We start from the raw sequence: 56,929 nt of genomic DNA, 5'->3' as shown, positions 1-56,929 counted from the left end.
AGACCCCCGCAGCACCGCCGAACCCTGGGACCCCCCACGTACCAAGGACGCAGATGACTCCCTTACGCGCACCCGTGACACGGCCGGAACGCCGTGCGGACGGGCGCCCCGGCAGGCCGGAGCCCCACTCCGCCGCCCCGGCGGACGGCCGGCGTCCCCCCTCGTCACCACCGCACCCACCGCCGTCGGCCCGGTCCGTGCCCGAGGACCGCATCCGGCCGCGGCTGCTCCGCACCGCGGTCCTGCCCACCCTCGTCACCGCCGTCAGCGGTGCCGCCGCGGTGGCCTTCACCGTGCACAGCGCCGACCCCGAGCCCTCCACCACGCTGTGGACGGTGCTCACGGGCACCGCCGGGCTGGCCATGGCCTCCGTGGCCGCCGCCGCGTCCGGGGCCGAGCGGATGGCCGCCTCCCTCCTTCAGCGCTGCCACGCCCTGCGCCGCGCCACCGAGCGCCGCCAGGCCGACCTGCGCACGGTGGTGGAGGGCCTGCGGCACGGCGAGGGCGGCCCGCCCCCGGGCGGGCCCCAGCCCGACCCGCCGCACCGCGACGAACTCGACGAACTCGCCGTGGAGCTGGGCCGGGCGCACGAGAGCGCCGTCTCGGCCGTGGTCCAGGCGGCGCGGCTCTCCCACAACATCGGCAACGAACAGAAACTGGAGGTGTTCGTCAATCTGGCGCGGCGGCTCCAGTCGCTCGTCCAGCGGGAGATCCAGCTCCTGGACGACCTGGAGAACGAGGTCGAGGACCCCGACCTCCTCAAGGGCCTCTTCCAGATCGACCATCTCGCCACCCGCATCCGCCGCCACGCGGAGAACCTGGCCGTGCTGGGCGGAGCCATCTCCCGGCGGCAGTGGTCCAACCCGGTCACCATGACCGAGGTGCTGCGCTCGGCGATCGCCGAGGTCGAGCAGTACCCCCGGGTCAAGGTGGTGCCCCCGGTCGAGGGAACCCTGCGCGGCCACGCCGTCGCCGATGTGATCCATCTCCTCGCCGAACTGGTCGAGAACGCCTGCGCGTTCTCCAGCCCCCACACCCAGGTGCATCTGCGCGCCCAGCAGGTCACCGCCGGGATCGCCGTCGAAGTGGAGGACCGCGGGCTCGGCATGCCCGTGGACGAGCAGAACCGGATGAACGCCCTCCTTGCCGATCCCGACCAGGTGAGCGTGGCCCGGCTGCTCCAGGACGGGCGGATCGGTCTCTTCGTGGTCGCCTCGCTCGCCCGCCGCCACGGCATCGCGGTCCGGCTCCAGTCCAATATCTACGGGGGAGTCCAGGCCGTGCTCGTCCTGCCCCAGGGGCTGATCGGGAGCGAGGGGGGCGGACTGCACCCCGCCGAGGCGTCCAGGGGCGCGGACCCCCGTACGCCCAGGACACCGCCGGTGCCCGTCCCCCGGGCCCCCGCCCCCGAACCCGCCGCGATCCCCCGGAGCGCTCCCGTGCCCCAGCTCCCGCGCGTCCCGGAACAACAGCCTCCGCCCGGCTGCGAGACGGCGGGGTGCGAGACGCCCGGCTGCGCGGCACCCGCCCGCCCCGGGGCCCCCGGCGCGGAGTGCCGTACGGCGGGGGAGGGGACGGCCCACGGGGAGTGGGGCCACCCGGAGGAACGGTCGCGGCCCTCCGTACAGGAGCCCGGCTCCGCCTACGGGGTCCCCCGTACCCTCGCCCCCCTGCCGGTGCGCACCGGGGGCGCCGACCGCCCCCGCCCGGGAGCCGCGCGCCCCGGCGCCCACCGGCGGACCGCGCCCGCCGCCCCCCAGGCCCGGGAGCGGCCCGGCACCCCCGTCCTCCCCATCGGCGCCGTGTCCGACGGACCGGGACGGCCGCAGCTCCCGACCCGGCGCAGCCAGGAACACCTCGCCCCGCAACTGCGGGCGGGCCCGCCGGGAAAGGGGGCCGGGCGGACCGGCGGGACGGGCCGGCCGGTCCACGACCCCGGGCTGATGGCCGCCTTCCGGCGGGGCATCCGGCTCGCCGAGGCCGAGCCCCCGCCGTCCCTGCTCTACACCCTCCCGGCGGACACCCCCGCCCCCCACCCCGAGCCAGAGCGCCACGACGACATCCCCAAGGAGTAGCACCATGGCGAGCGATGTGCCGACCGGCCATGTATCGGATCTCGACTGGCTGCTGGGCGGTCTGGTGCAGCGGGTGCCGTACACCCGCAGCGCGGTTCTGCTCTCCTCCGACGGTCTGGTGAAGTCCGTCCACGGCCTGGAACCCGACAGCGCCGACCATCTGGCGGCGCTGGCGTCCGGTCTCTACTCCCTGGGGCGGAGCGCGGGAGTCCGCTTCGGTGACGGCGGGGAGGTGCGCCAGGTGGTCGTCGAACTCGACTCCACCCTGCTGTTCGTCTCCACCGCGGGCTCCGGGACCTGTCTCGCCGTCCTCGCGGACCGGGAGGCCGACGCCGCCGTCCTCGGCTATGAGATGGCGATGCTGGTCAAGAGCGTCCGCCCCTATCTCACCACCCCGGCCCGGCAGTCCGGGGGAGCGCCGGGCGCCGCGGGGCACTGACCGTGCCGGCCCCCGACAGGCCGCTCGTCGACGACGAGGCCGGCCGGATCGTCCGGCCGTACACGGCGAGCGGCGGCCGGACCCGCCCCACCGCGCCCCTGGATCTGCTCTCCCTGGTGACGGCCACCGGGCGGGCCCCCGCGCGGGCGCTGGGGCCCGAACACGCCCTGGCGCTCGGCCTGTGCGCCCGACCGGTCTCGGTGGCCGAGGTCTCCGCGCACCTCGGGCTCCCCGCGGCCGTCACCAAAGTGCTGCTCTCCGACCTCGTCGACTGCGGCGCGGTCGTCGCGCGAGCACCCCGCAGTCCCGTTCCACCGACCGACCGTTCCTTGCTGGAGGCAGTGCTCGATGGCCTACGACAACGGCTCTGACACCGACCGCTTCGGGGGGCGACACCCCGGCGGCGGCACACCCGACGACGCTCCCACCGCCCTGAAGATCCTGGTGGCGGGAGGTTTCGGGGTGGGCAAGACGACCTTTGTGGGGGCGGTCAGCGAGATCGAACCGCTGAGCACCGAGGAGTTGCTGACCCAGGTCAGCGTGGCGACCGACCCGCTCGACGGCGTCGAGGACAAGTCCGCGACCACGGTGGCCATGGACTTCGGCCGGCTCAGCCTGGACGCGCGCCATGTGCTCTATCTCTTCGGGACCCCGGGCCAGGAGCGTTTCTGGTTCATGTGGGACGAGCTGTGCCGGGGCGCCCTGGGCGCGATCGTCCTCGCCGACACCCGCAGACTGGAGGACTCGTTCTCCGCCGTGGACTTCTTCGAGGGGCGCGGCATGCCCTTCGTCGTCGCGGTGAACGAGTTCGACGGCGCGTACCGCTATGAACCGGACGAGGTGCGGACCGCGCTCGGCCTGCCGCCGCGGGTGCCCGTGGTGATGTGCGACGCGCGGATCGCCAGCTCGGGCATCGGCACCCTGGTCACCCTCGTCCAGCACCTTCTCACCACCACCGCCGCGGTCCCCGCCCCGCGGCCGAGCCAGGGAGCACCGACATGACGTACGACCCCACGGGCCATCTGCTGCTCACCCCCGTCGACCAGGAGGCGCCGGTGCGGGTGAGGCGGCTGCGACGGCTGGGCTTCGGGGACCGCCCCGATCCGGCGTTCGATGCCTTCGCCGACCGGCTCGCCGAGGTCACCGGAGCCCCGTACTCGATGGTCAACTTCATCGACGAGAACCGGCAGTACTTCGCCGGGCTGCACACGCCGTCCGGGCGGCACAGCGGGAGCGATCTGACGGCCGCCGCCGCCTCGGGCGGGGCGGTCGGCCGCTGCATGGCCCGTGACCACGGCTACTGCCCCCATGTCGTGGTGCGGCGCAAGGCGCTGGTCCTGGAGGACGTCTGCGACTATCCGCGGTTCGCGGGGAACCCGGTCGTGGACGAGATCGGCATCCGCTCGTACCTCGGCGCTCCGCTCATCGACCGCACCGGTATCGCGCTGGGCACGATCTGCGTGGTCGACACCGAGCCGCGGCCCTGGGGCCGGGCGGGACTGGAGACGATCAAGGCGTTGGCGGCGGAGCTGGTGGAGCAGATCCACCGCCGCGAGGACGGATATCTGTGACGCTCCGCCCCCGCCGAACGGCCGTCCGGGCGGGTCCGGCGCACCCGCCCGGCGGGCACCGCTGATCGGGCGGGCCCGCCGGGTCGTCGGACGACACCACGGGGCGGCACGGGCGGGGAGGTCAGAGCGCGGGCTCCAGCCGTACGGTCCCGGACAGCCGCTCGGACCACTGCCCCTTGTCCGCGCCGAGCGCCACCTCCGCCAGCCGCAGCAACTGGACGTCGGAGGTCCCCGCCGGGGCGAACATATGGAAGGCGTCCCGCAGATACCGCTCGATGGGCCGGTCCGTGGAGAGCCCGATGGCCGCGTGTATCTCCATCGCGTTGCGCGCCGAGTCGATCGCCGACTCCACATTGATCAGCTTGGCGTTCATCAGCTCCGCGTCGCAGGGCAGCCCCTGGTCCAGCAGATGCACCGCGTGGTACGCCGCCAGCCGCGCCGTCATCAGCCGGGACTGGAGCTTGCCCAGCTTGAGCTTGACCGACGGCAGGTCGTGCAGGGGCTTGCCGTAGCGGTGGCGCTGGGCGCAGAAGGCCGTGGTCTCGTCCAGGATCGCCTGATGGATACCGAGCGACACGGCGGTCAGATTGGCCCGCCCGTACAGCACGCTGGAGGAGTACGCCACGGCCAGCCCGTCGCCCTCCTGGCCCAGCCGGTTGGCCGCCGGAATCCGGCAGTCCTGGAAGGACAGCTCCCCGAAGCTGAATCCGTGCAGACCCATCGAGGGGCGCTGCTCCCCGAGGACGCAGCCGGGCCGCCCCGCCTCGACGAGGAACGCGGTCAGCCCTCTGGAGCCCGGACCCGTTCTGGCCACCACGCCGTGCAGATCGCCCACATGGCTGTTGCCGACGTAGACCTTGCGGCCGTTGAGGACGTAGTCGTCGCCGTCCCGTACGGCGGTGGCCGTCATCCCGAGTACATGGCCCCCCGACTCGGGTTCGGTCACGGCGATGGTCGGCAGACAGTGGCCGAGAGCGATCCGGGGCAGCCAGGTCCGCTTCTGCGCCGCGTCGCCGAAGTGGATGATCTTGGCAACGCCGAGCTGGGACGCCTGGACCATGGCGCCCATCGCCCCGCTGACCCGGGACAGTTCCTCGATGATCACCGTCTTGGCCAGATGGCCGGCCGCCATACCGCCGTGGTCACGGTCGATCGTGGCCCCCAACCAGCCCTGCCGGGCTATCAATCGCGACAATTCGCGATGCGCGGAGCGTGATGCCTCCATGGCGGCGATCCGCGGTCGAACCTCCCGCTCGGCGAAGTCCCGGACATCCCTGCGCAACTGGTCGTGAAGCCGATTGGTGAAGTACCCGTCCATCGCGAGCCTTCCTGTGCGACATGCCTGCTCGGGCGTTTGTTCGAGCAGGTGGTGCATGTGGCAGTGGTCCCCCGTACCGAGAGAGAGGCCGACCACCTCGGTTACTGCCGTACGGCATTCCCCCCGCGCTCTGGTGTGCCACCTGCCGACCGCGATGGATTCCCGCCCCGGGAGCCCCGGGGACCCGCACCCCGCCCCAGGCGTACACAGCCGCGTCATCCGGCACCAGTTGAAAAACCGATACGTCATAGACCTGACCGGAAGCGGACGCATCTGAGCAGCGGGGTTGGAGCACAGAACCAGCCGTCCCGGCGCTTGGAGGCATTCGGCGGGCGTGCGTCGTGACCCCGGGGGGCGCGGGGCGCACAAGGAGGCGTCCCGATGTGCGGGCGCCCCCTCGGCGGAGAAGGAGGAGTCGGCGATTTGCCCCATTTGGATAGGGAATGCCGGGGAGTGCCGGGGGTCCTCCCCTCATGTTCCGGAGCGTGCGGGCATGCGGACGCGACCCGATTTCACACCCGCCGCTCCAGCACATCGACCGAAAGTCGTCGGACCACCGTCTCATTCACTACGACACCGAGACCCGGGGTGTCGGGAACATACGCTTTTCCGCCCTCGACCCGAACGGTCTCGACCGCGTAGGGCGATTCGATGAACTGCCGGCCGTTCAGATCGACCGGGGTGTCGATCCCGTACGCCGCGAAGAGATGGAGCGAGGCCGCGAGCCCCAGATCGGAGTCGGTGAGCCCGGAGCCCATCAGCCGCACACCGCACTCCTGGGCCAGGGAGCAGAGCCGCCGCGAGAGGGTGAGCCCGCCGCTGCGCTGCACCTTCGCGATGGCCACGTCCACCGCGTCCAGCCGGACGAACGTCGCGAGATCGCTCGGATGGCGCAGGCTCTCGTCGAGGGCCACGGGCACGGGGGAGTGCTCCCGCAGCCGTCGCAGCCCCACGATGTCATTGGCCGGGAGCGGCTGTTCGAACGCGGAGATCCCGATGCCGTCCAGCCGCCGGGCCATCCGCAGCGCGCTCTGGGCGGTGTACGCCTGGTTCGCGTCCACCCAGATCGGCGCGGCGGGCGGGGCGTGCTCGCGGACCGCCGCCACCACGGCCTCGTCGCCCTCCTCCCCGTACAGGCCGATCTTCACCTTGAAGGCGCGGTACCCCAGGGCCAGGCCCTCCGCGACACTGTCGGCGACCTCGGCGGGGGCCCGCCCGGAGACGATCCAGCCCAGTTCGGCCGTCTCGCACCGGCGGCGGCCCCAGAGCACCCCGAGCGGCACCCCGGCGGCACGCCCCAGCAGATCGTTCAGGGCCATGTCGACGGCGCTCCGGGCGAGCGGGGCGCCGATGGTGAAGCCGCGGCTGACGGCCCGGTCGAAGGCCCGGTCGGCGGCGTCCAGATGCCATGCGGGCAGTCCGAGGACGGCGGGCGCCAGATAGCGGTCGATCGTGGTGACGATGGACTCGGCGGTCTCGTCCGTCCAACTGGGGAGCGGGGTCGCCTCGCCCCAGCCCTGGGCCCCGTCCGCCGCGGTCACCTTGACCAGCACCCGGATCGCGGGGGTGCCCGCGACGGTGACCGGGCCGCCGGAGATGCCGAAGGAGCGGACGGCGGGCAGGGCCACCGCGAAGGTCTCGACGCGCTCGATCCGGGCGGGCGCCCAGAGGGGAGCGGCGGAAGCGGGGGGCAGGGCGTCCCCGGGCGGGCCGGGGCGGGGGTTCGGCACGGACATCGGCTCCTCTCGTCCGCCGTCCGCGCCGTGCGGACGGCCGCCCCCGCGCGCCGCGCCGGAGTCCGGCGGCCCGCCGCCCGGCCGGTGCCCGGGGCGTCCAGGGCGTGCCGAAACCCGGGGACTCCGCCCTCTTGACCGTGTGTCCAGCCAGTCACTAGCGTGGCGATACACGGTCAGAAAGCGCTTTCTGAAGGCGTTTTCCCATCATCGCCGACCTCCGTACCGATCGACAGGGCGCGTACCGGCCAGGGCCGCAGCGGGTCCGGGCGGCTCCCGGGACGGCTCCGGGGCAGCGCGCCGCACCGCTCGCCGTGCGCACCGCGACCGCACCGCCGCGCCCACGTCCGTGGCCGCGTGGGAGACCTCCAGGAGCCGACCGTGAGCCAGAGCGCCGCCGAAGGAGCGCCCCGGGACGCGCCCGGAGCCGCCCGCCGCAAGGGCCCCACGGCCGGGGAACGGCTCGCCCGCGCCGCCGGACGGAGCTGGCGCCCCGCGGCCCTGCTGCTGGTCTGCTGCGCGGCCTGGTGGGCGACCGCCGCGGCCGAACTCGTCGAGCCCTATCTGGTGCCCTCGCCCGGCGCCACGTTCGACGTCCTCACCGGCGAGGCCGACCACCTCTGGCGGCACACCTGGGTCACCACCTACGAGACCCTGCTGGGCTTCGGGATCGCCGTGGCCGTCGGGGTGCTCTCCGCCGTGGTCATGGTCTCCTCGCCCACCGTCGAGAAGACGCTCTACCCGGTCCTGCTCTTCGCCCAGGTCATCCCCAAGATCGCCATCGCCCCGCTCTTCGTGGTCTGGCTCGGCTTCGGGATCGCGCCCAAGATCCTCATCGCGGTGCTGATCGCCTTCTTCCCCGTCGTCATCTCCATGGTGACCGGGCTCAAGGCGGTCGATCCGGAGATGCTCCAGCTCTCCGCGACCATGGGGGCGAGACCCTGGCAGACCTTTGTGAAGATACGTTTCCCCGCCTCGCTGCCGCATCTGTTCTCCGGGCTCAAGGTCGCCGTCACCCTCGCCGTGACCGGCGCCGTCGTCGGCGAGTTCGTCGGGGCCGACGAAGGGCTCGGCTATGTCATCCTCCAGGCCAACGGAAATCTGGACACTCCGATGCTCTTCGCCGCGCTCCTGGTGATGTCCCTGATCGGCGTCGTCCTCTTCGTCCTGGTGGAGGCCGCCGAACGGCTGCTGCTCCCGTGGCACGCCAGCCGCCGCGACCCCCGGACCGGCACCACCGCCTACTGAGGCCCGTACCCCCCCCCACGCCGACGGGAAGGACCCGCCATGACCGTGACCGCGCGCTCAGCGCCCACCGGCCGCGCATCCCGTACCTCCGCCCCGCGTCCCCTGCCCAGGGCGTCCGCGGTGTCCGTGGTATCCGTCCTGTCCCTGCTGCTGACCGCGACGGCGTGCGGCGACGACGGCGGTGGGACCACCACCACTGAGTCGGGCCGGAAACTGGACCGGGTGACCCTGACGCTCAACTGGTACCCCTACGGCGAGCACGCGCCGTTCTACTACGGCCGACAGCAGAAGATCTTCGAGAAGCACGGCATCGACCTCACCGTCCGGGCCGGTCAGGGCTCCCAGAAGACGGTCCAGGCCACGGGCGCGGGCCAGACCGACTTCGGCTGGACGGACACCCCCGCGCTGCTCGCCGGGGTCGACGCCGGTGTCAAGGTGCGCAGTCTCGGGGTCTTCCTCCAGACCACCCCGTCCTCCGTGCAGTTCTTCGCGTCCGAGAACATCTCCACCCCCGCCGACCTCAAGGGCAGGACCATCGCGGGCACCGCGGGGGACGCGCTCTCCAAAACCTTCCCCGTCTTCCTGGAACGCAACGGACTGAGCGCGTCCGATGTCACCGTCCAGAACACCGACCCGGCGGGCAAGATCGCCGCGGTGCTCTCGGGCCGTACCGACGGGCTGCTCGGCTACGCCAGCGACCAGGGCCCCACCATGCAGGAGAAGGCCGGGCGGAAGGTCGGCTATCTGCGCTTCTCGGAGCACGGGCTCACCTTCTACTCCAATGGCCTCGTCGCCGGGGAACGGCTGATCTCCCGGCGCGCCGGGGTGGCCCGGCGGATGGCCGCAGCGGTGAGCGAGTCGTTCGCCGCCGCGAAGAAGGCGCCCGACGACGCGGTGGCCGCGATGGCGGGCGCGAGCGGGCAACTGCCGCCCGCGAAGGTGCTCAAGGAGCAGTTCGCCACGACGCTGACCCTGCTGAACACCCCGGCGACCCGGGGCAGGGCGCCGGGCGTCAACACCGAGGCCGACTGGCGGCAGACCATCGATGTCTTCACCCGGGCCGGGCTGGTCGAGAAGCCCGGCCCGGTCCGCGCGTACTGGGACGGCGCCCTCGCGCCGCGGGGCTGAACGGCCGGGAGCCGGGAGGGCACGGAGATGGCGTGGACGGCGGCGGCACGACCGGAGGCAGCGTGACGAGGAACGGGGCGACCGGGGAGGGTCCGGCGAAGGGCCGCGCGGGCGGCGGGGCGTCGGCCGGCGCGGTCGGGATCGACGGGGTGGAGGTCCGCTTCCGCACCCGGCGCCGTGAGGTCACCGCGCTGACCGGGGTCTGTCTCACCGTCGCCGCCGGGGAGTTCCTGGCCATCGTCGGCCCCTCGGGCTGCGGCAAGTCCACCCTGCTCAAACTGGTCGCGGGGCTGCTGCGGCCGACCGGCGGCGAGGTGAGCCTCGGGGGTGAACGGGTCCACGGCCCCCGCCATGACATCGGCTATGTCTTCCAGCGCGCCGCCCTGCTGGAGTGGCGCTCGGCCCGGCGGAACATCCTGCTCCAGGCCGAGATCCGCGGGATGCCGAAGGAGACCGCCCGCGCCCGGGCCGCCGAGCTGATCGCCATGACCGGCCTTGAGGGCTTCGAGGACGCCTATCCGCACGAGCTGTCGGGCGGTATGCAGCAGCGGGTCGCCCTCTGCCGGGCGCTGCTGCACCGGCCGCCCGTCCTGCTGATGGACGAGCCCTTCGGAGCGCTCGACGCGCTGACCCGGGAGCAGATGAACACCGAGCTGAACCGCATCTGGCGGGAGACCGGGACCACGGTCCTGCTGGTCACCCACTCCATCTCGGAGGCGTGCGCGCTCGCCGACCGGGTGGTGGTGATGAGCCCGAGACCCGGGACGATCACGGAGGTCGTCGAGGTCGGCCTGCCGGTCCTGCGGGAGTACGCGGCCACCGTGGAGCGGCCGGAGTTCCACACGGCCGCCGCCCGGGTCCGGGCCCTGCTCGGAGCCTCGTCCACCGGGGACTGAGGCCGGTGCCCCGTCCGCGCGGGCTCGGGGGAACGCGCCCGGGGGCCCGGCGCGGCCGGTCCCTCAGTACCGCAGCGCCGCGAGATACCGATGGCTCGTGAGCGCCGTCGCGAACGGGTCGGCGGGCCGGTCGTGCTCGACGAGCCACTGCCGCACCCCGCCGTCGGCCGCGGTGGCGAACATCGAGGGGAAGTCCAGGACACCCGAGCCCACGTCCGCGATGTCGCCGTCCGGGGCCATGTCCTTGACATGGAGGGCGGGGAAGCGGCCGGGGTGGCGCAGAAAGAGCGTCCGCGGGTCGGCCCGGCCCTTGACCGCCCAGTAGAGGTCGAGTTCAAAGCCGACCAGCTCCGGATCGGTCTCCGCCAGCAGGATGTCGTAGAGCAGCTCCCCCGCCACGACCTCGTGGTCCGAGCCGTGGTTGTGGAAGAGCAGCGGTCCGAGCCCGGCGGCCCGGGACGCGGCGCCGATACGGTTGAACTCCCGCGCCGCCTCCCGGAAACCGGCCGGGGTGTGCATCGCCCTCGGCAGGCTCGGCACCACCGGCCAGCGCGCGCCCAGCGTACGGAGGTCCGCCAGCGCCTGCGGCAGCGCCGGGCCCCGCAGGGTGTCGTACCCGATGTGCTCCAGCACCGCCCGCAGCCCGGCGGCGTCCAGCATCCGCCGGATCGCCTCCGCGCCATGGCCGTGCCGACCGCTCACGCCGACGGTGGCGTACCCGATCTCCGCGAGCCGGGCCAGGGTGCCCGCGAAGTCGGCGGCGAGCGCGGTCCGCATGGTGTACAGGTGCATGCCGATCCCGGAACGGGGGATGCGCCGCCGTCCGCAGCCGCCCCCGGCGGGGACCGGCGCACCGGCCCGCGCGGGTGACGCGGGGAGGGCGAGGGCCGCCGCGGTCCCCAGCGCGGTGCCGAGCACCGCCCGTCTGCCCGGGAGCCCTCGTCCTGCCGGAGGTACCCGCCCGTCGTCCATCGTCGGTGCTCCCTTCCGCGTCCCTCGCCGGGACGCCGTCCCGCGCCCGCACGGCATCGTTCCGCACGGCATCGTTCCGCACGGTCTCGTTCCGTATGAGGTCGTTCCGTATGGGTCGTCGTGCGGGGGCCGCTCCACCGGCGGACGGGCCGGTGCGGGGTGCCGGTCCACCCGCATCAGTCCACCCGGAGCGGCAGCTGGGCGGTGGTGGTGTCGCCCCGGTCGTCGGTGACCGTCAGCGCCACCGTGTACGCGCCGGACCGGGGATAGACATGGGTGGCCGTGGGGCCCTCGGGACCCGCCGGGCGGGAGTTGTCGCCGAAGTCCCAGTGGTACGCGGCGATCGTGCGGCCCGGCCGTGGTCGTACGCTGCCGCTCAGCGCCACGGTCAGCGGCGCGCCGCCGCCCGCGGGCTCGGCCGCGATCCCCACCCGGGCCGCGGGCCGCCGCTCCACCCCCGGCCCGTTGAAGCGCAGCCAGTCCAGCGCGAGCAGATCGCCCTGCCCGGTCGGCGGCTCGGAGCGGGTGAAGACCGCGTGGAGCCGTACCGTGCCACCGGGGTTCCGCAGCGGGGTGGTGGGGGAGACGAGCTGCCCCCAGCCGCCCGTCGGCGGGATCGCGACCGAACCGAGCAGCGGGCCGTCGGGCGCGCCCGCCCGGAACTCGACCGTACCGCCGGGGCCGCCGGAGGACGCGCCCACCGTCACCGAGCGGACACCGGTGAGGGAGACGGGGTCCAGCGCGACCCAGTCGCCGTGCTGGATCCCGCCCAGCCGCTTGCCCCCCGAGGCGTCGGCCCGGCTCTCCGTGACCGTGCCGCCGCCCTCGCCCCCGGTGGCCGTGCGGTGCTCGGCCTCGCGGAACGACGGGTGCAGGGTCAGCGCCGACGAGCCGGTGAGCGGGGGTGCTCCCGGGGCGCCCCGGTCCTCGTAGCGGGCGCTGATCCCGTAGTACAGATTCTGGCCGGGGCCGTGGCTCTCGCCCGCGTCGGTCCTGATCTCGCCCCGGCAGCCGGTGTGGTTGTCCAGCGGATGCAGATGGCTGTCATGGCCGAGCTGGGACTGCACCACCACCCGGGAGCAGTCGATCCGGCGGTCCTCCCGGTCCCGGACCCGTACCTTGAACGGGACGGTGTCACCGAAGGAGAACATCCCGCCCCGGGCGGGCCGCTCCACGACCACCTCCGGACGGGTGTTGCCTGCCGTGATCTCCCGGACGGCGTAGCCGGTCAGCCCGCCGGGTCCGGTGACCGTCAGCGTCGCCGTCCAGGCCCCCTTGGTCCGGTAGACATGGGTCGGGTGGGGCTCGGTGGAGTCGGTGGTGCCGTCGCCGTCGAAGTCCCAGGCGTAGGAGACCGGCCGCCCATCGGCCAGCCCGGACCCCGCGCTGGAGAACGCCACGGTCAGCGGGGTCCGCCCGGTGTCAGGCGCCGCCGCCGCGCGGGCCTCGGGCAGCCGGTCGTCGCCGACGTGGTCGATCCGGTAGATCCCGGCGCCCTCGTTGCTGCCGCCGCGCCCGGTGCCGCTGCCCAGCCCGAAGTCGATGACGTACAGCGCCCCTTCGGGACCGAACTCGGCTTCGAAGGGCTGGTTCCACTTCATGTCCGCGAAGATCGTGTTGATGGAGTGGAGATCACCGGCCCGCACCGGCGGGAAGCGCGGATCGCTGAAGCTCTGGTCGTTCCGCTGGAGGGAGAAGGACTTGAACCACTTGCGGGTCAGCTCGAACGCCAGCCACCGCCCCTCGAAGGACTCGGGGAACTTGGTCCGGTAGCCGTTCGCCGGGTCGTAGTCGTACACCGGCCCGCTCATCGGCCCGCCGCCGCCCGTGCCCAGCTCCGGGAAGCGCGCCGACGCGGAGTAGGTGTACCAGACCGTGGCGGGCTGCGCGGGCGGCAGCTCGCGCAGCCCGGTGCTGTGGGGCGAGTCGTTGACGGGCCGGGCGCAGTCGAACGCCGGGCCGGGGGTGCGGGTGGCGAAGTCGAAGTCGTGGAACGGGGTGTTGTCGCCCACGCAGTACGGCCAGCCGTAGTTGCCCGCCCCGGTGATCCTGGTGTATTCGACGGTCCCCTCGGGGCCCCGGTCCGGCTTCGCGGCCCGCGCGTCCGGCCCGTAGTCGGCGACGAGCAGGGCCCCGCTCAGCGGGTCGGTGGTGATACGGAACGGATTGCGCATCCCCATCGCGTAGATCTCGGGCCGGGTCCGCTCGGTCCCCGGCGGGAAGAGGTTCCCCTCCGGGATCGTGTAGCTGCCGTCGTCCCGGGGGACGATCCGCAGGATCTTACCGCGCAGATCGTCGGTGTTCGCCGAGGTGGCCTGGGCGTCCCAGGCCCGCCGCCCGGGCCGCTCGTCCAGCGGGGCGAAGCCCTCGGAGGCGAAGGGGTCCGTATTGTCCCCCGTCGCGACATGGAGCCGCCCCGCCCGGTCGAACGCGAGCGAACCGGCCATATGGGAGTTGGCCCGGCCCTCGCCCCGCCAGGTGGGAATCGTGAGCAGCCGCTTCTCGGACGCGGGGTCCACGGTGTTCCCGGTGACGGTGAAACGCGAGAGGTTCAGCCGTTTCTCGGTGCGGTCGGAGTGGAGCAGATAGAGCCGGTGGTTCGTCGCGAAACCGGGGTCGAGTGCCAGCCCCAGCAGCCCGTCCGACTGGTTGGTCATGTCCGGTGTGTACGCGAGGTCCAGCGCGGTGGTCACCTTGAGGGTCCGCTGGTCGATCACCCGGAGCTTGCCGGTCCGCTGGATGAAGAAGACCCGCCGGTCCGGGGCGACGGCCAGCTCGAAGGGGTCGGCGAGATCCTCGGTGACCAGGGGGGTGCGCTGGAAGGCGCCGGTCCGGCTCGCGGTGCAGTCCCCGGGCTCGGCTCCGGCGGCCCAGCGGATTCCGCCCAGCAGATGACGGAGGAAACCGGGCTCCCGGAAGGCCGCCGGGGCATGGCCGCCCGCCGTGTACCAGGACCGGCCGCCGTCGTACTTCTGGCACCAGGACCAGGGGTGGTCGACCCCCTCGTCCAGCCCGGTGATCCCGTCCCGCACCTTGATCTGGGCGAGGGTGTGCACCTTGCCCGTGGGGTTGGTGCGCCAGTTGTACCACTCCTCCGTACGCTCCCACAGCTCGGGCAGGCCCCGGGTGGAGGGGTGCACCGGGTCCAGGACCTTGATCCGTCCCGTCTGCACCGGCGGGTGCTTGTCGAAGATCGCGCCGACCAGCCCCTCGTACCAGGGCCAGTCCCGCTCGCTCGCGGACGCCGAGTGCAGCCCGACCCAGCCGCCGCCGCCCCGGACGTACCGCTGGAGCGCGGCGCGCTGCTCCGGGTCGAGGAGGGCCCCGGAGGCGGGGGTGGAGTTGGTGTTGTTGAAGACCACCGCCTGGAACCGGGCGAGCGAGGCGTCGCCGAACACGGTGGCGTCGTCCGTCGCCTCCACCGCGAAGCCGTGCTCCGCCCCGAGCCGCTCGATCGCCGCGATGCCGTCAGGGATCGAGGCATGCGCGAAATTCGTCACCTTGGAGAAGACCAGGACCCGGAAGGCCGCCGCGGCCCCGGTCCCCCGCGCCTGGGCGGGCCCCGGCCCGACCAGCCCGGCGAGCAGCGCCGCCACGGCGGCCACGGCCAGGGCCACCCGCCGCCCCGTCCCGTCCCGGCGGCGCGTCCGGGGCGTCCACTGTGCTGCGCGGCGGCGACTGGTCATGGCGCTCCCATGTCCTGGGTGGGCGGCGGACCGTGCGGAGTACGGGGGAAAGCGCTTTCCATCTGCGTCGCACAGCGTAGATACGGGCGCACAGGGGGTCAATGCCCTGGACGCGCCCCGCTCGCCGGGAAGCGGTTCGTGACCACCGGTCGAAGTGCGGTATTGTTCTCATGCGCGCTCGGCCAGGGGGAAAGCCCAGGTCAGGCGGGTAACGGGACGTGGCGCAGCTTGGTAGCGCACTTGACTGGGGGTCAAGGGGTCGCAGGTTCAAATCCTGTCGTCCCGACCAGCGTTTTCGCAGGTCGTAGGCGGTATCGGAGATATCCGGTACCGCCTTTTCCGTTTTCTTGGGGACCATGTGGGGACCAGTGGGTCTAGCGGTGTCTGCCGGGTGCTGCTGGGGACACGGGCAGGTTGACCGGCATGCGTACGGGGTTGAGGTAGGCGGTGAGTGCGGTACCCGCTTCGGTGATCTTGTGCATGTCGGGGTGGAGGTAGCGCTGGGTGGTGAGCAGGGACCCGTGTCCGGCGATCTTGCGAAGGACGTGGGCGGGGACTCCGGCGTCGGCGAACCAGGTGAGGCCGGTGTGGCGGAGGTCGTGGCGGCGGAGGTGTTCGTGGCCGAGGGCGGTGACGACGTCGTCCCAGTGGGTGGCGTCGCGCAGGACGGCGGTGGCGGCGGCGAAGACGACGAGGTTGCCCCAGCCTGGTAGCGGCCGTGTGAACGCGCCACGAGGGCCTGGGCCAGCATCAGGCACCCTCGCGGGGCGCGATACGCCGTTCGCACAGCCAGAGTTCGACATCGGCGGCGCTGTAGAGGGTGACACGGCCCGTCAGCGGCACATACGGCGGCCCCTGCGGAGGACGCGCGGTGCGCCAGCGTCGCAGCGTCGACGGATCGACCCGCAGCAGCGCGGCGAGTTCCTCGGTCGTGTACCAGCCCCCGGGCAAGCGAAGGTCAGGGGTGGATGGCCGGGGCATAACATCCTTGAGGGAAAGAGACTGCTGCGCCACGCAGGGGCGCTTCCTTCCCGCATGTGTTCGGAGAATCCCCGGTTTCGGTAAAAGGAGACTCCGTGTTAAAAAGCCCCGTTGTCTGTGGAGTTGACTGACCTTCCGTTTTCCCTTGAATGGACTGATTTTCTCGGGAGGACGCGGCAACGGCAACCACAGTCCAGGGCATGGGGACTCGGGCCCTCGGGGAGCGTGTCAGCAGAGCACGGGTCGGCCTGCTCCGGCTGGACACTGTGGCCGAGCTGGCTCACTCGGCATCCCGGCGGCTGCCAGCCGATCACACACCGTCAAGTTGGGGAGCCGTCGACGCGACTGATCCTCTGCGGCTCGACGCACCCCCGCTCCACGGTGTGCGTCATCGGGAAGGCATCGAGGCAAGTGGTGTTTGGGGAAGCCACAGGTCAGAAGCCATTTGGGGTCGTTTTCCTGCGGAAGATTTCTGGGGCCTGAGCGTCAAACGAGCGTCAAGAGACCAGAGAGGCTGGGGCTGAGGTTGTTCAGCACGAAGCGCGACATGACGGAGGTCATGCCGCGTCTGGCGGTGGTTGAGGCGGATGTCCAAGGCTTCGTCGAGGCTCATAGGGAGATCACGCTCGGGGCACGGTTCCTGGCGAGCGATACAACACCAGGCTGGTTTAAGGCGGACGAATCGACTCGCTGGGCCTGGACGAGAACGGCGCGCCGGTGGTCGTGGAGTACAAGCGGGCGACGGACGCCGGGGTGATCCACCAGGGCCTGTTCTACCCTGTCCGGGCTGGTGGACCACCGGACCGAGTTCCAGCACCTGGTGCGCGACCGGCTTGGTGACGAGGCCGCCGGGCAGATCTTGTGGAGCAACCCGCGGCTGATCTGCTCGCTGGCGACTTCACCTGCTACGACGTCTATGCCGTACGCGAGCACCGGCGCAGCATCGATCTTGTCCGCTACCGGCTCTACGGCGACGACCACTTCGCCCTGGAGACCGTCGCCTCCGTCGCCGGGCACGCGGGAGCGCCGCGCCGGCGGAAGGGCGCGGGCGCTGCGGCAGCACCGGCTCGCGAGGTGACCGGGGGAGCGATGGCGGATCTCTCGGCGTCCTCGGGTGAAGTGCTGCTGGGCCTGGGCGGTGATGTGGTGGCGGTGCGGCGGAAGCAGTCCACGGCCTGCCGGCGGCTGAGGAACTTCGTCTGCCTCCGTCCGCCGCGGCAAGCCAAGCTCCTTGCCTAGAGTTCGTGGGCCTTCGGCGGAGGTCGGGGTGTGGTTGGCGTCCCTTCTTCTGGGGTTGGCAGGACGTGGCGGTGGAGTGATCAATGGTCCGGCGGATCCCCGGTTTCGTGAACCGGGGATCCGCGGCTACCGTGCGCCGCCTCAGCTTCGCCATCACGGTGGCCGCGATGTTCACGGGGTGCTACAAGTTCCGCGGGCGCAGCTACTTCCTCCAGCAGACCGTCGACGCCTTCGAGGAAGAGGCCAACGCCGTCCGGCTCGGCATCGGCCCGTGCAGCGAGTACGGGCCCGCCTGGAGGACGAGGTGCTGAAGCTGTTCACGCAGCTCGTCGCAGGCCACGGAAACGAACAGCGGCGCCGCCAGCAGCTGGACCAGCCCGCCGACCAAGCCGCCCCGTCCAGTCAGCCGCCGGCGACCTGGCCAGGCGGGATCTACCGTCGGCGCAGCTTGCGGTCCGTCCGAACGGGTGGGGCCACGTCCTGAGCTTGGGCACAGCCGTGGCGAAGACGGTATCGAGATGCGGCAGGACGCTGCCACCGGCGGCCGGGGCGACCGCTTACGCCGGCGTTGCATCGCGTTCCACCGCATGGAGGAGTGGTTGCGATCCTCGGCCGCTCCGGAGCGCCGGCTACAGCATCCCCCGACGCCGACGGAAACGCCGGCGCGAGCCACATCGGCGCGTACGGCCCGCCCGGACCCCAGGTCTGGGGCGATTCCCAGACCTGCTGCGCGGACCCGCTCAAGAAAGGGCCCTGCCGACGCGGACGGCTACAGCGCCCCGAAGCCCGTCTCGTCCTGGACCTCGTCGGTCACCGGCAAGCCCGTCCCGAAGAAGCACTCATGCCCGCCACCGGGACTGCCGGCCCAACCACCCGTCAGGTTGGAAGAGGTTCACGGAGTCCCGGGCTCACTCGGCCCGGTCAGCCCAGTTCGAGAGTGGTGATGGCGAAGACCCGCTCTTCGGCGGTCTCGGGTACGGGGCCGGTGTACATGCGCACCGTGTGGAACTGCGCCGCCAGGCCCCGGGACGTCAGCAGGTCCGCCGAAGCGGCGTGGGTGCCAGGGATGTCGAGGGACACCTCCTCGCCGGGGCCGAAGTGGCCCACCAGGCCGTCGAACAACGCGGCGGCGTCCTCAGGGGTGTCCGCGAAGAGCGGTCCGATGCGGTGCCCGCGACCGGCCGGACGGATCACTCCGTACCCGGCGACGGCTCCGTCGCGCAACCGGACGCGGGCGGTCCGGCCCGGCGCGGTGAGCCATCGGCCGACGAACCCGCTCCGGTCGGCCGGGAAGCAGCCACGGTCGTAGGCGGCCAGGGCCTCGGCGTGCTCGGGAGTGACCGGGGCGACCCCCTGTACGGGCCCGGTGGGCCGGGCGGGGCTCCCGGCGAAGTGCACGGTGTCGTGCGCCGCCTTGAACCCGTGCGTCTCGTAGTTGGCTCGCTGTGCGGGCATCGCGTCCAGGCCGACCGTGCGGTTCCCGGAGTGCGGGAAGGCCGCCTTCCAGGTCGCCAGGCCGTAGCCCCGGCCGCGGAACTCCGGGTCGGTGAGGTAGTGGCCGAGGACGGCGTACCGGTCGTCGTAGTTGACGATGGAGACGGCCGCGACGGGACGTGCGCCGAGGCGGCCGATGAAGAAGCCTGCGGGGTCGGTCGGGTGGAAGCAGGCCACGTCGCCGTCGCCGACGTTCCAGCCCTCCCCGTCCGCCCATTCCGCCACCTGGTACCAGTCCTCCAGGGTGGCGGTGGAAACGGTGAACGCGTCGTGGGAATTCATGAAGCGGTGGTCCCTTCTGGTCCGGCCGGGCCCGAACGGTCTCGCCGGGCCGGGCCGGGTGTACGGAGGTTGGGGGCGGCGCTCACAGGCCGAGGGATCGCCCGATCATTTCCTTCATGATCTCGGTGGTGCCGCCGTAGATCGTCTGGACCCTGCTGTTGGCCCACTCCCGGGAGATCGGGCTCTCTTTCAGGTAGCCGTAGCCGCCGTGCAGTTGGACCGCCCGATTGGAGATCTCCACCTGGAGTTCCGTGGTCCACCATTTGGCCTTCGCCGCATCGGCGGCCGACAGCCGGCCCGCGTTGATCTGCGTGACGCAGTGGTCGAGGAAGACCCGGGCGATGGTGACTTCGGTGTCCATCGTCGCCAGCTGGAACCGGTTGTGCTGGAAGCTCCCGATGGCCTGGCCGAACGCGTGGCGTTGCCGCGCGTAGGCCAGGGCGTCCTCCAGCATCTGTTCGCAGGCGGCGACCGCGACCGTGGCAATGCTCAGCCGTTCGCGCGGCAGCCCGGTCATGAGGTAGGCCATGCCGGCGTGCTCCTTGCCGACCAGGTTGTCGGCGGGAACTCGGCAGCCGTCGAAGAACAGCTCGCAGGTGTCGCTGGCGTTCCAGCCGAGCTTCTCCAGCCGGTTCCCCCGGGCGAAGCCTGCGGTTCCCCGCTCCACGACGAACAGGCTCAGGCCCTGTCCGCCGCGCTGCGGTGCGGTGCGCGCCGCCACCAGGACGAGGTCGGCGTTCTCGCCATTGGTGATGAAGACCTTCTGGCCGTTCAGGACGTAGTGGTCCCCGTCCCGGACGGCGGTGGTGCGGATGTCGGCCACATTGGATCCGGCGTCAGGTTCGCTGATCGCGATGGCTGCGACGAGTTCGCCGGAGCAGAGTCCGGGCAGCCAGCGCCGCCGCTGCTCCGGCGTCGTACGGACGGCGAGGTAGGAAGCCACGACGTCGTTGTGGGCGACGAAGCCGGGCACGGTGACCCGTGCCCTGATGAGTTCCTCCGTGAAGACGGCCGGGTACCGGAAGTCGGGCTCGCCCCCGCCGCCGTACTCGGTCGGCGCGTCCATGCCGAGGAGCCCGGCGGCACCGGCCTTCCGCCACAGCTCGCGGTCGACGATCCCCTCCTTCTCCCACCGGTCGTGGTGAGGAACGGCCTCGCGTTCCAGGAACGTACGGACCATCTTCCGGAAGTCCTCGTGGTCCGCACCGTAGTGCGAGGTCACCTCGGGCCGCTCACGCATGTCAGCGATTCCCCTTCCCGGCCCGGTCGCCCTTCGGGGGCCCGGGCCGTGCCGTCGACTGCCAGAGCGAGAGCCCGCTCGGGTTGGAGTACCGCCGCGAAGTGGCCACCGGGGATCTCGACGCGGTGACTGGGTGCGGTGCTGTGCTCCGCCCAGCCGGCCATCTGGGCGGGTGTCACATGGAGGTCGTCCCGTGCGGCGAGCAGGACCAGCGGGTGGTCGACGCGCAGCGTGGACGCCTCCCGGCCGAACTGACAGCGGATCTCCTCGTCCTCCCGCATCATCCGGACCAGGAGCCGCGTCATCGTGGTGTTGGACAGCAGCGCGGAGGCGGTGCCGCCGTCGGCGACCATCTTGGCCAGCAGCGCTTCGTCGTCGAGGTCGCCGATGACGGTCTCGGGCTGGAGCCGGGGAGGCAGCGCCGCCGAGAGCACGGACCGCTCGGGGCGCTCGCCGAGTCTCCGCGCGACCGTCGCGGCCACCGACAGACTGAGCGTCGCACCGAAGCTGTGGCCGAAGGAGGCCCAGCGCAGCCCGGGCCGCTCCGCGCGGGCCGCCCGCAGATCGGCCGCCACCTGGTCGGCCATGGCGGCGACCAGCTCCGGGTAATGGGTGACGCGGGCGTCCCGGGCCCGGGGACCGCGTCCCGGCTGATCGACGCCGACGATCTCCAAGGGCACGCCCTGGGGTGCCCGCCAGCCCCGGTACACCAGGGAACTGGCGCCGGCGTGCGGAAAACAGTAGAGCCGGACCGGGGTCTTCGGGGGTGTCGCGCGGCTCATGCCGGTGCTCCTTCCTTGAACGCGGCGACGATGTCGTCACCGATGCGTTCGGCGAGCATCAGCGTGGTCAGGTTGGTGGGGACGCTCGGCACCGAGGGGAAGACGGAGGCGTCGACCACGCGCAGCCCTTCGAGGCCGTGCACCCGGCCGCGCTGGTCGACCACGGACATCCGGTCCGACGGCGGCCCCATGCGGGCCGAACCGACCGCGTGCCAGCCGGGGTTCATGATGTTGCGCACCCCGTTGCGCAGCACGGCCTCGTTGCCGATCATCCGGTCGGTCCAGAACTGCGTCCGCTCCAGGCGCTCGGCGATGCCGGGCGCCCGCAGGATGCCCCAGGCCTTGCGCACGCCGTGCATGAGGCGCTCCACGTCCCGCTCGACCGTGCCCATGCCCAGCTCGATCACGGGCGGGGTGTCCGGGTCGGCGCTCTCGGCGAAGACCCGGCCCCGCGACTCCGGGCGCATCAGCATGACCGACAGGCCCACCGCCATCGGCGAGCCGAGGCGGTCGACGAACCCGGGGATCGTCGTGGACTCCACGTTGTTGAGGAGCCCCACTTGGACGTCGACGTCGTCGTCGTAACCGCTGGACATCCGCGCCGCGATCTGCCGCCACGGCATGCCGGGCTTGCACACCCCCGGCCCGGGCAGGGACCAGATGACCACCGAGGGGTGGTCCGCGAGGTTCTCGCCCACCCCGGGCAGGTCGGCGACGACGGGCACACCGAGGGCGGCCGCCAGCCGGGCATCGCCGACGCCGGACCGCTGGAGGACGACCGGTGTGCCGACCGCGCCCGCGCACAGGATCACGTTCCGGGCCCGCACCGCGGTGCGGTGGCCGTCGTCGTCCACCAGGACCGCGCCGACGGCGCGCCGCCCCTCGAAGAGCACCCGGGTCACCCGGCAGCCGGTGCGCAGCTCCAGTTCGGGCAGTTTGCGTACGTCGGTGAGGTAGGCGGTCGCCGCGTCGACGCGCTCGCCGTCGACGGAGTTGGCCGGCACCGGGCCGACTCCGCGCTCGCCGCCGCCGTTCAGGTCGGGCAGGTCCTCGACGCCCATCCGCAGACACGCGGCACGGAACGCGACCTCCAGCTCGTGCAGGTCGGCGGGGCCGGGCCGGCGGACGGGTATCGCTCCGTGGTCGCCGTGCGCCGCGTCGCCGGGGTGGTCCGCGTCGTTCTCGATCCGGCGGTAGTACGGCAGGACCTGGTCCCAGCTCCAGTCGGGGTTGCCGCGCGCCACCCAGGTGTCGAAGTCCCTGCGCAGCGGGCGCATCGCGATCGCCCCGTTCACCGCGGACGAGCCGCCGACGACCTTGCCCAGCTGGTAGGGGAAGCGGGTCCACAGGGCACGGCTGCGCCCCGCGTCGGCGGTGGATCCGGACGCGCCGCCGACGCCCACGAGTTCGTCCCACCGGGTGCTGGAGCGGAGGTTGGCCCGGTGGTCCCAGTTGAAGCCTTCCAGGATGAGGCGGTTGGCGTCCCGGAGGGGGTTGGTCTCCGCGCCGCCTTCCGGCTGCTCCCCGCCCGCCTCCACCAGCAGCACGCGTGCCCCGGCGGAGACCAGGCGGGCGGCGGTGACCGATCCCGCGGAGCCCGCACCGACCACCAGGTGGTCCCAGAGGATGCCGCCGGTGGCGTCCGTGAGGCCGTGCGCCGTTCCGCTCATGCGCCGGCCTCCTCGAAGGGCCGGACGACCTCGGTGAAGTCCGCGATCGTCGCGTTCATGAACAGCCCCTCGATGACCTGCTGTTCGGCATTCTCGTCGATGCCGAAGTCGGCGCGCAGCCGGGCGATGATCCGTACGGCGTGCAGCGAGTCGCCGCCCACGTCGAAGAAGCCGTCCTCGACGCCGAACTCGCTGTGCCCCAGCAGCTCCGCCCACAGCGCGAACAGTCGCTCCTCGACGGTGCCGCGCGGCGCGGTCCGGCCCTGGGCCACGTCGCCGTCGCTCCAGGGCAGCGCCAGCGCGTCCCGGTCGATCTTCCCGTTCGCGGTCAGCGGGAGTGCGTCTCGCGTCAGATAGTGCGAGGGCACCATGTAGCCGGGCAGCACCGCCTCCATCGCGGTGCGCAGGGCCACCGGTTCGAGGACCGCCGGGTCGTCGCCGACCAGGTGGGCGGTCAGCTGCCGCTGTCCGGTACGGGGGTGGGCCGGGGCGGTGACCATCACCTGCCGCATGCCCGGCAGCCGGCCCAGAGCGGCCTCGATCTCGCCGAGTTCGACCCGATAGCCGTTGATCTTCACCTGGAAATCCTCACGGCCGAGGATCTCGATGTCCCCGCCGGGCAGGTACCGGCCGAGGTCACCGGTCCGGTAGAGCCGTTCGCCGGTCACCGGGTGTTCGATGAACCGCTCGGCCGTGCGTACCGGGTCGCTCCAGTAGCCCTGGGCCACGCCGACGCCGCCGATGTAGATGTCGCCCGTCACTCCTCGCGGGGACGGTTCCAGCCAGGTGTTGAGGACGTGCAGGGTCTGGTTGGCGAGCGGTTTGCCGTACGGAATGCTCGTCCAGTCGGCCGGAACCTCCCCGATCGGGTAGCACACCGACCAGATCGACCCCTCGGTCGCCCCGCCCAGGCTGATCGTCCGCATGCCCGGGACGCGCCGACGGATCTGGCCGGGCAGCGCGACGGGGATCCAGTCGCCGCTCAGCAGAGCCAGCCGCAGGCTCCCGCCGTGCCCGGCGCCGTCCTGTTCGGCCAGGTCGGCCAGGGACTCGGTCCACAGACGCATCGGGGCGGGCACGCTGTTCCAGACGGTGACCCCGTGCCGGTCCAGCAGCTCCGTCCAGTGGGCGACGTCGTTGCCGCGCCCGGCGGAGGGGACAACCACGCAGCCGCCCGCGCCCAGGATCCCGAAGACGTCGTAGACGGAGAGGTCGAACCCGGCCGGGGCGAGTGCCAGGACCCGGTCCCGCTCGTTCACCTCGAAGCGGGCGTTGATGTCCTGCACGGTGTTCGCGGCGCTGCGGTGCGAGATCATCACCCCCTTCGGTTCGCCCGTGGAGCCGGACGTGAAGATCACGTACGCGAGGTCGTCGACGCTCTGCCGGCTCTCCAGCGGTCCGGTGCCGCACCGCAGCGTCGCCGGGTCGTCGGGGGTGACGACCTGGATGCCGCCGGGCCAGCTGAGGGATGCGCCCAGTTCCACCTCGGTGACGACGGCCCTGGCCCGACATCGATGCAGCAGGGAGTGGCGGCGCTCCTCGGGCAGTTCCGGGTCGATGGCGACGTACGCGGCTCCCGCGTGCAGAACGCCCAGCAGGGCGGCGATCTGCGCGGCGCCCGGCCGCATGGAGACGGCGACGAGAGTGTCCGGTTCCGCGCAGCCCTCCGCGCGGAGCCGTCGGGCGATCCGGTGCGCGTTCTCCTGGAGCGTCCGGTAGGTGACCTCGGTCCCGTCGGTGATCACGGCGACGGCGTCGGGGCGTCGGAGGGCGGCTTCGTGTACCAGCTCGTGGAGGCGCCGCGGCGGGATGTCGGTGGCGGTCGCGTTGGCCGCGCGGCGCTCGGCGAGTTCGGCCGCGGGCAGGGGTACGGCGCCACCGGCGGTCTCCCAGGCGCTCTCGTCGTCGGTGAGCCGGTCCAGCAGGGCCAGGTAGGCGTGGAACATGGCGTCGAGCGTGTCGGGGGCGAACAGCCCGTCGACCGCGTTCCAGTTGACGGTGAGGGCGCCGTTCTCCTCGAAGACCTGGTTCTCCAGCCAGACCTGGGGGGTCTGGCTCGCGCTGTGCGCCAGTTCGCCGAAGACGCTCAGCGGGTCGCCCTTGGCGTCGCCCTCGTCGCCGTCGAGGGTGCTGGTGAAGACCACCGGCATGGACACGTTGCGCCCATCGCCCTGACGTCGGGTCAGTTCACGCAGGACTTGCACTCCTCCGTACGCGGAGTGCTCCAGGTCGGCGAGCAGCCGGTTCTGCACCCGAGCAGCCCGGCGCCCGAACGTCTCGTCGGATCGGCCGTCGACGGTGAGCAGGTTCGGGGAGAGGAAGTTGCCCACGACGCCGTTGGTCTCCGGGTGCAGCGGCAGCCGCTTGAACAGAGTGAGGGTGAGGGTGAACTCCTGCCGCCGCGACCAGGTCCGCAGCACCTCGGCGTAGGCCGCGAGCAGCAGGTTGGAGGGGGTGAGTCCGTGCCGGCGGGCAGTGGCCGACAGGGCGGCCCACCGGTCCTGGGGCAGGACGGCCCGGTGCAGGACGAAGGAGGGCGGGCCGATCTGCTCGGGGGCGGTGGCCAGAGGCAGGTCGGGCGCCGGGGGGATCTCGTCGAGGCGCGCCGTCCAGTAGTCGGCGGCGCGGCGGCCGGCCGGGCCGTCGCGGAGCTCTCGCTCGGCGAGGACGTGGTCGCGGAAGGTGTGGTCGAGCGGGGCGGGGGACCAGGCGGGGTCGTCGTAGAAGCGCCGCCACTCCGCGAGGACGAGCAGGAGGCTGCGGACGTCGACGAAGAGCAGGTCGACGCTGACGTGCAGCCGGGTGCGCCGGTCGGGGAGGTGCGTGGCCCGGATGTCGAAGGGCGGCCAACGGTCGCTGGGCAGGACCTGGTTCTCCAGCTCGGCGCGGATGCGTGCCAGCGCCTCGTCCCGTTCGGCATCGGACACCTCGCGCAGGTCGGTGACGGCGATGGCGTACGGGGGCGTCTCGGCCAGGACCCGCTGGGCTCCGTCGGCGTCGGTCACCGCACGGAGCATGTCGTGGCGTTCCACGACCCGGCCGAGGGCGGTGGTGAGGCGGGGGACGTCCAGGGCAGGCCCGTCGAACTCGAAGAAGTAGTGGCTGGACACACCGCCGAGCTCCAGGCCCTTGTGGCGGCCGATCAGGTATCCGTGCTGGATATCGGTCAGCGGGAACGCGTCATGACGTTCCGCAGGGCGCGATTCGGCCCCGGGCAGGGTCTGCGGGTGACTGTTCAGCGACTCGGCAACAAGGTCTTCCATGAATTCCACGCCTCTCTTCACCATGTGCGTCGAACAACCCCGATACCGTGTCGGATCGCCGCACGAAGCATCAATACGGTGCCACCGCAGAACTGACCGAAGGACCCCTTCGGTACCACCGAATGGTCAAGAGGCGCGGAACACAACGGTGTTGACCGGGTCATGAATTCCCCCTCATCATTTCGCCATGGAAAATCCGATCCCCTCTCCTTCCGGAGGAAAACGCATACTCGTCGCCGCCACCGGTTCCATTGCGACGCCGTCGCTGCCGTCGTATCTCGGCACCCTGCGGGCACGTCTGGACGTCACCTGCACCGTGCTGCTCACGCCGGCCGCCACTTCGTTCCTGTCGCCGCAGACGGCGGCGCTTTTCGCGGAGCGGGTGGTCAGCGGCGAGTCGCCGGACGACTGGCCGACCGACAAACCGTCCCGGCTGGCGGCCGACCACGACATCCTGCTGGTGCTGCCGGCGACGGCGAACACGCTTGCCATGGCCGCCACGGGGGCCGCCCCCAACCGCCTCGGCACAGTGATCCTCGCTGCGGACTCCCCCGTGGCGTTCTTCCCGGTCATGGGCGCGCGCATGTGGGAGAAGCCGACTGTGCGGCGCAATGTCGCGCAGCTGCGGGAGGACGGCTGTGTGGTGCCGGAGCCCGTCTGGCACGAGGGTTTCGACCCCGGAACGGGCAACCGCTCCAGCCATCCGTCGCTGCCCTCGCCCGAGCAGGTGGCCAAGCTCGTCGCCGAACTGCTGGCCACATCGGAGAACCACCGACGAACGGAGGTGTCGTGATGGCGGAGGACATTCCGACGATGTACGAATGGGTCGGTGGCGCAAAAACGCTGGAACGGCTCACCGAAGAGTTCTACCGGCGAGTACGCAAGGATGAACTCCTGGCCCCGCTCTTCCAGTACATGACGGATGACCACCCTCAGCACGTGGCGACCTGGCTCGGCGAGGTCTTCGGGGGGCCCGCGACCTACACCGAAGAACTCGGCGGGTTCCGGCGCATGCTGAAGAGCCATCGTGGCCGGGCTATCCAGCCGGAACAGCGGCAGCGCTGGGTGACGTTGATGCTGGAGGCCGCCGACGAAGTCGGACTGCCTTCCGACTCGGAGTTCAGGTCGGCATTCGTCGCGTATATCGAATGGGGTTCCCGCCGGGCCATGGCGAATTCCCAGCCCGACGCGCAGCCCTCGCGGCGGGAGACCGTTCCGGTCTGGGGCTGGGGCGAGTCCCCGCCCGGCAAGGCCTGACCGCATGCCGGGCGTGCCGTCCCCCGGGGACGGCACGCCCGCAGTGCGTCGTGGGTCGGTCAGGGCCGCCTAGTCCGGGCGCCGCACCACCGCGGCCCCCGCGAGCGCGGCGACCAGGTAGACAACGGCTCCGGCGCCGAACGCCCAGGCGTAGCCGACGACCACATCGGCCTGGGCCGCGGCCACCGCCATCAGAGCGGCCAGGCCCACCGTGGGCCCCAGTTCCATAGCGGTGTTCATCACCCCGCCCGCCAGTCCGGCCTGGTGGGCGGGGACGTTCGTGGTGGTCAGCACGGCGGAGCCGGAGAAGATGAAGGACGTGCCCGCCGCCAGCAGAACCGCGCCCGGCATCAGCCCGAGGGCGAAGGAAGTGCCGGGGCCGATGCCGGTGAGCAGCGCCAGCCCGACGGCGCCGGCCACCAGCCCGGCGATGGTGACGGCTCCCGGGCCGTACCGGCCGACCGCCCGCCCGGCCAGCTGGTTGGCGATGATCAGGGCCAGGGTGAAGGGAACGAACGCGCCGGTCGTGGCCAGGGTGGACCAGTCCTGCTGCTGCTGGAGGTAGAGGGAGAGCAGGAAGGTCACCAGGCCGGTGCCCGCCGCTGCCAGCAGGATACCGACGAGGCCCACCAGCCGACGGGGCTCCATGGTGAAGCCGGGCGGCAGGAGCGGATCCCGTACGTGCCGTTCGACCATCAGGAACAGGACAAGCAGGACGGCCCCGATCGCGAGGGGTACGAGGACGTGGGGCGAGCTCCACGGGTGCTCACCGCTGAGGATGAGGCCGTAGCTGCCGATCGAGATACCCAGGGTGGCGAGGAGTGCCCCTGCCGGGTCGAGACCCTGCGGGGCGGCCGAGGCGTCGGCGGGGTCGGCCGGGAGCAGCCGGCGGGTCAGCAGAAGCGCGATCGCGGCGACGAGCACGGGAACAGCGAACATCCAGCGCCAGGAGACCCAGGTGGTGACGGCGCCCGAAGTCAGCGTGCCGACCGCGGCGCCGAGGACGGACACACCGCCCCAGCTCGCCATGGCCCGGCCGAAGGCCGCGGGCTCGCGGAAGACGGCGCGCAGTACGGCGAGCGCCGCCGGTGCGGTGAGCGCCGCGCCCAGGCCCTGACTGAACCGTACGGCGACCAGCGCCTCGAATGAGGGGGCCCAGGCCGCCGCCGCGGACGCGAGGCCGAACAGCACGAGGCCCAGCACGAACATCGGGCGGCCGCCGTACCGGTCGGCGAGCCGGCCGCCGAACAGCAGCAGACCGCTGTAGGGAAGCCCGTACGCCGCGTTGACCAGGACCAGGTCCGCGGCGCTCAGGCCGAATTCCCGGCCGATCGCGGGCAGCGGCACCGCGATCAGGGTGATGGTGAAGATCAGCGTGGCCTGGACGACGGCGAGCATCACGAACGCCAGCCCGGCCGGGGACCCGGTGTCCTTGCCGGGGGCTCGGTGCCCACCCCCGGGGCCGTCGCCGGAGCCCACCGGTCCGGCCGCCGGTGTTCTCGGGGGCAGCTTGGGTTCGGTCAGCGGCTTGGTGGGGTCCATCGCAGCTCTCTCCTCTGGGGCCCGTCGGGCGTCGGTAACTTGGTGGACATGTCTGTTCGGTCCCGTCAGGCAACGGTCCGGGCAGCCGCCCGGACGGCCGACGCGACGTCCTCGTCGACCAGTTGGTGGTTGAGCGCAAACGCGGCGGCGGATCCCATACCGGCCGAACTGACCACCAGGGCACGGGGATCGACGACGTTGCCGACCGCCCACACGCCGGGCACGCTGGTGAGGCCGGAGCGGTCGGTCGCGATCCACCCGTCGGCTCCGCGCTCGCAGCCCAGCGCGGTCAGGAGTCCGTCGCGCGGCACCATGCGCGGTACGACGAAGACCGTGCTGCGGGCGACGCCGCTGTCCTCGGCGAGTTCGACCCCGCGCAGCCGGTCGTCCTCGACCACGAGCCGCTTGACGGTCCCCTCGATGACGGGCACCTGCCGCGCCGAGAGGGCCCTGCGGTCGTCGTCGGTCAGCTCCAACCCGTGCCGGAACAGCACGACGTCGTCGGACCACTGGCGCAACAGCAGGGCGTGCCGGACCGCGCCGGGGCTGGTCCCGAGAACGCCGAGCGGCTGGTCGCTGACCTCGTAACCATGGCAGTACGGGCAGTGGAGCAGATCCTTCCCCCACCGCTCACGGACGCCGGGGATGTCCGGGAGTTCGTCGCGCAGGCCGGTCGCCACGACCACCCGGCGGGTGCTCAGGGCCACGCCGCCGACGAGGCGGACGGTGAAGCGCGGCGCGTCGTCCTCGCCCTCGCGCTCCACGTCGTCGACCTCACCCCGTATGAACTCCGCCCCGTATCCGGACACTTCGGCTCGGCCGGTCTCCAGGAGCGCGCTCGGCGCCATCCCGTCGCGGGACAGGAAGCCCTGCATGTGCGCGGAGGGCGCGTTGCGCGGCGCTCCCGAGTCCACGAGGACCACCCGGCGGCGCGCCCGGGCCAGGACCAGCGCGGCATTGAGGCCGCCGGCCCCGGCACCGATCACGACGACGTCGATGCCACCCTCGTGCGTGAAGCCGTTCCGCGATCCGTTCTCGGACATGTCCGCCCCTCTCGTTTCACTTTTCCTGCCGTGCCTGCTCCCGAGCGCAGCACGCACAGGGTGCGTTCGCCGCCCGCCACGGGCCAACGTTTGTTGCCGTTTTCGCAACGGCCCGGTGGAATGGACGTATGAAGCAATCACCTGCCATCTCCCAGGTCCTCGACGAGGTGGGCCCCCGGTTGCGCTGGCTGCGCACGCAGCGCGGGGTGTCGCTGACCGCGATCGCCGAGGCGACCGGAATCTCCAAGAGCACGCTGTCCCGGCTGGAGTCGGGTCAGCGCCGGCCGAGCCTGGAGCTGTTGCTGCCGATCGCCCAGGCCCACCAGGTCCCCTTGGACGAGCTGGTGGGCGCTCCGGAGGTCGGCGATCCGCGAATCAGGACCTCGCCCCGGAGCGTCAACGGCAACACGGTGCTGCCGCTGACCCGCCAGCCCGGTCCACTCCAGGCGTTCAAGATGGTGCTGCCCGCCACCCGGAAGACGCCCGACCTGTGCAACCACGAGGGATACGAGTGGCTGTACGTCCTCTCCGGCACGCTCCGGCTGCTGCTGGCCGACCACGATCTGACGCTGGGTCCGGGTGAGGCGGCCGAGTTCGACACCCGGCTGCCGCACTGGTTCGGCACCACCGGGGAGGGACCCGTCGAGGTGCTCAGCCTCTTCGGCCGGCAAGGGGAGCGTATGCACGTACGGGCCCGCCCCCGGGACGGAAGCCACCCGTCCCGTTGAGGTCCGTGGCGAGCATGTCGGTCACCTGCTCCCCCGCCGTGTGCGGGAACAGATGGCCCCCGGGGAACATCCGCACCTGGCAGTGCCGCCGGGTGTGCGCCCTCCAGCCCGCGAGCCGCGCCCGGTCCGCCGACGCGTCACCCCGGCCGCCGAGGGCGGTGACCGGGCAGTGCAGCACGTCCTCGGCGCGCGCCCGGTATGCCTCGGCGATGGCGAAGTCCGCCCGCATCAGCGGCAGTAGCCTGCCGATCGCCTCCGGATCGGCGAAGGTCCTGCGGGCGGATCCGTAGAGTTCCCGCACCCGGGCGAGGAACGGCTCGTGCGGCAGTCGGCTCAGCTCGTCCATCCCGGCCCCCGCGCGGGGCGCCCCCTGCCCCGACACGTAGAGCCGCTCGGCGACCCGGTCGTGGCGCCACTCCAGGCGGGCCGCGATCTCGTACGCCAGCAGCGCGCCGAGCCCGTGCCCGAACAGGGCGAACGGCCGATCGCAGAAACGGGTCACGAAGGCGGTCAGGTCCCGCAGGAGGGCTTCGGTCCCGGCCACCGGGCGCTCGTGGGCCCGGGAGCCCCGGCCCGGCAGCTCGACCGGGGTGACCACGATCGACGGGGCCAGCTTCCGCGCCCAGGCCTCGTACATCCGGGCCGAGGCCCCGGCGTACGGCAGACAGAACAGGCGTACCGACAGGTCCGTCATCACGCGCCCGCCCCGAGTTCGGCCACGGTGGTCCGGGGGGACGCGCCGGCGAGGGCGCCCACCAGGTCCCGCAGCTGGGCCGTGAGCCGCTCGGCCGTGGAGCGGGAGGTGCGGGTCCGGTCGTAGGTGAGGCGCACCGGCAGGTCCTGTCCGGGCCGGAGGCGCAGGGCCAGGGCGTGGTGCGGGCGGGCGTCGTCGTGCGCGGCGGTGACCTTGAGGCCCAGGTCGAGCAGGTCGGGGCGGGGCAGCTCCGCCTCACCGGCGAATACGGCGCTGTCCGCGGTCCCTGACCCGGGGACGCCGTGGTCCGACCCGACGGCGTCCGTCAGCCGGCCGCCGATTTCGTCCAGCCAGGACAGCAGGGGCCGGGGCATGTCCGGTACGGCCGGGAGCGTCACCGCGGTCTCCCTCGATCCGACGGCGTCCCAGGTCCCCGGCCGTCCGACGGGCCGTCGCGGGAGGACGGCCTCCCAGGCCGGGCGGCCTCCGGCTCCGGTGGGCCGCAGCATCAGCCAGGCGGCGTGCAGCACGGCGGCGGGGACGATCCCGTGTGTCCGGCACATGCGGCGTACGGCGGCGGCCGAAGCGCCCAGGTCCAGATCCACGGCGTCGAAGGGGGTGGCGTGGTGGGGTGGCCGCTCGTCGTCCGGCATCAGCAGGAAGTGCCGTGCCGGCACGAGGGCCCGCGCCGACAGGTCGGGGTCCGGAACAGGCGTGCTCCCGGCTCGGGACCTCGGGGTTCTGGCCGGGACGGGCCGGGCGGTCAGTCCGTCCGGGTATCGGGGTGCCGTCGCCGGCTTCGGACATCGGCCCGCGAGCAACGCCCGGTAGGCTGCGAACAGTTCGGTGACGACAGTGGCGGCCGACCACTGGTCGACCACCGGGCGGGAGAAGCGCCAGGCAGGGGTCCACTCCTGTTCGCCGCACCGCACCAGCAGGGTCCGGCTCAACGGGGTGCCATCCAGCGGGAGTCCGTGGGCCCGTTCGCGGTCCAGCCGCTCGCGCAGCATGGCCCCCCGTACAGGCTCCCGGGTGGCTCTCCAGTCCACCGCCCGCCACACCGGCCGACCATCCGACCGGTAGGCGGCGGAGCCGTCCGCGTGGTCCCGTACCCCGGCGCGCAGCGCGGAAGGACGGCACGCCAGCTCCCGCCATGCCTCGGCGAGCACGTACGGATGGAGAGTGCCGGTGAGGCCGATCACCACGTGATCGACGCACACCCCGGTGCCGGGCCGCCGACGCACTTGCGCGAGCAGCCCGGCCTGGAAGGGGGAAAGGTGTTCCGTGCCTGGCTCTTCGGTCTTCGTGGACATGCGCTGCCACCCTTTCGGTTCGCCGGGACGACTACGACCTCCGGGGTGACGGACACCGACCGTGCCAGGCCCCCGCACGGCCCGGCCGACCGTACCCGTGCGGAATGACCGCTCCTCAATACGGTGGATCCGCAGAATCGACCGAAGGGACATCTCGCGCTCGACAACCGTGTGCGACCGCGCGACGTGTTAGCGTCCGGACAGTACGCGTGCAGCACTCACCCAACTCGGCCCAAAATGCTGGAAAGGGTGGTCTCCAGGCGCTCATCTTTACTGTCGAACAGGGGGATATAATTGATGTCAAGGGAGTTGTTCGGACGGAATAAGGAATTCCGGATCATCGAGGAGATGCTCGACTCCGCGTTGGCGGGCGAAGGAGCCTCCGCCCTGATGGAGGGCATCATCGGGACCGGGAAGACCACGCTGCTCCGATGGTCGGAGGAGCAGGCCCGGCAGCGGGGCATGCTGGTGCTTTCAGCCACCGCCGCCCCTACGGAACGCCGCTTTTCGATGGGTATCGTTCATCAGCTGTTCAGCTGTCTGGAAAATGCGGGAGTCCCCTCGGCCCCACCCGGACAGGGCGCGCCGCATCCGGCACCGGTCGACCCGCAATATCTGCATCTCTCCGATCTGTACAAGGTAATAAGTGCGACATCGGAGCGCATCCCGATTCTGGTGACGATCGATTGCATTCAGTGCGTCGATCGGGATTCTCTCTTATGGCTGGGATTCCTCTTGCGTCGGATCGAAAACATTCGGGTGGTGTTGCTGGCGAGCCGGCGCCGGGGAGAACCAGCCAGCGACCAGCACCTTCTGGTCGAATTCATGGAGAGCATCCGTCCGGATCGGCATCTGCATCTGGAGGACCTCAGCCCGAGTACCGCGTCCCGTCTGGTCGAGGCCCTCGGCAGCTGCGTCCCGGGTCCCGCGGAGACTCTCATCGCGGACAGCGGCGGCAATCCGTATCTGCTGACCCAGCAGATACTGGCCACCCCCAGCGCGGAGCAGTCGGGCGACGGAGATCGGCGCGACTCCGCGGCGGACCTCCCGATAAGACTCCGGGCGGTCAAGGACCGCGTGTTGTGCCTGCTGCGCCGACTGGACCTCGACGGTCTGCGCGTCGCGCACGCCGCCAGCGTCGTCGGCGGCTCGGCGATGAACGCCGAACTCATCGGAGAACTCTGTTCCTTGTCCGTGGAGGATGCGTCACGCAGCCTGGAGCAGCTGGCCGAGTGCGGCATCCTGCACCCGACGAGCCTGACATTCCGCCACCCCATCATCGCGCGGCTCCTCTACCTCGACATCCCGCGCTCGCACCGTGCCGTGCTGCACCAGCAGACCGCCCGGTGTCTGCACAACCGCAGGTTCGCCCCCGCCGACATCACCCCGCACCTCGTGCAGGCGGCCACCCTGGACGAACCGTGGATGGCCACCCTGCTGCTGGACGCGGCGGAGGAGCTGCTGCCGGGGGACGCGCCCACGGCTCTCCAGCACATCGAGACAGTGGAGCGTCACGGCGTCCCGGAGCAGCTGGCCTTGCGCATCGCCGAACTGCGGGTGCGAACCCTCCTCGAACTGGACCTCCCCGGATCCGTACCGGCGCAGTACGCGCTGCTCGGGCTCAGTTCGGGGCACCGGGAGCTGGCCGCGCGTGCGCACCGGCTGGCCGACACCCTGATCCGCCTCGGCAGGCCGCAGGAGGCCCGTCAGGTGCTCAACGGCGCCCAGTCGGTGCGGGACAAGGGCACGGCCGCGGCGGCCCGGCTGAGCCGGCACCTGGCCCACATCTGTATGGACGACGGCGCGTGCGCCGGCGCCCCGCGCGGGCTTGAGCGTCTGGAGAGCGTCATGCTGCGCCGTATCGGGAACGGCGAGTCGGCCTCCGCCGCGCGCCGGCTCTGCCGCATGTGCCTCGCCACGCCCCGCACCCCCTACGGTTCGCCTTCCTGGTACTACGCGCTGCTGGGGCTGATCTGGGCGGGGGACTTCGACGAGGCGCAGAGTCACATCGACACGGAGGTGCGGCTCGCGGTCCAGGAGGGCGCGGCGACCCGCATCGCCGAAGCCCGGTCCGTCCGCGCCCTGCTGCACATGCACCGGGGCCTGCTCACGGAGGCGGGGCACGACGCCCGGCTGGCACTCACCGCACTGCGGCGGATCGGCGCGGACGCCCATCACATGGGCGCCCTGGCCCGCAGCGTGCTGATCGATGTGGCCGTGGAGAAGGACCAGCTCGCCGAGGCGAGCGAACTGCTGGACGTCCAGGTGCCGCCGGCCGGGCAGCCCGCCGCCTGGTGGCATCTGCACCTCGCCCACAGCGCCGCCCGCGCTCTGGGCCGGTTGGGTCACACGCGACAGGCCCTGGCTCTCGTCACCTACTGCGAGCGGGAGCTGGGCCGCCGGGGGATCAGCAACCCGGCGGTGCTGCCGTGGCGTTCGACCAAGGCGCTGATCTGTGCCGGTCTGGGCAATCTGCCCGACGCCCGGCGGCTGGCCCAGCAGGAGGCCGACCTCGCCCTGCGCTGGGGCGCACCGTTCGCCCAGGGCAGGGCGCTGCTCGCGCTGGCCGCCGTGTCTCCCGTGGGTGACGTGCTGCGGCTCACCCGTCGCGCGGTCGACCTCCTCGACGCGGAGGAGGCTCCGTTGCTGTACGCGCAGTCGCTGTACGCGACGGGGCACGCCTATCAGCAGGACGGATCCACCGTCCGAGCCCGCGAGTTGCTGCACCGGGCCAACGAGGTGAGCATCGCTCTGGGCGCGGACGGACTGGTGGAGCTGGTGCAGAAGGCGCTGCGTGACGCGGGCGGCCGGCCGGACCCCCGCAAGGTGTCCGCGGAGGCGCTGTTGACGCCTTCGGAGCGTCAGGTCGCCAAGCTGGCCTCGCAGGGTATGAGCAATCGGGACATCGCCCGGTTGCTCCACGTGAGCCTGCGCAACGTCGAATCGCATCTCACACACTGCTACCGCAAGCTCCGGATCAGCGGCCGGGGCGAGCTGAGCCGGTTCCTGCCGGCCGATGACGGCGAGGCGGGCCCAACGCTCCTGCATCCTCACGCCGCCGCGGGCTACCACCGCCACCGGCAGTCCGCCTGACTCCGGGCGGCCGGTGAGGGTGTTCCCGGCAGGCGTATGAACCCGTCGTGCCGGACGCCCCAGGCGGTTCCGTACGCGGTGGAGTGGGCGAGACGCCGCACCGGCTGCGCGACGCCCAGCGGGGCCCCGCCGGCACCCATGCGTCGGGGCTCCGGGCCGTCAGACGGCTCGCGGGCCGCAGCCCGCGAGGACGCGTCCCGCCCATGGCGGCCGGTCATTTCGCGTCGTGGAAGACGAGGCCGAGCGTGTGCCGGGCGCCGGAGCGGACCGTGCTCACTCCGTGCCGCATGGGCCCCGCGGACCAGCCGCGCCGGGAGGCGACGGGCCGGTCCCAGGTGGTGAAGACCAGCGCGTGCCCCTGCTCCAGGGTGGTGGACGCCTACGGGACTGGGCACGCGGCCGCTGCTCGGTCATCAGGAACTCGCCGCCGGTGAAGTCGCGCCCGGGGGCGTCCAGGCCGACGACGACCTGGAGCGGGAAGACCAGCTCGCCGAAGACGTCCTGGTGCAGCGCGTTCCAGTCCCCTGGGCCGTAACGCAGCAGGATCTCCGCGGACTTGTCCTGTCCGGCCGCGTGGCACCGTGCGATCCACTCCTCCAGCGAGTCCGGCCACGGCGCGTCCCGGCCGAGCTTGTCGGCCCACGCGCGGGCGATCGGCAACAGCAGCGGGTAGAACGCCTCGCGCAGCTCCCGCACGGGCGCGGGCAGCTCATGGGTGAAATAGCGATACCGGCCGGAACCGAAGCGGTAGCGGGCCATGTCGATCGTGGCCCGGAAGCGCTCGTCGTCGCCGTACAGGGCGGCGATCCCACGGCACACCTCGGGGGTGAGGAGCCGCCCGACGGGGGCGCTGCCGTGTTCGTCCAGTTCCGCAGCGAGGGCGGTCCGGTCGATGGCCGCGACGCGGTCGGTGAGCGTGCTGGGCCGGTGCGGGTGCGTGCTGCGCGTCATGTTCCTTCTCCGGTGAGGGGGTCCGGACCGTGGGCGACCCTCTCCGTCGAATGTAATTCGGGGCATTCTGTCCATATTTTCAGTAATTCGCCGGGGGCAGACAGGGAAGACCGCGAAAGGACTGGTGCACGCGGGCGGGGGCATGCCAACGTGGACAACTCGCAGGGAAATAGCAGGTCAGAGAGGTGATCGTGTTGACTGCCGATCTTTCCCCGCCCGGATTCTCCACCACCGTCGAGGCGCTGCGGCTGCGTTCACGGCAGCTCGGGCCCGGCCAGCCGATGCTCGTGATCGACCAGTTCGCCGACGCCGACTTCAAACTGCTCGTGGACGACGCGCCGATGTCCACATCAACTCCAGTGACGGGCGTTTGTACCTCGGCTGGTTTCCCACGGGGCGGCCGGGCACGGACGGGGAGGGCTGGAAACTCGCCGTGACCGGGACCGCCCAGGTCCCCGGCTACCACGTGTCGTTCGATACCGATACCCCCGCCCAGGTCGTCGCGGTGGCCGTGGCCGCCGTCCTGGGACTTTCCCGCCCCCGGTGAACCCACCCGGCCGCACCGTGCACTCCGGAGCGGGAGGGTCCGTTCTCCCCCGCCGCATATGCCTCCCCCGCTCCGGTGCCTTCCGGCTCCCGTACATAAGAAGGACCCCGTGGAACCACAGAACCCCGATACGCCGGAGCTGACGGTCGGCGAGCTGATCGGCCGGCTGTCCGCCCTGGACCAGACGGCGACCGTGCGGCCGGCGGTCAACCCCTTGTTTCCGATGGCTCACCGCGTGAGCGGTGTGATGGCTGCCCGGGATGAGGCGGGCCGACCGCTGGTCCTCCTCGCCGACGGCGACCAGACGGGCCACGTCCCCCCTGACGTCGCGATCCGGCTGACCTGGCACGAGCCGACTGCCGCACCCCCGCGCCCGGCGCAGGGCGGCCCGCCCCTGGCTGCACCAGTTCAAGCGACTCCGCATCCGCTACGAACGACGCGCCGACCTCCACCTGGGCCTGCTCCAACTCGCCTGCAGCATTATCTGCCTCCGACGACTCCGAACCTCATTCTGAAACGATCAGCAAGTGATCTTGGGATGGGGGCGATGGAGCTGAGGCCGGTCAGCATGAAGTGCGGCATGGCGGAGGTCATGCCGTGTCTGGCGGTTGTCGAGGCGGATGTGCAGGGCCTGGTCGAGGCATCCCCTGGACGGCTGCACCCTCGGACCCACCGGCCTGCACACTCCCTCCCCGGACCGCCTCCCCGCCCGCCCCTGGCCAAAGCCCCCACCCCCGAACACGCCCCGCCCCGCCACAGGATGATCCGGGAAGTCCGCAGCCTCCTGCTGCGTCTCGCCACGGCACGCGCCAGCCGCGATCCCGCCCGAACCCGCGCTCTGATCAGGGAACGCGACGACCTGCTGCGCCGCCCGAGCCAGGGCCCGGGACGGGGCAGGTGGAGCGGTGGGCGTGAGGCGGACGGTGAAGGGCCACAGCCGTATCCGCAGAGCACCGACACCAGGCACTCCTGCGGGGCTACCAGGAGACGATCACCAGCCCCGGGGAGCCGGAGCCGCCGTGGGAGCCGGGGGCGCCGTTGACACCCGGACGGGCGGCGACGAGGGTCCGCTCGTTCTGGGTGTTGCGGTAGACGGAGCTGCCGGAGCTGCCGGCACCGCCACGGCCGCCGGAGCCGCCGGGGCCGCCCCCGGCGCGGACATTGGCCGGGACGGTGAAGACCGTCCCGTCCGCGAGCGTCACCGAGGACACGGCCGGGGAAGTGCCCCCGGCTCCGGCGGTGCCCGCTGCCCCTCCGTCGCCGCCCGAGGTGAACTCACCCGTCCCGCCGGCCGCCCCGGCGGTGCCGGGTGTGCCGTTGCCGCCGCCGGTGAGGACCGGGGGAGGGTTCTTGGGCAGACAGTAGGTGTCGCCCCCGCCCCCCGGGGTGCCGCCGTGTCCTCCGGCGCCGGGCCTGCCGTCCCCGCCCAGGGTGTCGCCGAAGGGGTCGTCGATGGGGTTCGTGCCGGCCTTGTTTCCGCGCTGCCCCAGCCCGCCGCCTCCGGGAGCCCCGCCGCCCGTACCGCCACCGGCCCTGGCCAGATCGGCCGGATTCGGGCCGAAGACGGTGGACGTGGCGATGAACCGGGAGTCCCCGCCGCCGGTGCCTCCCGTCCCGGCGGTTCCCGCGGTCGCCGGGACGGAGGGCGAGGTGAGAGAGCCGAGGGGCCCGCCCGCTCCGGCCGCCCCGCCGGCGCCTCCCGCTCCGGCGCCACCCACCACCACAGAGAGGTTTCTGGGCACGGTCAGCAGCTGGTATCTGCCGAGATGACACTCCACGAACGCCCCCGCGCCACCCCCCGCGCCGGCCCCGCCGGCCCCTCCGCCGCCACCACCTCCGGCGCCTCCCCCTCCTCCGCCACCACCGCCACCACCGGCGCCTCCCGCGCTGCCGCCCCACAGATACACGGTGGCATTCTCGACGCCTTCCGGCCGTGTCCAGGTATGGGTACCGGCGTCCGAGAACACGACATGCCCGTGTTCCACCGCCCGCTCCTTCCCGGGCTCCGCGCCCGCCGGGGCCGCGAGCGCGGAGAGGACGACGACCCCGCAGGCCACGGCGAGCAGCCGCCGGCCGCCGGATCCGCTCGGGGGAAGGGGAAGGTTCATGACGCCACTCCTGGTCTGGTGTGAGGGGACCGGTCCCGTGCCGCTGAAGACACGCACGACATGGCGGTTGCTATCCCCGCACAGTGGATCAACACGCCGAAGGCGCGTGAATCACTCACTCGCCGCAACCGGTATGCCCCCAGTGGCCGAAGGTGCCGGGAGATGGAGCGACAAGCCCGCGGGCCCCGGCCCGGACTCGCAGGGCAGGGCGTGCGCCTGGGCCATCGCCTCGGGACGGTCGAAGGTGCGGGGGCCGGTACGGGACCCGGGCCGGCCGCAGACGGAGGTGCCGTACTGGTGCGTTTTGAACCAGAGGGCGGCAGGGCTGACCGAGGTCGTCCACTTCCCGCCTGTCGGCGTACGGGCCTTCACGTGTACGCCGACAACAGCGGTCGGGGTCCGCGTCAGCCGGATTCGCCGTCCGGGTCCGGCGGGCCGTGTGGTCAGCAGTTGGTGACGGTGCCGGTGGAGACGGGGTCGATGGTGCAGGTGTTGGTGCCGCCATCGCCGTCGACGCTGCCGGAGTTGCCGGAGTTGCCGGTGTTTTCGCCGAGAACACCGAGGACGGTGCGGGGGTTGCCAGTGCCGACGCACGCACGACTGGTACGGCCAACTGGACGAGCCTGTCGGCCTCGCCCCCGAGATCAGCAGCCGGGGGTCTTCGACCGCTCCGCCGAAGAAGGGCCTGTCCGGTCCCCGTTGTCGCCCGGGTAGCACTGACGTGGCACCAGGAGCGCCGCACATGCGGCAGGGGCGTCTGCCGTGTGCGCTCCGCCGAATCCCCGCCGTCGGCTCCCTGCCTATGAGGTCGTGTACAGGAGGCGGACGTAGTCCCCGTCGGCGCCTTCGTTGAGGTCCTGGTCAATGCTGAACCAGGGAGGCTGGGGCGTGGACCCGGCCTGTCCGGCGTGGACCCGCAGCCCGGTCAGCGGGCCGCCCGCGATCGGATCGCGGGTGAAGAGCGCCCAAATGGCTTTTCTGTGCTTGCCGGTGTTCTTGTTGAGGTCGGTGTCGATCGGTTGGTATCCGGACGGCGGCGTCGGCTTGTCGCCCACGGAGAACTGGATGTCGGTGATGGCCTTCTTCCGGTCGCTGCTGGTGGCGTAGGCGAAGTACAGATAATCGCCATGGGCACCGCTGTTGAGGTCGACCCAGATCTTGGTATAGCCCGTGGGGGGTACCGTGTCGGACCCATCCGGCTTGGTCCCATCCAGGACTGTCAGATCGCTGATGTACGTCATACCAACTCCATTTCACGGCAGGTCGGCACGGGTGATCGCGGAACGGGCGACGTGCGACACGCCACGGTCATCAGTGGCCACGGCAGCCCGTCCTGGGCTGCGACACTCAGCGTGCCCCACCCGGGGCGCGGACACCGTCACCTTCGGCCGTGTCGTCGACGTATGAGCCGCCCGGGGCCGTCGAGGCCCCGCAGAAAGCCACGTGACCACCCCCCCCACCGGCGCGGGCCGCGCCAGAGGCGAGGCAACCCGCCCGAGTCCGCCGCGTCACGCATACCAGGAAGATCCCCATGAGAACGCCGCCCTCCGCCCTTCCGCTCTCCGTGCGGGAAGCACTCGCCCGGCCCCCACGCTCCGGCGGGCTGAAGGCGATCGAGCATGTGGTCCTGCTGATGCAGGAGAACCGCTCGTTCGACCACTACTTCGGTGACTACCCCGGTGCCCGGGGCCTGAACGATCCGAACCTCGTGGAGCGCCGGGGCGCCAAAGGCATGACCGTCATGGACCAGCCCAGCGGCGGTGACGTGGTAAGCCCTTACGCCCTCGACCCCAGCGGCAGCGAGGACAGTGCGACCGAGCACCACTGGGAAACCGGACATCAGGCGTGGAACCAGGGCTGGTACGACGCCTGGATCCCGGCCAAGACCGAGGCCACCATGGGCTACTACCCGGGAGCCGGCGTGCCGGTCTACCGGGAACTGGCCGAGACGTTCACCCTGTGCGACGCCTACCACTGCTCGATCATGAGCGAGACGACCTCCAACCGGAACTACCTCTTCAGCGGCTACACCGGCCAACAGCCCGATAGCGCCTACCGGGCGAACGACGCCCACGCCCACGAGTTGGAGGACCCCGACGACAAAAAGCACTACGCCGGCGACGCGCCCGGATACAAGCTGGCCGCCGACGGCAAGACCCGGTGGTTCAGCTACGCCGAGCTGCTCCAGGACGGGGGCGTCAGCTGGAAGGTCTACCAGGAGTGGGACAACTTCTACGACAACAACCTGGAGTTCTTCGACCAGTTCAAGAAGGTCTACCGCGACGTCCTGGCCCGGGCCGGAAAAGCCGAGGCAGGCATCACGCACAAGAGCCTCTACGCCTTCTACGACGACCTCGCCGGGAAAGACACCACCACCCAGGCCGCCTGGGTGAAGGCGCTCGCCGACGCCGCCGCCCAGCTCACGGACCCTCGCGACAAAGCGCTGTACGAGCGAGGTCTGTTCCGAGCCCAGCCCGCCAACCCCATGAGCACCACCCGCGGCTTTGTGCGCGAGCTGCGTGCTGACGTCCTCTCCGGCAAGCTGCCCCGGGTCTCGTACATCGTCGCGCCGACCGGGGACAGCGAGCACCCCGGCAACTCTCAGCCCCGTGACGGCCAGAAGATCGTCTACCAGGTCCTCGACGCCCTCGCCGCCGACCCCGATGTATGGGACTCCACGGTGCTGCTCATCAGCTACGACGAGAACGACGGGCTGTTCGACCACATGCCGCCGCCCGTGCCGCCGGCAGGGGAGCATCCCGACGAGTTCGTGAAGGGCAACCCGGATCAAACAGACGGACCACTGGGTCTGGGCATCCGGGTCCCCTTCCTCGTCGTCTCGCCGTGGACCCGGGGCGGATACATGTGCTCACAGGTCTTCGACCACACCTCCCAGATCCGTTTCCTCGAAGCGTGGACCGGTGTCGAGCAGCCCCTGATCAGCAACTGGCGCAAGACGGTCGCCGGGGACCTGAGCAGCGTCTTCGACTTCGGTACGGCGACCCGCCCGCCCCTGCCTGCCGGAGCCCGCAGGGCCCGCGCCCTGCCCTACCAGCCCGACGCCTACTGCGCCGCCAAGGCAGCCGGAGGTGACCTCGGCCTCACCCTCGCGAACAGCGGCGCGGCCTCCGCCCATCTGACCGTGTACCCCTGCACCGGCACGAACCTCCTGCCCCGGCACGTCGACGTCTCCAAGGGAACGAAGAGCGTCCCCGTGCCCGGCGGCACCACCGGCGAATACCGCTTCACGGTGATCGGCCCCAACGGGTTCCGCCGCGAGTTCGCGGGCACCCACCAGGGCAAGGACGCGGCCCTCGCCGTCACGACCTCTCTGCCCGCCGTCACACACACCCTCACCATCACCCTGACCAATCTCGGTACCGAGGCCCTGACCGTCCAGGTCGACGACCTGCTCGACCCCGCCCCCGCCACACCCCACACGGTGGAACCGGGCAAGCCCCTCGTGCTCGACCGGAACACCGACGCCACCCACGGCTGGTACGACCTCGCCATCACCCTGGACGGCGTCCCGGCCTTCACACGGCGCCTCGCCGGACACCTGGAGAACGGCGGGGAGAGCACCGCCATCGGCCCTCCCCGGCCCTGACGTCAGTACACGGTGTCGGCCTGGTCCTCGATCACCCGGCCGGAGTCGTCGAGGACCGGGCCGAGCGTGCCGTCCGGCCTGGTGCAGGCGCGGGTGGAGCAGGGATACAGGGCGGCCCGGCGCGGCAGCGGTTCGATGAACATCGGATTCACCAGCTACCGGCCGTCCGCGTTGTCATAGGCGTGGCACATCAGCTCCTGGTAGTTCCGGTTGATGACCAGACGAAGGCCGGTCGCGTCACCCACGAAAGTGACGTCTGTGTCCGAGTCCCCGGCGGCGAACACCTGACGCATGCCGGCGGGAGCCCGCTGAAAGGCGGCGGTACCGGAGATACCGAGGATCTCCTGATTGATGAAACAGCGCTTGCCCTCGATGCAGGTGATGACCGAGTCGGGCGGGGCGTCACCGCACGGCGCCAGATGGGATGTCAGCTTCCCCTCGCTGGTCACGTTGCGAATCCCGATCACCTTCTCGGACGGGATGCCCAGCTCTTGCGCCATACCCGGACCACCGGCTCCGCGGACGCCGAGACCACCCGGACATCGAAACCGGCCCGCCGCAGGGTCAGCACCAGATCGGCCATCTGCGCGTAGTAACGCACCCACGCGGATACCCGCCGGGTCCCGACCGTCTGCACGGAGCCCACCGGGGCGGCCAGGCTCTCCGCCCGGGCCTCGCGGGCGAATCCCATGACGTCCTCAGCTGTGTACCCGGCCAGGAGCTGCGCGGCCCACGCGAGCTCCGGCTTGATACGCCGGTGGTCGAATCCGGCGAACGCCGGTGCGCCCGCGCGGGTGGTGCCGTCGAGATACACGGACAGGATCTCGTCCGCACAGTCCCTGTCACGGCCTGTGGGCAGCAGTGGCTCCCCGGGCGGCATGCCGTCCTCGCAGGCGGCGGCCAGCGCGATGATGAGTCCTCTGCGACGGCAGGGCGGTCAGGACAAACCGGAGCAAGGACCGGATCGTCATACCCGGGGGCAAGCTGACCAGAATCCACCGGCTGCCGGCCCGCACCGAACTCATCCGACGGACCGAGAAGGGCGGCTGCCCCGACCGGGAGCTCGGCGAGAGGGCCGCGAACGCGGTCGGCCTGCTGGCCCTGGTCGCCGGGCAGGACATCGAACCGGGCCAGGACGCCGACGGCCGTGACGGCCGCTGGCGCAACACCCACGGCACGGTGGCGGACCGGATGATGTCCACCGTCGATCCCGACGCGCGGCACGTCCACAGGAACCGCACCCGGCACCAGGGCGGCTTCACCGGGCATGCCTCCTTTGAACCGGAGGTGAACCGGAGGCCGGCCTGTTCACCGCCGTTGTCTGACCGGCGGATACGGCCCCGGCAACCACGAGGCCGCCGTCGCCCGCGGCTTGCTGGAGGGCGAAGATCAACCTCGACTCACCCGATGCGCTCACACCTGGTCAGTCGCCGACGACACCACGTCCGGGCAGTGAGCGGTGTCAGTACGCGTAACTGGATTCGCCGGCGGTGGGGACGGCGATGCGGGTGTAGGGATTGTCCGCCTCGTCCTCCTGCTGGAAAATGAGGACGGGGGTGTCCTGGCCGACCAAGGTGTGCGGGTCCGTGGTGCCGCTGCCGAGTTGGCCCCGGGCGTTGTTGCCCCAGCCGATGATGTTCTGGTTGCCGTCCGTGAGGGCGATTCCGTAGTCCTTGCCCGCGGCGATTGAGGTCACCTTGGGGAGCTTGGACGCCTGCATGGCCTGGGTGCGGGGGTTGATCGTACCGTCGGCGAGCTGGCCCTTGTCGTTGCTGCCCCATCCGTAGACCCTGTAGTCGGAGTAGAGGGCGTAGGAGTGGTTTCCCCCCGCGACGATGCGCTCCGCCGAGCCCGGCGGCAGCCCTGTCACCGACACCGGTGTCAGGCTGTTCGCTGTTTGACCGTTGCCGAGTTCGCCATGACCGTTCTCCCCCCATGCCTTGATGGTTCCGTCGGCGAGTCTGGCCAGACTGAAATTGCAGCCCGCGGCGATTTCGACGACCGGTGATGTGAGATTTTTTACCTCGACCGGGATGGTGCTCAACAGGATCGTGTCGTTGCCGAGCTGACCCTTGTCGTTGTTGCCCCAGGCCATGAGCGTGCCGCCCTCGCGCAGGGCCAGACTGTGCTCGCAGCCGGTCGCGACGGCGATGGTGCCGCTTCCCGTCAGGCCCTGGACGGGGACGGGGACCGTCTTGGGAACGTTGGTGCTGTCGCCGAGTTGGCCGTGGATGTTGTCGCCCCAGGCCCAGACACCGTCCTGCGGGTCGCCGTTGTTGCGGAGGGCCAGCGCGTGCAGGGATCCGGCGGCCACCTGGGTGATGCCGTTCAGGCCAGGTACCCGGCCGGGTACCGGGATGGCTTTCGTCACGAGTCCCGTGCCCAGTTGGCCCTTGTCGTTCTGGCCCCAGGTCCACACGGTGTTGTCGTTGAGCAGCGCCACCGCGAAACCGCTGCCGCTCGTCGCATCTGCTCCTGCCGCCAGTTGCTGCACGTCCTGCTTCGGCAGCGCGGGAATCGGAGTGGGCGCGTAGCGGTCGATCATGGTGGCGTTCCCCAGTTGTCCGGTGACATTGGCGCCCCAGCTCTGCACCAGGGGATCGTGCCCCACGGCGTGGGTCACCGGAGCCGTGGTGGCGTCGACCACCGCGGCGCCGACCACCGCGGCGGCGGCCATGGCGACGAGTGCGCCGCGGAATCCGGCGCGCTTCATGGATACGTACATGTACTGTCCGTTCTCTCGGGCCCCCTCCGAACGGCGGGCGGTGCCCCTCGCGGATCCGCCCGCAGTGTGCGGTCGTTCAGCGTCATTCGTGTCCCATCGGCGCCCGCTGCTGACGGTGCGTCGGGGCGGTTCATGCCGATGCCCGAGCGGTTCATGCCGATGGACGATCTTGTCCCTGTCCCCGCGGCTGGGCGGAGGCAGTTTTCCGCTAATGGACCAAGATCCATGGCGGTCGGATGGCAAGACTGTGCGGAGTGCCAGAGCCTGACGGCGGCGGCCGTGGACTCCGGTGCGGCCACCTCTTGCCGAAAGGAGTTCCATGCCTGTCCTCAGTGCGCGCCCGCTCATGGCGGTGGCGGGAATCGTGTCCGTGGCGGTCGCCGCCGCCCTGGTCATCGGCCCGTCCTCCGGCGCCGCGGCACCGGTTCCCACGGTCCGGGCTCAGTACGCCGAAGACCCCAGCCCGGCCCCCACGCCCCCGATGCCGACGCTTCGGCCACCGTCCCCCGGGCAGCCGTCGCCCCCCGCTGTGCCCCCGGGAAAGCCGGTGCCCTCTCCTCCGGGGACGGACCCGTGCGGGTCGATCCAGGGCATCCCGGCGAGTAAGGAATGCTCGGGAGTGGCCAAGAACCAGACCGCGAACGACAAGTGCCAGGTGGAGAACTTCCACAACTGCAACAGGCCGATCACGGGGCAGGCCCAGGACACCTGGCAGACGGACCAGGACGGCTACACCCGGATTCAGCAGGATTTCCACGATGTGCGCCGTGACCACAGTGCCAAGGAGGGTACGTCGGAGCTGTGCCAGTCCTCCTCGGGTATGCGGGAGCGGCTCTCCAGCGCGGATGTGATCGTCCCCCCGTCCGACTGGTGGACCTGCTGACCCGGCCCGCCCGGGGCCCACATTCGAGCTAAGGAGGCACATCCGTGCCACGACGCCCTGTCAGATGGTGTGTGACCGCCCTGCTCGGCGGCTCGCTCACGCTCACCACCACGTCTGCCCCGGCCGCCGCCGAGGAAGCGGTCGCGGTACCCATCGAGAACCCCCGTCTCGACCGTCCCGTCGTGCCCTCGGGGGCCCAGCCCCAGGCCCCCGCCCGGTGGACGGCGCAGCAGACCCAGCTCTTCTCCGCGAAGCTCGCGAGCCACCCCGAACGGCTCCAGGCGGCCTCCCTGAACCGTGCGGGCCCCGGCACCCTGACCACCCGCCTGTGGCGAGTACAGAAGGGCGCGGAAGTGACCCTGACCTGGGACGACAGTCCCAGTCCGCTGCACGAGTGCACCCCGGGCGAAGTCACCGGCGGACAGCTCTACGCTGTGATCGTGGCAGGGGACGACGGTGATGTGTCAACGCCCTTCACCACGAAGGGCACTGTGAGGGGGACGGTGAACTGGCAGACCACCGTGACCCACACCTTCACCGCGGCCGAGAACAACCCGAAGGTCACCTTCGCCTCGAAGCAGCCGGACAAGGCATCCAAGTGCGGCCCGCTGCTGACCCGCTTCGCCGCGACCCAGAACCCCGCGCCCGTACCCTACGGGAACAAGAAGCCCCGGCTGCCGACGCCCGAGGCGTACAAGGGTCATGCGGTCATCTTCCCGAGGATCGTCGCGGCGGACTGCAACCGGTCCCCGGCCGCCTGCCGTTTCGAGCAGGACGACCGCTACTCCTTCCGGTACTACGACAGGCCCCGCATGGTGGGCCAGGCCTACATCAACTGCACCCGCAACTCGATCACCGACGAACGCGTGGTGACGTGGGAGGAACTCCCCTACGACAACATCACCCAGTACTTCGTCGACAAGGAGCACAAGCCGCTCACCCCGCAGCGTGCCCTCCTGAAGGAGAGCTACGTCCATGTCGCCACCCAGATCGAGAGCGGCTTCACGAGGGCCGACGGCAATCCGCTGGAGATGGCCACCACCAACCCGCTCCGGTGGAACCGCACGGAGGACCGCAAGCTCTCCGTCTCCGTGCAGCCCGGCGAGGTCAGCTGGATCGAGGTGCAGCCGGCCCGGGAACGTATCACCGGCACCTTGGTGAGTACCACGGAGAACGAGCGGCTGGACATCACCGTGGACGTACCGTCCGGGTCGCTCGCCGACCGCTTCTACCAGCGCACCGGTCCGCTGAGCAAGGTCGAGCAGACGCGCTGCGGCGACGCCCGGGACAACGCGCGGACCCCGGACAACACCATCGGCGCACCGACCCTGCGGGCCTTCGGCCCTGTCGGGGCCCAGCCGGCGGGCATGACCACACGGTCCCGGCCGGTCCGCGCACCCGCCACGAGGGCGGGCAGGGACTGACAGCACAACGGCGTCGAGGGCGGCCGGAGGATTCCGGCCGCCCTCGACGTATGATCACCGCTGGTCAGCCGATGGGCCGCCATGTTCCGTCGGCCCGCAGGGCGTACCGCGCCGTGGGCCGCGCGGGCTCAGCGCCGGGGACGGCCGAGCGCCGCACGTTCCGGGGCTCGTCGTCGGGCTGGCGGGCGCTGGCACCCGGGGGCCGCAGTGTCTGGCACCTGTCGGGGTTGGTGAAGGTCTGCGCCACGATCGTGCTGGAGTTCACCGTGGACGGGCCGTCCACGGTCACGTTCTTGACCAGCTTGCCTGTGCCGTCCACCACGAGATCGCCGACCGTGCGGGTCATCGCGTTCAGGGCTCCGAACTGCAACTCGTCATTGGCCTTGATGGTGAACTGCACCTCGGTCGTCTCGGTGTTGACCATACTCCAGGTGTGGTTCCAGATGCCTCTGAAGGCCGCGGTGAAGGCGCCTCTCAGCGCGAGATGAATATTGCTCTTGGCGGCCACGGTCGTACTGCCCATCTCGGTCGTCTGAGTGGTGTCCGTGACGGTGTGGTCCACGGTGTCGCTGATGGACGTCGTGCTTTCGGAGGTGACGTCCTGGGTGGGGCCCTTGTCCTTGAGGTTGCTGTGATTGGTGGTACCGGTCTTGTTGGTGGTCCCCTCGGTCTCGCTGCCCCGGTCGCTCTCCTGAAGGGTCTGCTGCGCCGTGACCTGGCCCGTGCCCGACCCGCTGACCTCGTTGTCCGTCCCCGCCGTCCCCTCGATGGTGCCGCTGCCGGAGATCTCCCCACCGATGTTGTCCGTGCTGATCGACTGAAGTGTCACTGTCCGCTTGACGTTCATCGGTTCGCTCGTGCAGTTGATGGCACCATTGGCCACGGAGTGGACGACACTGGTGTACTCACGCGAACGCGCGGGATCGATCGTGAACGAGCACGCGTGCCGATCGGTCTGACCGCACAACCGGGTCACCTCCGACACCGACGGAAGCTGCCTTGTCCCGTCGAAGGCCTGGGCCGTGGGCATTTTCTCGGCCACGGGAGAGCCCGCACCGCCGTCCAGCGGCTGAGCCCCGGCCGAGGGAGCGACGGCCAGGGTGACCGCGGACAGGGCGGGAATGACCACGGCGGTACGGCGGACCAGCGGCCTCCACGCGATGGCGGATTGTGTGTGGTGGACCATGGGCGCTCTCTCCTTGTCGTGGCCCGAGCCCGCGCGCCGGTCGGATGAGATGTCACAGCGGTGCCGGCTGTCCTCACCGCGCATATCGTGCCCGGGGTCGGTCCCTCCATCGTCGGCGGCCGTTCCAGCCATGGCGACCGGTGATCGCTTCCTCCTCCGCCGATCGGGCTGCTTCGTGGGGCACATGGGTGGCGCGGTACGCGATGGCGGGGCGGTCGCCCTGCGCGGCCCCCGGACCACCCGTACACCCGAGGCATCCTGTGCGTGAAGGTCAACCAGTTCCTGGCACGCGCGCGCGCCTCCGACCGACTGATCAACCCCTTGCGGCGGGCCGGCAGCGGACTGTGGAACGTGCTGGGCGCCTCGCGCCACGACATGACGATCTGTTCCATCGTCGGCGCGTCGCCGGACTCCGGTACACCGTCGGCACCAGTGCGGGCACCGACCCGGAGAGCCTGGAGCACTCCCGGCTGATCCTCCTGTGGGGGAGCAGTCCCCTCACCACCCACCACCATCTGTGGAAGGTGATCCAGCGCGCGGACGAACGGCGCGCACGTCGTCGTCATCGACCCGATCCGCAGCCGTACGGCGGTCCAGGCCGACGAACATGTCGCGCCCCTCCCAGGCACGGACGCGGCGCTCGCCCTGGGCCTCCTGCACGTCGTGCTCCAGGAGCGCGCCGAGGACCGTGAGTACCTGGAGGCGCGCACCCTGAGGTGGGAGGAGTTCCGGGCGAGGGTGCTGGAGTTCGACCCACGGCGCACCGCGGGGGAGACGGGAGTGCCCGAGGAAGAGATCGTCAGGCTCGGCCGACGCATCGCCCACACCCGGCCCACCGCCATCCGGGTGTCCCAGGGCATCCAGCGCCACGCGGGCGCCGGCACCACCGTGCGACCCTGGCTTGTCTGCCCGCCGTCACCGGTGACGGGCAGCGCCACGGCGGCGGCCTGCTCCACTCGACCGGCGGCTGCTTCGGCGCCGACCGCGAAGCTCGCTTCCGGGACGACCTGCTGCCCGGCCCCGTGCGGACCCTGTCCATGACACGGTCGGCCGAAGGGTTGCCGGAGCCGGACGGCCCGCCGGTCCACCCGCTCGTCGTCTACGGCGCCAACCCACTGACCAGTTCCCCCGACCGGAACCGGATCCGTCGCGGTCTGGTCCGGGAAGACCTCTTCACCGTGGTCATGGACTACTTCCAGACCGACACCGCCGACTGCGCGGACATCGTGCTGCCCGCGACCATGCAACCCGAACACCTGGATGTGCACGACGGCTACGGCCATCTGTACATCACCTGGAACGAACCGGCGGTCGCCCCGCCCGGGGAGTGCCTGGCCATCACCGAGACCTTCCGTCGCCTGGCCCGCGCCATGGAGCTGACGGAACCGGCGCTGTACGCCCGTGACGAGGAACCGGCGAGCGAACTCCTCGACTCCGTCGCCCGGTGTGCGGTGGTCCGTAGGCCGGCCGGGTGAGCCGTCCACGGGTGAGCGCGGGGCGGGCCGGAGCCGTACGGCGCGCCCTCGCACCGTCGGGCCGCCGCCATCCGGGTGCGAGGTCCGGCCGGAGCGTGAGCGCAACGGCCCCCGCTGATCGGGCGAACCGAGCGATCGGAGAACCATATCGCTGGATAGCCCGATGAGACGTCATCTATTGGAGCATATGGGATAAATCATATCATTAGGGGTGATCTATGAAGCGAGGGCCGCCGTTGGCCGCCCCTCCGCGACATCACCGACATCCCCCAAGGAGAGTCATGCCGCTTTCCCCTCGCGTCCGCCGCCGTTTCCGCCCCCGGGCGCGTGCCATCGCTGTGGCGGGGGCGCTGACCCTGCTGTCTCTGTCGGCGACCGTGCCCCGTGCCGTCGCGGGGGAGGTCAATCCCACCGTGCTGTCCTGGGGCGCGGGCCGCACCGGCCAGCTCGGCAACGGTTCCCTCACCGACAGCCTCACGCCCACCTCTGTGACCAGTCTCTTCCGGAGCGATGTCAACAAGATGTCGGCGGGTGGCACCTCGTCCGCGGACTCCTTCGCCCTCGCACTCGTCGGTACCACCCTCAAGTCATGGGGGGACAACGCCTCGGGACAGCTCGGCAACGGGGGCCGCGCGGACCAGACCGTGCCCGCGGTCGTGCCGGGTCTGCAGAAGATCAAGGACGTCGCCGCGGGCGGACGGCACGCGCTCGCCCTCGACACCGATGGCCAGGTCTACTCCTGGGGCGACAATTCCTACGGTCAGCTTGGCAACAACAGGACCGGCGACGACCGGATCCTCCCCGACCGGGTGCAGGGCCTGCCGAAGGTCAAGCAGGTCTCCGCGGGCTGCGACTTCAGCCTCGCGCTGCTGGAGAGCGGTGAGGTCTACTCATGGGGTCGTGGCATGTACGGCCAGCTCGGCAACGGCGACTACGCCGTCAGCTCCGTGCCCGTCCAGGTCACCGACCTCACAAACATCGTGAGCATCGACGCGGGCTGCCATCACGCCCTGGCGCAGACGAACGCCAACACCGTCAAGTCATGGGGCTACAACCTGTACGGACAGCTCGGCAACTCCACCAACGTCTCGTCCTCGAAGGCGGTGGATGTGGCGTGGCTGAAGGATGTCTCCGAGATCGAGGCCGGGGCTTTCCACAACTACGCGAAGGGCAGCGACAGTGTGGTGTGGGGCTGGGGCAACAACCAGTACGGACAGCTTCTGGAGAAGGACGAGACCTTCGAGCTGAACGTCTCACGCGTCAACCACAACGCGCCGGTGACGATCGAGCGGCTCAAGGGCGTGCAGCATCTGGCGGCGGGACTGCGCCACGGGGTCGCCGTCATCGGGGACACCGTCTTCACCTGGGGCTTCAACAGCGAGGGGCAGCTCGGCAATGGCACGACGGTCGCCCGCTTCGAGTCGGTCAACATCCTGAAGGAGGGGGCTGCCGTCAAGAACGTCGCGGCGTCGCTGGCCGGGAACACGACGTACGCGTACTAGCTAGGTCGTGTCCACAGGCCGGCGCCACCACCCCTGCCGTCGGCCGGGCCCGGGTACCCGGGCCCGGCCAGGAGCCCACGAGGGCTCCGTACTTCCGTGAAAGGCTCAGCATGCGTATCCGTTCCTTCCGTACGGCGGGCATGGCCGCGGCCACCGCCGTGCTGACCGCCGCCACCACCCTCGCGGCGACATCCGCCCCCGCGCGGGCCCTGGCTCCCGAACCCTGGGTGGAGGCCTGGGGCACCAATGGCTCGGGGCAGCTCGGCAACGGCTCCACAGTGGCGCAGCAGACCCCCGCTCCCGTGCTCGCCCTCGTCCGTGACGGCATCCGTGAGCTCGCGGGGGGCGGCGGTGAAGTGGCGACGGGCGATGGTGTCCAGGTCGACGGTCCATCCCTTGGGCGTCCCTTCGCGGTCGCCCTGATGGAGAACGGCACCGTACAGGCCTGGGGCGGCAACGACAAAGGACAGCTGGGCAACGGCACCACGACGGATCAGGGCTTCCCGGCCATGGTCGCCGGACTGTCCGGAATCAGTGAGATCGCCGCCGGGGGCGACCACGCTCTCGCGGTGCACGGCGGGCGGGTGATGTCCTGGGGCGGCAATGGCAAGGGGCAGCTCGGGGCGGGGGCCGCAACCGATCCGACCAAGACACCGGTGGTGGTCCAGAGCCTCACCCGGGTCAAGGATGTGGGCGCCGGATGCGCGTTCAGCGTCGCGCTGGGGCAGGACGGGACCCTCTGGAGCTGGGGGGCGGGTGCGAAGGGCCAACTCGGCCTCGGCGCGGCGAACCTGACCGATCACAACACCCCGCAGCAGGTGAAGGGGGTGAGCGACATCGCCGCCATCGCGGTGGGCTGCGAGCATGTGCTGGCCCTGACGTCCACCGGCAAGGTGAAGGCATGGGGCGGGAACACGAACGGGCAACTCGGCAACAACACCACCACCGACAGCGGTGAGCCGGTGGACGTCCAGTTCGTCGACGCGGTCACCAGCCTTTACGCAACGGCGTACGGGAGCTTCGCGACCCTGAGCGACGGCACCGTGTGGGCGTGGGGCGCCAACACCAAGGGCCAGCTCGGCGACGGGACCCTCCTCAACCGTACGACTCCCGTGCCCATCGAGACGCTGTCGGGGGCCGTCCACATCGCGGGCGGAAGCGACCACACGGTGGCCGCCCGGGACAACGGGTCGGTGACGGCCTGGGGTGACAACGCCAAGGGCCAGCTCGGCGACGGCACGACCACCAGTGCTCCGAAACCGGGCACGGTCACCACGCTGCCACCGGGCAGCGGTGTCCTGAAGGTCGCCACGACCATGGGCACGTCCAGCTTCGCCTACTGAACCCCGCCCGAGCCGGGGAGCCTCCCTGGGTACCGGAGTGTCCCCCGGCGGGCTCTTGACGAATGAAAGTGTTCTACCGCGGTGAGCAAGTGATCCTGGCCTGGGACAGCCTGTCCGCGCATTGGAGCCGCGCGATGCGGGCATGGGTCGCCGACCAGGACTGGCTCACCCTGGAGCGATTACCCCCCATGCTCCCGAGCTGAACCCGGTGGAACTGCTGTGGTCCTCGCTCAAGAAACGCGAACTCGCCAATCTCGCCGGCCTCGCCGAACAAGGTATCCACCGCGTCAACAACAACCCGAAACCGCCATGCTCCTTCCTCACCCACACCGGCCCGACCATCCACCCACCACACCCACCGGACTTGCGAAAAGATCAGCAGTGGGGGCCGCGCGGAGATGGCCCAGCCGCGGCGCCGCGGGTTCGCGAAGGCTGAAGCTCGGCTGCCTGGCCGGAAGTGGGCGCTCGTGCTGGGGTGGCTGGCTTCGGGGGCTGTACAAGAGATGGACAAGCCCGGACAGTGAGTTGTCATGACTATCCGACGATCCGGAGCGGGGCCGTTCGGAGAGCAGTTGGAGTTCCCGGACAAGCCACCGGATCCATCAGATGCGATGGCGCTGCGGTTCCTCGACGGAGGGCTGACGGTTCGCCGGATACCACGGGTGGGAGCTTCCGGCATCGGTGTGCTGCGCCGTGCTGTCGCCCGGCGCTCTGGTCCGCTGCTCTGTTCCGGTCTCCTCGACTCCTGGCCGGCCCGCACTGCGTGGCACCCGACCGCCTTGGCGGAGCGCCACGGCGAGCGGCGGGTGACTGCCTTGATGGATCTCCCCGATAGCGGTGTTCTCTTCCCGCAGGACCAGCAGAGCTACGAGCGGGAGCTGACTTTCGGCGAGTTTGTCGAGCGGATGGAGTCTGCCGGACCCTCCGCGCCCTGTTATCTGGCGTACCAGCGAGCTCACGAGATCTTCAACCCGGCTGACTGCGATTTCTCCTCGCTGCTCCCGGCAGACGGATATCCCACTGATACCCGAGTATGGATCGGCTCCGCCGGGACACGTTCAATGCTGCACTCGGACCTGAAGGACAACTTCTTCTGCCAGCTCTGGGGGGAGAAGACCGTGACTCTGCTCGCTTGGCGGGACAGCAGGGCGGCTTACCCCTTTCCGGGCAACCTGGTGAACAGCCGGGTTGACCTGGCTGCTCCGGATGTGCGGCGCTTTCCGAGACTGAAGCACGCAGTGCTGCGCTCCGTACGGATGAGCCCCGGCGACCTGCTCTACATACCGCGTGGTTGGTGGCACGACATCCGTGCCCACTCCGCGTCGGTCTCGGTCAACCACTGGTTCGGCCGACCGTTGGGCGCTGCTCAGTATCTGGCCTTGCTCGGAATTCTCGGGCCGGAATACTGGAAGGCCACTGTCCGTGATTTCATCGTGTACGGGTTGCTGCGCCGGACGGAGTCGACCCGCTTCTTCTTCAGCCCTCCGTCCACCGGGAAGCGGCTCTATGACGCACTGCGGTTCGGTGACTTCTCGCGCGGGAACGATCCAAGCGCGTCCTAGCCCGGCACGGCACCCGAACTCCGGGGCGACCTTGACCGACTGAGGAGGCCAGGCTTGGCAGAACGGGCTGGGTATCGATCGCAGCGTGTGCTGATCACCGGCGGGGCATCAGGAATCGGCGCGGCCATCGCGCGGCGCTTCGGACAGGAGGGCGCGCGGGTGGCAGTTCTCGACCGAGACCGGGACGCCCTCGGACGGTTCGCGAACGATGCCACGGAAGGGGTACTGCCCCTGCTTGCGGACGTCGCGGAGGAGGACTCCCTACGGGAGGCGTTCACCAGGATGGACGCCGTCTGGGGTGGACTGGATGTGGTGTGCAACAACGCCGGTATCAGCATCCGGCGGGCGTTCCTGGAGACCTCGCTCGCCGAGTGGGAACAGACACTCCGGGTGAACCTCACCGGGGCTTTCCTCGTGGCCCGTGAGGCGGGACGCCGGATGAAGTCCGACGGGGGAGTCATCATCAATACCGCTTCGGTCAGCGGCATGGTGGGTATGCCCGACTACGCGGCGTACAACGTGAGCAAGGCGGGCCTGATCGAACTCACGCGGACCCTGGCACTGGAACTGGCACCGAGGGTCCGGGTCAACGCGATATGTCCGGGTTACGTGCTCACGCCCATGCAACGGGCCGAGTACACCGAAGAACAGCTCGCCGAGCAGGCCGGGACACTGCCGCTGGGCCGACTCGGCACACCGGAGGAGATCGCCGCGCTGGTGGCCTATCTGGCCTCGCCGGACGCCGCGTTCATCACCGGTCAGACCCTGGTGATCGACGGGGGCGAGACCGCGGGCGGCCTCGCCAGCGCCGCCCGGCGGCCGGACGGCCCCGGTGAGCGGCGACCGACCACATCCGACCCACGCCGAGGTGGGGGAGCATGACGAACGACGCGAGGCACCCGGACGCCCGGGCGCGCGCACCGCTGCCCGCGGTCAACTCGTACACCGAGTGGGATCCGCTGCGGGAGGTGGTGGTGGGCAGTCTGCTGGGAGGGGTCTTCCCCGACTGGCAGGAGTCGATGGAACGGGTGGTGCCGGACGCCGCTCGCCCGGTCTTCCGGGAACTGGGCGGCGCGCCCCTGCCCGCCGGGCTGCTGAAGGCGGCCGAGGAGGAGCTGGAGGGCCTGGTCGCGGTGTTGGAGGGGCACGGGATCACAGTGGTACGGCCGGACGCCGTCGACCACGAGGTGCCGTTCGGGACGCCGCACTGGAGCGCGCGGGGTGGTCTCTACGCCGGGATGCCGCGGGATCTGCTGATGGTGGTCGGGGACGCCATCATCGAGGCGCCGATGTCCTGGCGTTGCCGCCACCACGAGGTGGATGCCTTCCGGTCGCTGATCAAGTCGTACTTCCGGCGCGGCGCCCGCTGGCTGCCCGCTCCGCGCCCGCAGCTCACCGACGAGCTGTACGGGGGCGGGGCGGACGGCTGGGCGGTGACCGAGTTCGAGCCGGTCTTCGACGCCGCCGACTTCCTCCGCTTCGGCCGCGATCTGGTGGTGCAGCGGAGCCATGTCACCAATGACTTCGGGATCGACTGGCTGCGCCGCGCCCTCGGCCCCGGCTTCGGGGTGACGGTGGTGGAGACCGACGATCCGCACGCCATGCATATCGACGCCACTCTCGCGCCGCTGGCGCCGGGGAAGCTGCTGGTGCACCCGGAGCGCTATGTGCCGCACGAGGTGTTCGCCGGGTGGGAGGTCCGGCCCGCCCCGCCGCCGACGCTGCCCCGGGAGTGGCCGATGTATTTCTGTAGCCCCTGGGTGAGCATGAACGTGCTCTCCCTGGACCCGGAGACAGTGGTGGTGGAGCGGCAGGAGCAGCCGCTCATCGAGGCGCTGACGGAGTGGGGTTTCCGCTGTGTGCCGGTGGACTTCCGGCATGTCTACACCTTCGGTGGGTCCTTCCACTGTGTGACGCTGGACACGGTGC

46 protein-coding genes, 1 tRNA gene and 5 pseudogenes (1 of these 52 cut by a window edge) are annotated in these 56,929 nt (G+C 71.2%); 29 read left to right on the top strand and 23 right to left on the bottom strand.

The window, feature by feature from the left end:
- Positions 1-197 precede the first annotated feature (197 nt).
- The 5 genes from CRV15_RS02315 to CRV15_RS02295 are packed head-to-tail and all read left to right on the top strand — an operon-like array spanning position 198 to position 4,085.
- A complete protein-coding gene (locus CRV15_RS02315) occupies positions 198-2,075 on the top strand; it encodes an ATP-binding protein (RefSeq protein ID WP_009998011.1) in 1,878 nt (625 codons plus the stop codon).
- Between the two features lie 4 nt (positions 2,076-2,079).
- A complete protein-coding gene (locus CRV15_RS02310) occupies positions 2,080-2,514 on the top strand; it encodes a roadblock/LC7 domain-containing protein (protein WP_003962509.1) in 435 nt (144 codons plus the stop codon).
- Positions 2,515-2,516: 2 nt separating this feature from the next.
- Positions 2,517-2,885, top strand: a complete 369-nt coding sequence (locus tag CRV15_RS02305) for a DUF742 domain-containing protein (protein WP_003962510.1) — start codon at positions 2,517-2,519, stop codon at positions 2,883-2,885.
- A complete protein-coding gene (locus tag CRV15_RS02300) occupies positions 2,863-3,516 on the top strand; it encodes a GTP-binding protein (RefSeq protein WP_003962511.1) in 654 nt (217 codons plus the stop codon). The genes CRV15_RS02305 and CRV15_RS02300 overlap by 23 nt, the downstream gene beginning before the upstream one ends.
- Positions 3,513-4,085, top strand: coding sequence for a GAF domain-containing protein (locus tag CRV15_RS02295; protein ID WP_003962512.1), 573 nt, complete (start codon positions 3,513-3,515; stop codon positions 4,083-4,085). Before CRV15_RS02300 ends, CRV15_RS02295 begins: the two co-directional genes overlap by 4 nt.
- A gap of 121 nt (positions 4,086-4,206) precedes the next feature.
- Here the strand turns inward: CRV15_RS02295 and CRV15_RS02290 are convergent, their stop codons facing one another.
- Both CRV15_RS02290 and CRV15_RS02285 read right to left on the bottom strand, forming a co-directional pair.
- On the bottom strand, positions 4,207-5,403 hold the full coding sequence (locus tag CRV15_RS02290; RefSeq protein WP_029183121.1) for an acyl-CoA dehydrogenase family protein: 1,197 nt from the start codon (positions 5,401-5,403) through the stop codon (positions 4,207-4,209).
- 512 nt (positions 5,404-5,915) lie between these two features.
- Complete coding sequence (locus CRV15_RS02285; protein WP_009998014.1) at positions 5,916-7,139, bottom strand: mandelate racemase/muconate lactonizing enzyme family protein; 1,224 nt, start codon at positions 7,137-7,139, stop codon at positions 5,916-5,918.
- Between the two features lie 378 nt (positions 7,140-7,517).
- Here CRV15_RS02285 and CRV15_RS02280 point away from each other — a divergent pair, with 378 nt between their 5' ends.
- From CRV15_RS02280 to CRV15_RS02270, 3 genes are all read left to right on the top strand, one after another.
- On the top strand, positions 7,518-8,384 hold the full coding sequence (locus CRV15_RS02280) for an ABC transporter permease (protein ID WP_009998015.1): 867 nt from the start codon (positions 7,518-7,520) through the stop codon (positions 8,382-8,384).
- A 39-nt stretch (positions 8,385-8,423) separates the two neighbouring features.
- Positions 8,424-9,512 carry an ABC transporter substrate-binding protein gene (locus CRV15_RS02275; protein WP_003962516.1) on the top strand — a complete coding sequence of 363 codons (1,089 nt, stop codon included), beginning with the start codon at positions 8,424-8,426 and terminating at the stop codon, positions 9,510-9,512.
- 62 nt (positions 9,513-9,574) lie between these two features.
- Positions 9,575-10,408, top strand: coding sequence for an ABC transporter ATP-binding protein (locus CRV15_RS02270; RefSeq protein WP_029183123.1), 834 nt, complete (start codon positions 9,575-9,577; stop codon positions 10,406-10,408).
- 63 nt (positions 10,409-10,471) lie between these two features.
- Here the strand turns inward: CRV15_RS02270 and CRV15_RS02265 are convergent, their stop codons facing one another.
- Together CRV15_RS02265 and CRV15_RS02260 are read right to left on the bottom strand one after the other, a co-directional pair.
- Entirely contained in the window at positions 10,472-11,380 is a 909-nt protein-coding gene (locus CRV15_RS02265) for a sugar phosphate isomerase/epimerase family protein (RefSeq protein WP_174391392.1), read from the bottom strand.
- A 176-nt stretch (positions 11,381-11,556) separates the two neighbouring features.
- The gene (locus tag CRV15_RS02260) at positions 11,557-15,066 is read right to left on the bottom strand and encodes a ThuA domain-containing protein (protein WP_003962519.1); all 3,510 of its coding nucleotides are present in this window, start codon (positions 15,064-15,066) and stop codon (positions 11,557-11,559) included.
- Between the two features lie 212 nt (positions 15,067-15,278).
- Here CRV15_RS02260 and CRV15_RS02255 point away from each other — a divergent pair.
- A tRNA-Pro gene (locus tag CRV15_RS02255) sits at positions 15,279-15,355 on the top strand.
- Between the two features lie 85 nt (positions 15,356-15,440).
- Here CRV15_RS02255 and CRV15_RS02250 read toward each other — a convergent pair.
- Positions 15,441-15,827: pseudogene (locus CRV15_RS02250) on the bottom strand (tyrosine-type recombinase/integrase); the annotation flags it as partial.
- Positions 15,817-16,047 (bottom strand): helix-turn-helix transcriptional regulator, encoded by a 231-nt coding sequence (locus tag CRV15_RS02245; protein WP_003955862.1) that lies wholly within the window; start codon positions 16,045-16,047, stop codon positions 15,817-15,819. The gene CRV15_RS02245 and the pseudogene CRV15_RS02250, both read right to left, overlap by 11 nt.
- Positions 16,048-16,594: 547 nt before the next feature.
- Between CRV15_RS02245 and CRV15_RS36240 the strand changes: the two are divergent.
- Positions 16,595-17,280, top strand: a pseudogene (locus CRV15_RS36240) (transporter); the annotation flags it as partial.
- A gap of 137 nt (positions 17,281-17,417) precedes the next feature.
- Complete coding sequence (locus tag CRV15_RS02230; protein WP_230864184.1) at positions 17,418-17,597, top strand: hypothetical protein; 180 nt, start codon at positions 17,418-17,420, stop codon at positions 17,595-17,597.
- Positions 17,598-18,207: 610 nt separating this feature from the next.
- Here the strand turns inward: CRV15_RS02230 and hlmA are convergent.
- From hlmA to hlmE, 5 genes are all read right to left on the bottom strand, one after another.
- Positions 18,208-19,062: a holothin acetyltransferase HlmA gene (hlmA, locus tag CRV15_RS02225; protein ID WP_003955866.1), complete on the bottom strand. Its 855-nt coding sequence runs from the start codon at positions 19,060-19,062 to the stop codon at positions 18,208-18,210.
- A gap of 82 nt (positions 19,063-19,144) precedes the next feature.
- Complete coding sequence (locus CRV15_RS02220) at positions 19,145-20,302, bottom strand: acyl-CoA dehydrogenase family protein (protein WP_003955867.1); 1,158 nt, start codon at positions 20,300-20,302, stop codon at positions 19,145-19,147.
- Positions 20,281-21,084 carry a thioesterase II family protein gene (locus tag CRV15_RS02215; RefSeq protein WP_003955868.1) on the bottom strand — a complete coding sequence of 268 codons (804 nt, stop codon included), beginning with the start codon at positions 21,082-21,084 and terminating at the stop codon, positions 20,281-20,283. The genes CRV15_RS02220 and CRV15_RS02215 overlap by 22 nt, the downstream gene beginning before the upstream one ends.
- Complete coding sequence (locus CRV15_RS02210) at positions 21,081-22,754, bottom strand: GMC family oxidoreductase (RefSeq protein ID WP_003962524.1); 1,674 nt, start codon at positions 22,752-22,754, stop codon at positions 21,081-21,083. The genes CRV15_RS02215 and CRV15_RS02210 overlap by 4 nt, the downstream gene beginning before the upstream one ends.
- Positions 22,751-26,041, bottom strand: a complete 3,291-nt coding sequence (hlmE, locus tag CRV15_RS02205) for a holomycin non-ribosomal peptide synthetase HlmE (RefSeq protein WP_003962525.1) — start codon at positions 26,039-26,041, stop codon at positions 22,751-22,753. The genes CRV15_RS02210 and hlmE overlap by 4 nt, the downstream gene beginning before the upstream one ends.
- A gap of 163 nt (positions 26,042-26,204) precedes the next feature.
- Here hlmE and CRV15_RS02200 point away from each other — a divergent pair, with 163 nt between their 5' ends.
- Both CRV15_RS02200 and CRV15_RS02195 read left to right on the top strand, forming a co-directional pair.
- Positions 26,205-26,810 carry a flavoprotein gene (locus tag CRV15_RS02200; RefSeq protein ID WP_003955871.1) on the top strand — a complete coding sequence of 202 codons (606 nt, stop codon included), beginning with the start codon at positions 26,205-26,207 and terminating at the stop codon, positions 26,808-26,810.
- A complete protein-coding gene (locus tag CRV15_RS02195) occupies positions 26,810-27,274 on the top strand; it encodes a group II truncated hemoglobin (protein WP_003955872.1) in 465 nt (154 codons plus the stop codon). The genes CRV15_RS02200 and CRV15_RS02195 overlap by 1 nt, the downstream gene beginning before the upstream one ends.
- A 69-nt stretch (positions 27,275-27,343) precedes the next feature.
- On the opposite strand, the gene CRV15_RS02190 is transcribed toward CRV15_RS02195, so the two are convergent.
- A complete protein-coding gene (locus CRV15_RS02190; protein ID WP_003962526.1) occupies positions 27,344-28,816 on the bottom strand; it encodes an MFS transporter in 1,473 nt (490 codons plus the stop codon).
- Between the two features lie 65 nt (positions 28,817-28,881).
- On the bottom strand, positions 28,882-29,859 hold the full coding sequence (locus CRV15_RS02185; RefSeq protein ID WP_009998020.1) for an NAD(P)/FAD-dependent oxidoreductase: 978 nt from the start codon (positions 29,857-29,859) through the stop codon (positions 28,882-28,884).
- A gap of 128 nt (positions 29,860-29,987) precedes the next feature.
- Between CRV15_RS02185 and CRV15_RS02180 the strand changes: the two genes are divergently transcribed.
- Positions 29,988-30,587, top strand: a complete 600-nt coding sequence (locus tag CRV15_RS02180) for a helix-turn-helix domain-containing protein (RefSeq protein ID WP_003955875.1) — start codon at positions 29,988-29,990, stop codon at positions 30,585-30,587.
- Here CRV15_RS02180 and CRV15_RS02175 read toward each other — a convergent pair.
- Together CRV15_RS02175 and CRV15_RS02170 are read right to left on the bottom strand one after the other, a co-directional pair.
- Positions 30,511-31,281 (bottom strand): thioesterase II family protein, encoded by a 771-nt coding sequence (locus CRV15_RS02175; RefSeq protein WP_003962528.1) that lies wholly within the window; start codon positions 31,279-31,281, stop codon positions 30,511-30,513. The two genes, CRV15_RS02180 and CRV15_RS02175, sit on opposite strands and share 77 nt — an antisense overlap.
- Positions 31,281-32,594 carry a condensation domain-containing protein gene (locus CRV15_RS02170; RefSeq protein ID WP_009998022.1) on the bottom strand — a complete coding sequence of 438 codons (1,314 nt, stop codon included), beginning with the start codon at positions 32,592-32,594 and terminating at the stop codon, positions 31,281-31,283. The genes CRV15_RS02175 and CRV15_RS02170 overlap by 1 nt, the downstream gene beginning before the upstream one ends.
- 297 nt (positions 32,595-32,891) lie before the next feature.
- Between CRV15_RS02170 and CRV15_RS02165 the strand changes: the two genes are divergently transcribed.
- Positions 32,892-35,687, top strand: a complete 2,796-nt coding sequence (locus tag CRV15_RS02165) for a BREX system ATP-binding domain-containing protein (RefSeq protein WP_003962529.1) — start codon at positions 32,892-32,894, stop codon at positions 35,685-35,687.
- Between the two features lie 214 nt (positions 35,688-35,901).
- Here CRV15_RS02165 and CRV15_RS02155 read toward each other — a convergent pair.
- Positions 35,902-36,638 (bottom strand): annotated as a pseudogene (locus CRV15_RS02155) (2OG-Fe(II) oxygenase).
- 194 nt (positions 36,639-36,832) lie between these two features.
- On the opposite strand from CRV15_RS02155, the pseudogene CRV15_RS36525 reads away from it, so the two are divergent.
- Both CRV15_RS36525 and CRV15_RS02135 read left to right on the top strand, forming a co-directional pair.
- A pseudogene (locus CRV15_RS36525) lies at positions 36,833-37,185 on the top strand (SPDY domain-containing protein).
- Positions 37,186-37,580: 395 nt separating this feature from the next.
- Positions 37,581-37,700, top strand: a pseudogene (locus CRV15_RS02135) (IS5/IS1182 family transposase); the annotation flags it as partial.
- Positions 37,701-38,162: 462 nt separating this feature from the next.
- Here CRV15_RS02135 and CRV15_RS37345 read toward each other — a convergent pair.
- Positions 38,163-39,293 (bottom strand): hypothetical protein, encoded by a 1,131-nt coding sequence (locus tag CRV15_RS37345; protein WP_009998029.1) that lies wholly within the window; start codon positions 39,291-39,293, stop codon positions 38,163-38,165.
- A gap of 800 nt (positions 39,294-40,093) precedes the next feature.
- Positions 40,094-40,534, bottom strand: coding sequence for a hypothetical protein (locus CRV15_RS02110; protein WP_003955886.1), 441 nt, complete (start codon positions 40,532-40,534; stop codon positions 40,094-40,096).
- Between the two features lie 290 nt (positions 40,535-40,824).
- On the opposite strand from CRV15_RS02110, the gene CRV15_RS02105 reads away from it, so the two are divergent.
- Entirely contained in the window at positions 40,825-42,900 is a 2,076-nt protein-coding gene (locus CRV15_RS02105) for an alkaline phosphatase family protein (protein WP_003962534.1), read from the top strand.
- A 2-nt stretch (positions 42,901-42,902) separates the two neighbouring features.
- Here the strand turns inward: CRV15_RS02105 and CRV15_RS35800 are convergent, their stop codons facing one another.
- The 4 genes from CRV15_RS35800 to CRV15_RS02090 all read right to left on the bottom strand — a co-directional run bounded on the left by CRV15_RS35800 (position 42,903) and on the right by CRV15_RS02090 (position 45,625).
- Positions 42,903-43,043 (bottom strand): hypothetical protein, encoded by a 141-nt coding sequence (locus CRV15_RS35800; RefSeq protein WP_003962535.1) that lies wholly within the window; start codon positions 43,041-43,043, stop codon positions 42,903-42,905.
- Between the two features lie 12 nt (positions 43,044-43,055).
- Complete coding sequence (locus CRV15_RS02100; RefSeq protein WP_029183124.1) at positions 43,056-43,400, bottom strand: hypothetical protein; 345 nt, start codon at positions 43,398-43,400, stop codon at positions 43,056-43,058.
- On the bottom strand, positions 43,364-43,780 hold the full coding sequence (locus tag CRV15_RS02095) for an HAD family hydrolase (RefSeq protein ID WP_029183125.1): 417 nt from the start codon (positions 43,778-43,780) through the stop codon (positions 43,364-43,366). The genes CRV15_RS02100 and CRV15_RS02095 overlap by 37 nt, the downstream gene beginning before the upstream one ends.
- 582 nt (positions 43,781-44,362) lie before the next feature.
- Positions 44,363-45,625, bottom strand: coding sequence for an RCC1 domain-containing protein (locus CRV15_RS02090; RefSeq protein ID WP_158692573.1), 1,263 nt, complete (start codon positions 45,623-45,625; stop codon positions 44,363-44,365).
- A gap of 619 nt (positions 45,626-46,244) precedes the next feature.
- Between CRV15_RS02090 and CRV15_RS36515 the strand changes: the two genes are divergently transcribed.
- Complete coding sequence (locus tag CRV15_RS36515; protein ID WP_009998031.1) at positions 46,245-46,508, top strand: hypothetical protein; 264 nt, start codon at positions 46,245-46,247, stop codon at positions 46,506-46,508.
- A 44-nt stretch (positions 46,509-46,552) separates the two neighbouring features.
- Positions 46,553-47,932, top strand: a complete 1,380-nt coding sequence (locus CRV15_RS02080) for a hypothetical protein (RefSeq protein WP_003955892.1) — start codon at positions 46,553-46,555, stop codon at positions 47,930-47,932.
- 64 nt (positions 47,933-47,996) lie between these two features.
- Here CRV15_RS02080 and CRV15_RS02075 read toward each other — a convergent pair whose 3' ends face one another.
- On the bottom strand, positions 47,997-49,118 hold the full coding sequence (locus tag CRV15_RS02075; RefSeq protein WP_230864185.1) for a hypothetical protein: 1,122 nt from the start codon (positions 49,116-49,118) through the stop codon (positions 47,997-47,999).
- Positions 49,119-49,682: 564 nt separating this feature from the next.
- Here CRV15_RS02075 and CRV15_RS36510 point away from each other — a divergent pair.
- The 9 genes from CRV15_RS36510 to CRV15_RS02040 all read left to right on the top strand — a co-directional run.
- Complete coding sequence (locus tag CRV15_RS36510; RefSeq protein WP_307786355.1) at positions 49,683-50,159, top strand: molybdopterin-dependent oxidoreductase; 477 nt, start codon at positions 49,683-49,685, stop codon at positions 50,157-50,159.
- A complete protein-coding gene (locus CRV15_RS36505; protein ID WP_029183127.1) occupies positions 50,156-50,593 on the top strand; it encodes a molybdopterin-dependent oxidoreductase in 438 nt (145 codons plus the stop codon). The genes CRV15_RS36510 and CRV15_RS36505 overlap by 4 nt, the downstream gene beginning before the upstream one ends.
- A gap of 281 nt (positions 50,594-50,874) precedes the next feature.
- Positions 50,875-52,095 carry an RCC1 domain-containing protein gene (locus CRV15_RS02065; protein ID WP_003962539.1) on the top strand — a complete coding sequence of 407 codons (1,221 nt, stop codon included), beginning with the start codon at positions 50,875-50,877 and terminating at the stop codon, positions 52,093-52,095.
- A 110-nt stretch (positions 52,096-52,205) separates the two neighbouring features.
- Complete coding sequence (locus tag CRV15_RS02060) at positions 52,206-53,438, top strand: RCC1 domain-containing protein (protein WP_003962540.1); 1,233 nt, start codon at positions 52,206-52,208, stop codon at positions 53,436-53,438.
- A 62-nt stretch (positions 53,439-53,500) separates the two neighbouring features.
- Positions 53,501-53,641, top strand: coding sequence for a hypothetical protein (locus CRV15_RS36500; protein ID WP_003962541.1), 141 nt, complete (start codon positions 53,501-53,503; stop codon positions 53,639-53,641).
- 5 nt (positions 53,642-53,646) lie between these two features.
- Entirely contained in the window at positions 53,647-53,874 is a 228-nt protein-coding gene (locus tag CRV15_RS36495) for a hypothetical protein (protein WP_003962542.1), read from the top strand.
- A 94-nt stretch (positions 53,875-53,968) separates the two neighbouring features.
- The gene (locus CRV15_RS02050) at positions 53,969-55,000 is read left to right on the top strand and encodes a cupin-like domain-containing protein (protein ID WP_003962544.1); all 1,032 of its coding nucleotides are present in this window, start codon (positions 53,969-53,971) and stop codon (positions 54,998-55,000) included.
- 87 nt (positions 55,001-55,087) lie between these two features.
- On the top strand, positions 55,088-55,882 hold the full coding sequence (locus tag CRV15_RS02045; protein ID WP_003955899.1) for an SDR family NAD(P)-dependent oxidoreductase: 795 nt from the start codon (positions 55,088-55,090) through the stop codon (positions 55,880-55,882).
- On the top strand, positions 55,879-56,929 hold the 5' portion of the coding sequence (locus CRV15_RS02040; RefSeq protein ID WP_003955900.1) for a hypothetical protein. 38 nt of this gene lie beyond the right edge of the window; the window shows 1,051 of its 1,089 coding nt (coding positions 1-1,051); it begins with the start codon at positions 55,879-55,881; the stop codon falls past the right edge of the window. Before CRV15_RS02045 ends, CRV15_RS02040 begins: the two co-directional genes overlap by 4 nt.

It is taken from the genome of Streptomyces clavuligerus (genome assembly GCF_005519465.1).
GTDB lineage: Bacteria > Actinomycetota > Actinomycetes > Streptomycetales > Streptomycetaceae > Streptomyces > Streptomyces clavuligerus.
Note: the sequence above shows the minus strand (reverse complement) of the source record. Positions and strands in the feature narration are given on the sequence as shown.

What these genes read in the sequence shown, in the direction of transcription:
- CRV15_RS02310 (WP_003962509.1), top strand. Translation starts at nt 2,080, where the DNA reads ATGGCGAGCGATGTGCCGACCGGCCATGTATCGGATCTCGACTGGCTG.
- CRV15_RS02300 (WP_003962511.1), top strand. Translation starts at nt 2,863, where the DNA reads ATGGCCTACGACAACGGCTCTGACACCGACCGCTTCGGGGGGCGACAC.
- CRV15_RS02295 (WP_003962512.1), top strand. Translation starts at nt 3,513, where the DNA reads ATGACGTACGACCCCACGGGCCATCTGCTGCTCACCCCCGTCGACCAG.
- CRV15_RS02290 (WP_029183121.1), bottom strand. Translation starts at nt 5,403, where the DNA reads ATGGACGGGTACTTCACCAATCGGCTTCACGACCAGTTGCGCAGGGAT.
- CRV15_RS02285 (WP_009998014.1), bottom strand. Translation starts at nt 7,139, where the DNA reads ATGTCCGTGCCGAACCCCCGCCCCGGCCCGCCCGGGGACGCCCTGCCC.
- CRV15_RS02275 (WP_003962516.1), top strand. Translation starts at nt 8,424, where the DNA reads ATGACCGTGACCGCGCGCTCAGCGCCCACCGGCCGCGCATCCCGTACC.
- CRV15_RS02265 (WP_174391392.1), bottom strand. Translation starts at nt 11,380, where the DNA reads ATGGACGACGGGCGGGTACCTCCGGCAGGACGAGGGCTCCCGGGCAGA.
- CRV15_RS02260 (WP_003962519.1), bottom strand. Translation starts at nt 15,066, where the DNA reads ATGACCAGTCGCCGCCGCGCAGCACAGTGGACGCCCCGGACGCGCCGC.
- CRV15_RS02245 (WP_003955862.1), bottom strand. Translation starts at nt 16,047, where the DNA reads ATGCCCCGGCCATCCACCCCTGACCTTCGCTTGCCCGGGGGCTGGTAC.
- hlmA (WP_003955866.1), bottom strand. Translation starts at nt 19,062, where the DNA reads ATGAATTCCCACGACGCGTTCACCGTTTCCACCGCCACCCTGGAGGAC.
- CRV15_RS02220 (WP_003955867.1), bottom strand. Translation starts at nt 20,302, where the DNA reads ATGCGTGAGCGGCCCGAGGTGACCTCGCACTACGGTGCGGACCACGAG.
- CRV15_RS02215 (WP_003955868.1), bottom strand. Translation starts at nt 21,084, where the DNA reads ATGAGCCGCGCGACACCCCCGAAGACCCCGGTCCGGCTCTACTGTTTT.
- CRV15_RS02210 (WP_003962524.1), bottom strand. Translation starts at nt 22,754, where the DNA reads ATGAGCGGAACGGCGCACGGCCTCACGGACGCCACCGGCGGCATCCTC.
- hlmE (WP_003962525.1), bottom strand. Translation starts at nt 26,041, where the DNA reads ATGGTGAAGAGAGGCGTGGAATTCATGGAAGACCTTGTTGCCGAGTCG.
- CRV15_RS02200 (WP_003955871.1), top strand. Translation starts at nt 26,205, where the DNA reads ATGGAAAATCCGATCCCCTCTCCTTCCGGAGGAAAACGCATACTCGTC.
- CRV15_RS02195 (WP_003955872.1), top strand. Translation starts at nt 26,810, where the DNA reads ATGGCGGAGGACATTCCGACGATGTACGAATGGGTCGGTGGCGCAAAA.
- CRV15_RS02190 (WP_003962526.1), bottom strand. Translation starts at nt 28,816, where the DNA reads ATGGACCCCACCAAGCCGCTGACCGAACCCAAGCTGCCCCCGAGAACA.
- CRV15_RS02185 (WP_009998020.1), bottom strand. Translation starts at nt 29,859, where the DNA reads ATGTCCGAGAACGGATCGCGGAACGGCTTCACGCACGAGGGTGGCATC.
- CRV15_RS02180 (WP_003955875.1), top strand. Translation starts at nt 29,988, where the DNA reads ATGAAGCAATCACCTGCCATCTCCCAGGTCCTCGACGAGGTGGGCCCC.
- CRV15_RS02175 (WP_003962528.1), bottom strand. Translation starts at nt 31,281, where the DNA reads ATGACGGACCTGTCGGTACGCCTGTTCTGTCTGCCGTACGCCGGGGCC.
- CRV15_RS02170 (WP_009998022.1), bottom strand. Translation starts at nt 32,594, where the DNA reads ATGTCCACGAAGACCGAAGAGCCAGGCACGGAACACCTTTCCCCCTTC.
- CRV15_RS02165 (WP_003962529.1), top strand. Translation starts at nt 32,892, where the DNA reads ATGTCAAGGGAGTTGTTCGGACGGAATAAGGAATTCCGGATCATCGAG.
- CRV15_RS37345 (WP_009998029.1), bottom strand. Translation starts at nt 39,293, where the DNA reads ATGAACCTTCCCCTTCCCCCGAGCGGATCCGGCGGCCGGCGGCTGCTC.
- CRV15_RS02110 (WP_003955886.1), bottom strand. Translation starts at nt 40,534, where the DNA reads ATGACGTACATCAGCGATCTGACAGTCCTGGATGGGACCAAGCCGGAT.
- CRV15_RS02105 (WP_003962534.1), top strand. Translation starts at nt 40,825, where the DNA reads ATGAGAACGCCGCCCTCCGCCCTTCCGCTCTCCGTGCGGGAAGCACTC.
- CRV15_RS35800 (WP_003962535.1), bottom strand. Translation starts at nt 43,043, where the DNA reads ATGTTCATCGAACCGCTGCCGCGCCGGGCCGCCCTGTATCCCTGCTCC.
- CRV15_RS02100 (WP_029183124.1), bottom strand. Translation starts at nt 43,400, where the DNA reads ATGGCGCAAGAGCTGGGCATCCCGTCCGAGAAGGTGATCGGGATTCGC.
- CRV15_RS02095 (WP_029183125.1), bottom strand. Translation starts at nt 43,780, where the DNA reads ATGCCGCCCGGGGAGCCACTGCTGCCCACAGGCCGTGACAGGGACTGT.
- CRV15_RS02090 (WP_158692573.1), bottom strand. Translation starts at nt 45,625, where the DNA reads ATGTACGTATCCATGAAGCGCGCCGGATTCCGCGGCGCACTCGTCGCC.
- CRV15_RS02075 (WP_230864185.1), bottom strand. Translation starts at nt 49,118, where the DNA reads ATGGTCCACCACACACAATCCGCCATCGCGTGGAGGCCGCTGGTCCGC.
- CRV15_RS36505 (WP_029183127.1), top strand. Translation starts at nt 50,156, where the DNA reads ATGACACGGTCGGCCGAAGGGTTGCCGGAGCCGGACGGCCCGCCGGTC.
- CRV15_RS02065 (WP_003962539.1), top strand. Translation starts at nt 50,875, where the DNA reads ATGCCGCTTTCCCCTCGCGTCCGCCGCCGTTTCCGCCCCCGGGCGCGT.
- CRV15_RS02060 (WP_003962540.1), top strand. Translation starts at nt 52,206, where the DNA reads ATGCGTATCCGTTCCTTCCGTACGGCGGGCATGGCCGCGGCCACCGCC.
- CRV15_RS36500 (WP_003962541.1), top strand. Translation starts at nt 53,501, where the DNA reads ATGAAAGTGTTCTACCGCGGTGAGCAAGTGATCCTGGCCTGGGACAGC.
- CRV15_RS02050 (WP_003962544.1), top strand. Translation starts at nt 53,969, where the DNA reads ATGACTATCCGACGATCCGGAGCGGGGCCGTTCGGAGAGCAGTTGGAG.